At 62.0% G+C, this 53,693-nt stretch carries 64 protein-coding genes and 1 tRNA gene (1 of these 65 only partly in view); 25 read left to right on the plus strand and 40 right to left on the minus strand.

Translation table 11 applies throughout. From position 1 onward, the window contains the following. The 6 genes in view from USDA257_RS26610 to USDA257_RS26635 are tightly spaced (at most 35 nt apart) and all read left to right on the plus strand, a layout consistent with a single transcriptional unit that may run on beyond the window. On the plus strand, positions 1-191 hold the final stretch of the coding sequence (locus USDA257_RS26610) for an ABC transporter substrate-binding protein (protein WP_041414696.1). 1,015 nt of this gene lie to the left of the window's left edge; the window shows 191 of its 1,206 coding nt (coding positions 1,016-1,206); its start codon lies beyond the left edge, outside the window; it ends in the stop codon at positions 189-191. 13 nt (positions 192-204) lie between these two features. Beyond that, the gene (locus USDA257_RS26615; RefSeq protein WP_014766085.1) at positions 205-987 is read left to right on the plus strand and encodes an ABC transporter ATP-binding protein; all 783 of its coding nucleotides are present in this window, start codon (positions 205-207) and stop codon (positions 985-987) included. A gap of 1 nt (position 988) precedes the next feature. Further along, positions 989-1,690, plus strand: a complete 702-nt coding sequence (locus tag USDA257_RS26620) for an ABC transporter ATP-binding protein (RefSeq protein WP_014766086.1) — start codon at positions 989-991, stop codon at positions 1,688-1,690. Between the two features lie 3 nt (positions 1,691-1,693). Then, a complete protein-coding gene (locus USDA257_RS26625; protein ID WP_014766087.1) occupies positions 1,694-2,581 on the plus strand; it encodes a branched-chain amino acid ABC transporter permease in 888 nt (295 codons plus the stop codon). Next, positions 2,574-3,575: a branched-chain amino acid ABC transporter permease gene (locus USDA257_RS26630; RefSeq protein ID WP_041414698.1), complete on the plus strand. Its 1,002-nt coding sequence runs from the start codon at positions 2,574-2,576 to the stop codon at positions 3,573-3,575. The genes USDA257_RS26625 and USDA257_RS26630 overlap by 8 nt, the downstream gene beginning before the upstream one ends. A gap of 35 nt (positions 3,576-3,610) precedes the next feature. Continuing rightward, positions 3,611-5,209 (plus strand): GMC family oxidoreductase, encoded by a 1,599-nt coding sequence (locus USDA257_RS26635; protein ID WP_014766089.1) that lies wholly within the window; start codon positions 3,611-3,613, stop codon positions 5,207-5,209. Between the two features lies 1 nt (position 5,210). Here the strand turns inward: USDA257_RS26635 and metH are convergent, their stop codons facing one another. The 4 genes from metH to USDA257_RS26655 form a co-directional block, all read right to left on the minus strand. Continuing rightward, entirely contained in the window at positions 5,211-8,981 is a 3,771-nt protein-coding gene (gene metH, locus USDA257_RS26640; protein ID WP_014766090.1) for a methionine synthase, read from the minus strand. A 173-nt stretch (positions 8,982-9,154) separates the two neighbouring features. Then, positions 9,155-10,312: a mannose-6-phosphate isomerase Pmi gene (pmi, locus tag USDA257_RS26645; RefSeq protein ID WP_041415639.1), complete on the minus strand. Its 1,158-nt coding sequence runs from the start codon at positions 10,310-10,312 to the stop codon at positions 9,155-9,157. A gap of 11 nt (positions 10,313-10,323) precedes the next feature. After that, positions 10,324-10,818, minus strand: a complete 495-nt coding sequence (locus USDA257_RS26650; protein ID WP_014766092.1) for a heme-degrading domain-containing protein — start codon at positions 10,816-10,818, stop codon at positions 10,324-10,326. Between the two features lie 95 nt (positions 10,819-10,913). Beyond that, complete coding sequence (locus USDA257_RS26655) at positions 10,914-11,810, minus strand: ROK family protein (RefSeq protein WP_014766093.1); 897 nt, start codon at positions 11,808-11,810, stop codon at positions 10,914-10,916. 227 nt (positions 11,811-12,037) lie between these two features. Here USDA257_RS26655 and USDA257_RS26660 point away from each other — a divergent pair. Continuing rightward, a tRNA-Arg gene (locus USDA257_RS26660) sits at positions 12,038-12,114 on the plus strand. A 209-nt stretch (positions 12,115-12,323) separates the two neighbouring features. Here the strand turns inward: USDA257_RS26660 and USDA257_RS26665 are convergent. Genes USDA257_RS26665 through USDA257_RS26675 form a run of 3 tightly spaced genes read right to left on the minus strand, consistent with a single transcriptional unit; the run spans position 12,324 to position 13,211 of the window. Next, complete coding sequence (locus USDA257_RS26665) at positions 12,324-12,605, minus strand: hypothetical protein (protein ID WP_041414700.1); 282 nt, start codon at positions 12,603-12,605, stop codon at positions 12,324-12,326. Beyond that, positions 12,598-12,966, minus strand: a complete 369-nt coding sequence (locus USDA257_RS26670) for a hypothetical protein (protein ID WP_014766094.1) — start codon at positions 12,964-12,966, stop codon at positions 12,598-12,600. The genes USDA257_RS26665 and USDA257_RS26670 overlap by 8 nt, the downstream gene beginning before the upstream one ends. Beyond that, the gene (locus tag USDA257_RS26675) at positions 12,963-13,211 is read right to left on the minus strand and encodes a hypothetical protein (protein ID WP_014766095.1); all 249 of its coding nucleotides are present in this window, start codon (positions 13,209-13,211) and stop codon (positions 12,963-12,965) included. Before USDA257_RS26675 ends, USDA257_RS26670 begins: the two co-directional genes overlap by 4 nt. 181 nt (positions 13,212-13,392) lie before the next feature. On the opposite strand from USDA257_RS26675, the gene USDA257_RS26680 reads away from it, so the two are divergent. After that, on the plus strand, positions 13,393-13,698 hold the full coding sequence (locus USDA257_RS26680) for a helix-turn-helix domain-containing protein (RefSeq protein WP_048657436.1): 306 nt from the start codon (positions 13,393-13,395) through the stop codon (positions 13,696-13,698). A gap of 808 nt (positions 13,699-14,506) precedes the next feature. On the opposite strand, the gene USDA257_RS26685 is transcribed toward USDA257_RS26680, so the two are convergent. Next, a complete protein-coding gene (locus tag USDA257_RS26685; RefSeq protein WP_014766098.1) occupies positions 14,507-14,695 on the minus strand; it encodes a hypothetical protein in 189 nt (62 codons plus the stop codon). 492 nt (positions 14,696-15,187) lie between these two features. On the opposite strand from USDA257_RS26685, the gene USDA257_RS26690 reads away from it, so the two are divergent. Together USDA257_RS26690 and USDA257_RS26695 are read left to right on the plus strand one after the other, a co-directional pair. Next, the gene (locus USDA257_RS26690; RefSeq protein WP_014766099.1) at positions 15,188-15,415 is read left to right on the plus strand and encodes a hypothetical protein; all 228 of its coding nucleotides are present in this window, start codon (positions 15,188-15,190) and stop codon (positions 15,413-15,415) included. 61 nt (positions 15,416-15,476) lie between these two features. Beyond that, positions 15,477-15,941, plus strand: a complete 465-nt coding sequence (locus USDA257_RS26695; protein WP_041414701.1) for a hypothetical protein — start codon at positions 15,477-15,479, stop codon at positions 15,939-15,941. A 17-nt stretch (positions 15,942-15,958) separates the two neighbouring features. Here the strand turns inward: USDA257_RS26695 and USDA257_RS26700 are convergent, their stop codons facing one another. The 12 genes from USDA257_RS26700 to USDA257_RS26765 form a co-directional block, all read right to left on the minus strand. Next, positions 15,959-16,582, minus strand: a complete 624-nt coding sequence (locus tag USDA257_RS26700) for a hypothetical protein (protein ID WP_014766100.1) — start codon at positions 16,580-16,582, stop codon at positions 15,959-15,961. A 2-nt stretch (positions 16,583-16,584) separates the two neighbouring features. After that, complete coding sequence (locus USDA257_RS38100) at positions 16,585-19,461, minus strand: phage tail length tape measure family protein (protein WP_014766101.1); 2,877 nt, start codon at positions 19,459-19,461, stop codon at positions 16,585-16,587. A 15-nt stretch (positions 19,462-19,476) separates the two neighbouring features. After that, on the minus strand, positions 19,477-20,346 hold the full coding sequence (locus tag USDA257_RS26710) for a hypothetical protein (RefSeq protein WP_014766102.1): 870 nt from the start codon (positions 20,344-20,346) through the stop codon (positions 19,477-19,479). Between the two features lie 12 nt (positions 20,347-20,358). Continuing rightward, positions 20,359-20,655: a hypothetical protein gene (locus USDA257_RS26715; RefSeq protein WP_014766103.1), complete on the minus strand. Its 297-nt coding sequence runs from the start codon at positions 20,653-20,655 to the stop codon at positions 20,359-20,361. Positions 20,656-20,661: 6 nt separating this feature from the next. After that, positions 20,662-21,912, minus strand: a complete 1,251-nt coding sequence (locus tag USDA257_RS26720) for a hypothetical protein (RefSeq protein WP_223843379.1) — start codon at positions 21,910-21,912, stop codon at positions 20,662-20,664. Positions 21,913-22,106: 194 nt separating this feature from the next. Continuing rightward, positions 22,107-22,412 carry a hypothetical protein gene (locus USDA257_RS26725; protein ID WP_223843380.1) on the minus strand — a complete coding sequence of 102 codons (306 nt, stop codon included), beginning with the start codon at positions 22,410-22,412 and terminating at the stop codon, positions 22,107-22,109. A 188-nt stretch (positions 22,413-22,600) separates the two neighbouring features. Next, positions 22,601-23,251 (minus strand): recombinase family protein, encoded by a 651-nt coding sequence (locus tag USDA257_RS26730; RefSeq protein ID WP_014766106.1) that lies wholly within the window; start codon positions 23,249-23,251, stop codon positions 22,601-22,603. Between the two features lie 127 nt (positions 23,252-23,378). After that, complete coding sequence (locus USDA257_RS26735; protein WP_041414702.1) at positions 23,379-23,732, minus strand: hypothetical protein; 354 nt, start codon at positions 23,730-23,732, stop codon at positions 23,379-23,381. A gap of 441 nt (positions 23,733-24,173) precedes the next feature. Continuing rightward, the gene (locus USDA257_RS26745) at positions 24,174-24,488 is read right to left on the minus strand and encodes a DUF6074 family protein (protein WP_014766108.1); all 315 of its coding nucleotides are present in this window, start codon (positions 24,486-24,488) and stop codon (positions 24,174-24,176) included. Positions 24,489-24,580: 92 nt separating this feature from the next. Beyond that, complete coding sequence (locus USDA257_RS26750) at positions 24,581-25,102, minus strand: hypothetical protein (RefSeq protein ID WP_041414705.1); 522 nt, start codon at positions 25,100-25,102, stop codon at positions 24,581-24,583. A gap of 178 nt (positions 25,103-25,280) precedes the next feature. Continuing rightward, a complete protein-coding gene (locus USDA257_RS26760; protein ID WP_041414708.1) occupies positions 25,281-25,562 on the minus strand; it encodes a hypothetical protein in 282 nt (93 codons plus the stop codon). Further along, a complete protein-coding gene (locus USDA257_RS26765; RefSeq protein ID WP_014766111.1) occupies positions 25,559-25,786 on the minus strand; it encodes a hypothetical protein in 228 nt (75 codons plus the stop codon). Before USDA257_RS26765 ends, USDA257_RS26760 begins: the two co-directional genes overlap by 4 nt. Before the next feature lie 337 nt (positions 25,787-26,123). Here USDA257_RS26765 and USDA257_RS26770 point away from each other — a divergent pair, with 337 nt between their 5' ends. Beyond that, positions 26,124-27,359 carry a site-specific integrase gene (locus USDA257_RS26770; RefSeq protein WP_014766113.1) on the plus strand — a complete coding sequence of 412 codons (1,236 nt, stop codon included), beginning with the start codon at positions 26,124-26,126 and terminating at the stop codon, positions 27,357-27,359. A gap of 335 nt (positions 27,360-27,694) precedes the next feature. Here the strand turns inward: USDA257_RS26770 and USDA257_RS37260 are convergent, their stop codons facing one another. After that, complete coding sequence (locus tag USDA257_RS37260) at positions 27,695-27,856, minus strand: hypothetical protein (RefSeq protein ID WP_014766114.1); 162 nt, start codon at positions 27,854-27,856, stop codon at positions 27,695-27,697. Between the two features lie 174 nt (positions 27,857-28,030). Here USDA257_RS37260 and USDA257_RS26775 point away from each other — a divergent pair, with 174 nt between their 5' ends. From USDA257_RS26775 to USDA257_RS26790, 4 genes are all read left to right on the plus strand, one after another. After that, complete coding sequence (locus USDA257_RS26775; RefSeq protein WP_014766115.1) at positions 28,031-28,342, plus strand: PepSY domain-containing protein; 312 nt, start codon at positions 28,031-28,033, stop codon at positions 28,340-28,342. 76 nt (positions 28,343-28,418) lie between these two features. Beyond that, on the plus strand, positions 28,419-29,024 hold the full coding sequence (locus USDA257_RS26780) for a hypothetical protein (RefSeq protein WP_014766116.1): 606 nt from the start codon (positions 28,419-28,421) through the stop codon (positions 29,022-29,024). Positions 29,025-29,175: 151 nt separating this feature from the next. After that, the gene (locus USDA257_RS26785) at positions 29,176-29,985 is read left to right on the plus strand and encodes a hypothetical protein (protein WP_014766117.1); all 810 of its coding nucleotides are present in this window, start codon (positions 29,176-29,178) and stop codon (positions 29,983-29,985) included. Positions 29,986-29,997: 12 nt separating this feature from the next. After that, positions 29,998-30,711, plus strand: a complete 714-nt coding sequence (locus USDA257_RS26790; protein WP_014766118.1) for a metallophosphoesterase family protein — start codon at positions 29,998-30,000, stop codon at positions 30,709-30,711. Between the two features lie 32 nt (positions 30,712-30,743). On the opposite strand, the gene USDA257_RS26795 is transcribed toward USDA257_RS26790, so the two are convergent. Further along, positions 30,744-31,913, minus strand: a complete 1,170-nt coding sequence (locus USDA257_RS26795) for a zinc-dependent alcohol dehydrogenase (protein ID WP_014766119.1) — start codon at positions 31,911-31,913, stop codon at positions 30,744-30,746. Between the two features lie 53 nt (positions 31,914-31,966). Further along, on the minus strand, positions 31,967-32,950 hold the full coding sequence (locus USDA257_RS26800) for an SDR family oxidoreductase (RefSeq protein WP_014766120.1): 984 nt from the start codon (positions 32,948-32,950) through the stop codon (positions 31,967-31,969). A gap of 227 nt (positions 32,951-33,177) precedes the next feature. On the opposite strand from USDA257_RS26800, the gene USDA257_RS26805 reads away from it, so the two are divergent. Further along, on the plus strand, positions 33,178-34,353 hold the full coding sequence (locus tag USDA257_RS26805) for a DNA topoisomerase IB (protein ID WP_014766121.1): 1,176 nt from the start codon (positions 33,178-33,180) through the stop codon (positions 34,351-34,353). On the opposite strand, the gene USDA257_RS26810 is transcribed toward USDA257_RS26805, so the two are convergent. The 3 genes from USDA257_RS26810 to USDA257_RS26820 form a co-directional block, all read right to left on the minus strand. Continuing rightward, positions 34,354-35,043 carry a BON domain-containing protein gene (locus USDA257_RS26810; RefSeq protein WP_014766122.1) on the minus strand — a complete coding sequence of 230 codons (690 nt, stop codon included), beginning with the start codon at positions 35,041-35,043 and terminating at the stop codon, positions 34,354-34,356. A 117-nt stretch (positions 35,044-35,160) separates the two neighbouring features. Continuing rightward, on the minus strand, positions 35,161-35,355 hold the full coding sequence (locus USDA257_RS26815) for a hypothetical protein (protein ID WP_014766123.1): 195 nt from the start codon (positions 35,353-35,355) through the stop codon (positions 35,161-35,163). Positions 35,356-35,382: 27 nt separating this feature from the next. Next, positions 35,383-35,628 (minus strand): hypothetical protein, encoded by a 246-nt coding sequence (locus tag USDA257_RS26820; RefSeq protein ID WP_014766124.1) that lies wholly within the window; start codon positions 35,626-35,628, stop codon positions 35,383-35,385. Positions 35,629-35,813: 185 nt separating this feature from the next. Between USDA257_RS26820 and USDA257_RS26825 the strand changes: the two genes are divergently transcribed. Both USDA257_RS26825 and USDA257_RS26830 read left to right on the plus strand, forming a co-directional pair. Beyond that, complete coding sequence (locus USDA257_RS26825; protein ID WP_080605700.1) at positions 35,814-36,671, plus strand: SDR family oxidoreductase; 858 nt, start codon at positions 35,814-35,816, stop codon at positions 36,669-36,671. Positions 36,672-36,795: 124 nt separating this feature from the next. Beyond that, a complete protein-coding gene (locus USDA257_RS26830) occupies positions 36,796-38,772 on the plus strand; it encodes a protein-L-isoaspartate(D-aspartate) O-methyltransferase (RefSeq protein ID WP_014766126.1) in 1,977 nt (658 codons plus the stop codon). Between the two features lie 29 nt (positions 38,773-38,801). Here the strand turns inward: USDA257_RS26830 and USDA257_RS26835 are convergent, their stop codons facing one another. Continuing rightward, positions 38,802-39,125: a hypothetical protein gene (locus tag USDA257_RS26835; RefSeq protein ID WP_014766127.1), complete on the minus strand. Its 324-nt coding sequence runs from the start codon at positions 39,123-39,125 to the stop codon at positions 38,802-38,804. Between the two features lie 17 nt (positions 39,126-39,142). Then, positions 39,143-39,274 carry a hypothetical protein gene (locus USDA257_RS38450; RefSeq protein WP_080605701.1) on the minus strand — a complete coding sequence of 44 codons (132 nt, stop codon included), beginning with the start codon at positions 39,272-39,274 and terminating at the stop codon, positions 39,143-39,145. Between the two features lie 174 nt (positions 39,275-39,448). Between USDA257_RS38450 and USDA257_RS26840 the strand changes: the two genes are divergently transcribed. Then, positions 39,449-39,955, plus strand: coding sequence for a ferritin-like domain-containing protein (locus tag USDA257_RS26840; protein ID WP_014766129.1), 507 nt, complete (start codon positions 39,449-39,451; stop codon positions 39,953-39,955). A 173-nt stretch (positions 39,956-40,128) separates the two neighbouring features. On the opposite strand, the gene USDA257_RS33270 is transcribed toward USDA257_RS26840, so the two are convergent. Continuing rightward, positions 40,129-40,647 carry a DUF1236 domain-containing protein gene (locus USDA257_RS33270; RefSeq protein WP_014766130.1) on the minus strand — a complete coding sequence of 173 codons (519 nt, stop codon included), beginning with the start codon at positions 40,645-40,647 and terminating at the stop codon, positions 40,129-40,131. A 150-nt stretch (positions 40,648-40,797) separates the two neighbouring features. Between USDA257_RS33270 and USDA257_RS26850 the strand changes: the two genes are divergently transcribed. Then, positions 40,798-41,055, plus strand: a complete 258-nt coding sequence (locus USDA257_RS26850) for a hypothetical protein (protein WP_014766131.1) — start codon at positions 40,798-40,800, stop codon at positions 41,053-41,055. Positions 41,056-41,132: 77 nt separating this feature from the next. Continuing rightward, positions 41,133-41,306: a hypothetical protein gene (locus USDA257_RS37265; RefSeq protein ID WP_014766132.1), complete on the plus strand. Its 174-nt coding sequence runs from the start codon at positions 41,133-41,135 to the stop codon at positions 41,304-41,306. A gap of 26 nt (positions 41,307-41,332) precedes the next feature. On the opposite strand, the gene USDA257_RS26855 is transcribed toward USDA257_RS37265, so the two are convergent. Then, positions 41,333-41,614: a hypothetical protein gene (locus USDA257_RS26855; protein ID WP_014766133.1), complete on the minus strand. Its 282-nt coding sequence runs from the start codon at positions 41,612-41,614 to the stop codon at positions 41,333-41,335. 209 nt (positions 41,615-41,823) lie between these two features. Here USDA257_RS26855 and USDA257_RS26860 point away from each other — a divergent pair, with 209 nt between their 5' ends. Then, positions 41,824-42,168, plus strand: coding sequence for a hypothetical protein (locus USDA257_RS26860; protein WP_014766134.1), 345 nt, complete (start codon positions 41,824-41,826; stop codon positions 42,166-42,168). Between the two features lie 323 nt (positions 42,169-42,491). Here USDA257_RS26860 and USDA257_RS26865 read toward each other — a convergent pair whose 3' ends face one another. Both USDA257_RS26865 and USDA257_RS26870 read right to left on the minus strand, forming a co-directional pair. Beyond that, positions 42,492-42,767: a hypothetical protein gene (locus USDA257_RS26865; RefSeq protein ID WP_014766136.1), complete on the minus strand. Its 276-nt coding sequence runs from the start codon at positions 42,765-42,767 to the stop codon at positions 42,492-42,494. A gap of 313 nt (positions 42,768-43,080) precedes the next feature. Further along, positions 43,081-43,524, minus strand: coding sequence for an META domain-containing protein (locus tag USDA257_RS26870; RefSeq protein WP_014766137.1), 444 nt, complete (start codon positions 43,522-43,524; stop codon positions 43,081-43,083). 162 nt (positions 43,525-43,686) lie between these two features. Here USDA257_RS26870 and dxr point away from each other — a divergent pair, with 162 nt between their 5' ends. Further along, complete coding sequence (gene dxr / locus USDA257_RS26875) at positions 43,687-44,862, plus strand: 1-deoxy-D-xylulose-5-phosphate reductoisomerase (protein ID WP_014766138.1); 1,176 nt, start codon at positions 43,687-43,689, stop codon at positions 44,860-44,862. A gap of 21 nt (positions 44,863-44,883) precedes the next feature. Here dxr and hemA read toward each other — a convergent pair whose 3' ends face one another. The 4 genes from hemA to USDA257_RS26895 form a co-directional block, all read right to left on the minus strand. Continuing rightward, entirely contained in the window at positions 44,884-46,098 is a 1,215-nt protein-coding gene (gene hemA / locus USDA257_RS26880; RefSeq protein ID WP_014766139.1) for a 5-aminolevulinate synthase, read from the minus strand. A 209-nt stretch (positions 46,099-46,307) separates the two neighbouring features. Beyond that, complete coding sequence (locus tag USDA257_RS26885; RefSeq protein WP_014766140.1) at positions 46,308-47,105, minus strand: FAD binding domain-containing protein; 798 nt, start codon at positions 47,103-47,105, stop codon at positions 46,308-46,310. Between the two features lie 15 nt (positions 47,106-47,120). Further along, positions 47,121-49,466: a xanthine dehydrogenase family protein molybdopterin-binding subunit gene (locus tag USDA257_RS26890; RefSeq protein ID WP_014766141.1), complete on the minus strand. Its 2,346-nt coding sequence runs from the start codon at positions 49,464-49,466 to the stop codon at positions 47,121-47,123. A 52-nt stretch (positions 49,467-49,518) separates the two neighbouring features. After that, the gene (locus USDA257_RS26895; RefSeq protein ID WP_014766142.1) at positions 49,519-50,007 is read right to left on the minus strand and encodes a (2Fe-2S)-binding protein; all 489 of its coding nucleotides are present in this window, start codon (positions 50,005-50,007) and stop codon (positions 49,519-49,521) included. A 94-nt stretch (positions 50,008-50,101) separates the two neighbouring features. On the opposite strand from USDA257_RS26895, the gene USDA257_RS36295 reads away from it, so the two are divergent. Together USDA257_RS36295 and USDA257_RS26900 are read left to right on the plus strand one after the other, a co-directional pair. Next, positions 50,102-50,407 (plus strand): hypothetical protein, encoded by a 306-nt coding sequence (locus tag USDA257_RS36295; protein WP_144051962.1) that lies wholly within the window; start codon positions 50,102-50,104, stop codon positions 50,405-50,407. Between the two features lie 26 nt (positions 50,408-50,433). After that, entirely contained in the window at positions 50,434-50,685 is a 252-nt protein-coding gene (locus USDA257_RS26900; protein ID WP_014766143.1) for a YMGG-like glycine zipper-containing protein, read from the plus strand. Positions 50,686-50,980: 295 nt separating this feature from the next. Here the strand turns inward: USDA257_RS26900 and USDA257_RS38870 are convergent, their stop codons facing one another. The 4 genes from USDA257_RS38870 to USDA257_RS26920 form a co-directional block, all read right to left on the minus strand. Further along, positions 50,981-51,787 (minus strand): BA14K family protein, encoded by an 807-nt coding sequence (locus USDA257_RS38870; protein WP_041414710.1) that lies wholly within the window; start codon positions 51,785-51,787, stop codon positions 50,981-50,983. A 177-nt stretch (positions 51,788-51,964) separates the two neighbouring features. After that, positions 51,965-52,228: an adenylate/guanylate cyclase domain-containing protein gene (locus USDA257_RS26910; RefSeq protein ID WP_041414711.1), complete on the minus strand. Its 264-nt coding sequence runs from the start codon at positions 52,226-52,228 to the stop codon at positions 51,965-51,967. A 187-nt stretch (positions 52,229-52,415) separates the two neighbouring features. Further along, complete coding sequence (locus USDA257_RS26915) at positions 52,416-52,874, minus strand: DUF1801 domain-containing protein (protein WP_041414713.1); 459 nt, start codon at positions 52,872-52,874, stop codon at positions 52,416-52,418. Positions 52,875-52,919: 45 nt separating this feature from the next. Beyond that, positions 52,920-53,501 (minus strand): DUF1801 domain-containing protein, encoded by a 582-nt coding sequence (locus USDA257_RS26920; protein WP_014766146.1) that lies wholly within the window; start codon positions 53,499-53,501, stop codon positions 52,920-52,922. Positions 53,502-53,693 lie beyond the last annotated feature (192 nt).

The raw sequence follows: 53,693 nt of genomic DNA on the forward strand, positions 1-53,693 counted from the left end.
ACGACGTCTTCGCTGAAAACGGCACGGTGGCAGCGAATGGCCGCATGATCCATGACATGTATCTGCTCGAGGTGAAGAAGCCGGAAGAGAGCAAGGAGCCATGGGATTACTTCAAGGTTCTTGCGACCATTCCCCGCAAGGAGGCCTTCATCGATCCGGCCCAGAGCGGCTGCGACCTCGTGAAATCCTGACCGGCGACAAGCGATGAGCGTCGCCGCGCCTTTGGAGAATGGAGCGCCGCGGGTGGTTTTGTCCGCCCGCGGACTCCGCCGCGACTTCGGCGGCTTCACCGCCGTCAAGGACGTCGACCTCGATGTCCATCATGCCCGCGTGCATGCGCTGATCGGCCCGAACGGGGCCGGCAAGACCACTGTCTTCAACCTGTTGACCAAGTTCCTGCAGCCGACCCGCGGGACGATCACGCTGCTCGGCGAGGACATCACCAGCACTGCACCCGACAAGGTGGCCCGCATGGGCTTGGTGCGCTCTTTCCAGATCTCGGCGGTGTTCCCGCACCTTACCGTCATCGACAATGTCCGCGTCGCGCTGCAGCGGCCGAACGGCCTGGCGATCCAGTTCTGGAAACCGCTCTCGGCGCTGGATGCCCTGAACGGCAAGGCCGAACAACTGATCCGCTCCGTGGGCCTCGACAAGGAACGCAACGCCGTCGCTGCCGACCTCTCCTACGGCCGCAAGCGCGTCCTCGAGATCGCCACCACCCTGGCGCTCGACCCGAAGGTCCTGCTGCTCGACGAACCGATGGCCGGCATGGGCCACGAGGATGTCGGCATGGTGGCCGAGATCATCCGCGAGGTGGCGAGCGAGCGCGCCGTGCTGATGGTCGAGCACAATCTCTCCGTCGTCGCCACGCTCTGCCATCACGTCACCGTGCTTCAGCGCGGCGAGATCCTTGCAGAGGGCGACTACGCGACTGTCTCCGAGGATCCGCGGGTGCGCACCGCCTATATGGGCACGGAGGAAACCTGAGATGAAACCGTTGCTGAAAGTCTCCGGCCTCAACGCCTGGTACGGCGAGAGCCACATCCTGCACGGCGTCGACATGACTGTCGGCGAGGGCGAGATGGTGACGCTGCTCGGCCGCAACGGCGTCGGCAAGACGACGACGCTCAGGGCGATCATGGGCATCGTGCGCGAGCGCAAAGGCGAGATCACCTTCGCCGGCGAGGATTTGATCCGCGTGCCGCTCCATCGCGTCGCCCACCGCGGCCTCGGCTTCGTTCCCGAGGAGCGCGGCATCTTCTCGACGCTCTCCGTCTATGAGAACCTCTTACTGCCGCCGGCGGTCGCTCAGGGCGGCATGACGATCGACGAGATTTTCGAGCTCTTTCCCAATCTCCACGAACGTCGCAACAGCCAAGGCACCAAGCTCTCCGGCGGCGAGCAGCAGATGCTGGCGATCGCCCGGATCCTGCGCACCGGTGCCCGGATGATGCTGCTCGACGAGCCGACCGAAGGGCTCGCCCCGGTCATCGTCCAGCGCATTGGCGAGGTGCTGAAGAAACTGAAGGAGCGCGGCATGACCGTACTCCTGGTCGAGCAGAACTTCCGTTTCGCCAGCAAGGTCGCCGACCGCTTCTATCTCATGGACCATGGCCGGGTCGCAGGCGAGTTTCCGGTCTCGGAGCTTTCCGAGCGCATGGACATGCTGCATGACGTGCTCGGGGTGTAAGTCATGACGACGATCTTCGGAATTCCGCTCCAGGCCCTTCTCGGACAGCTCTTGATCGGCCTCATCAACGGCTCCTTCTATGCGCTCCTGAGCCTCGGACTTGCCATCATCTTCGGCCTGTTGCGCGTCATCAACTTCGCCCACGGCGCGCAATACATGCTCGGCGCCTTCATCGCCTGGTTGCTGCTCGCGCATCTCGGCATCGGCTACTGGCCGGCGCTGATCCTCGCACCGCTCCTCGTCGGCCTCATCGGCGCCATCATCGAGCGCACCATGCTGAAGCGCCTCTATTCGCTCGACCCGCTGTATGGTCTGCTCTTCACCTTCGGCCTGGCGCTGACGGTCGAGGGGACGTTCCGCTACCTCTACGGCGCTTCGGGACAGCCCTATGCGACGCCGGCTCTGCTGGCCGGCGGCGCTAATCTCGGCTTCATGTTCCTACCCATCTATCGCGGCTGGGCGATCGCCTTTTCGCTATTCGTCTGCATCGGGACCTGGCTCGTCATCGAGAAAACCAAGCTCGGCTCCTATCTGCGCGCCGCCACGGAAAACCCGGTACTCGTGCAATCCTTCGGCATCAACGTGCCGTTCCTGCTGACGTTGACCTATGGCCTCGGCGCGGCGCTCGCCGCACTCGCCGGCGTGCTCGCCGCTCCGATCTACCAGGTGTCGCCGCTGATGGGATCTAACATCATCATCGTCGTCTTCGCCGTGGTGGTGGTCGGCGGCATGGGCTCGATCATGGGGGCGATCGTCACCGGTTACCTGCTCGGCGTCGCCGAGGGCCTGACCAAGGTCTTCTATCCGGAGGCCTCCAACATCGTGATCTTCGTGATCATGGCCATCGTTCTCCTGCTGAGACCCGCGGGCCTCTTCGGCCGGGATGCTTGATATGACGCTGACACTCGAACTTGAAAAGCAGAAGGAACGCACACCGATCGTCGTCCAGACGGTGTTTCTCGGCGTGGGTCTCGCGCTTCTCCTGCTTGCCCCCCTGTTCTTCTACCCCGTCTTCCTGATGAAGATTCTGTGTTTTGCGCTCTTCGCCTGCGCCTTCAATCTGCTGCTCGGCTATACGGGGCTACTCTCCTTCGGCCATGCCGCCTTCTTCGGCGGGGCGGCCTATTTCACCGCCCATGCGGTCAAGGAATGGGGCTTCCCGCCCGAACTCGGCATCCTTGCCGGCGTTGTCGGCGCCGCCCTCCTCGGCGTGGTCATCGGCTTCTTCGCCATTCGCCGCCAGGGCATCTATTTTGCGATGATCACGCTGGCGCTGGCGCAGATGTTCTATTTCTTCTGCCTTCAGGCCGAGTTCACGCATGGCGAGGACGGCATCCAGTCGGTGCCACGCGGCCATCTGTTCGGCTTCATCGACCTCTCGCAGTCCTCGAACATGTATTACTTCGTGCTCGCCGTTTTTGTGATCGGCATTGCCATCATCTGGCGGATCATCAATTCGCCGTTCGGCATGATCCTGAAGTCGATCCGGGAAAACGAAACGCGGGCGATCTCGCTCGGCTATTCGGTCAGGAACTACAAGCTCGGCGCCTTCGTCATGTCGGCGGCATTGACCGGCCTTGCCGGAGGCTTGAAGGCGCTGGTCTTCCAGTTCGCGACGCTGACCGACGTCGGCTGGCAGATGTCCGGCGAGGTCATCCTGATGACGTTGCTCGGCGGCATCGGAACGCTGATCGGACCGCTCTTCGGCGCCGCACTCGTCGTGACGCTGCAGAATTATCTGGCGACCTCGGAATTTCCGGTGACGATCATTACCGGCGTCGTCTTCATGGTCTGCGTGCTTCTGTTCCGCCGCGGCATCGTCGGCGAGTTCTACAACTCGCGGCTCGGCCGCAGGCTCGGCTTCGAGCACCGGCACAAGCACTGACCCTGGGTCCATAGGATCCGAACAAGAGAAAGCTCATGGAAACGTTCGACTACATCGTCGTCGGAGCGGGGAGCGCCGGCTGCGTCCTCGCCAACCGTCTGTCGGAAAATCCGGCCCATCGCGTGCTGCTGCTCGAGGCCGGCGGCAGCGACAATTATCACTGGATCCACATTCCGGTCGGCTATCTCTATTGCATCAACAATCCGCGCACCGACTGGTGTTTCACCACAGCCGCTGAAGAGGGCCTCAACGGCCGGTCGCTTGGCTATCCGCGCGGCAAGGTGCTCGGCGGCTGCTCCTCGATCAACGGCATGATCTACATGCGCGGCCAGGCGCGCGACTACGACCTCTGGCGTCAGCTTGGCTGCACCGGCTGGAGCTGGAACGACGTGCTGCCCTTTTTCAAGAAATCCGAGGACCACTATCGCGGCGCGAACGATATGCACGGCGCGGGCGGCGAATGGCGGGTCGAGAAGGCGCGCGTCCGCTGGGCGGTGCTCGATGCCTTCCAGAAGGCAGCCGGCGAGGCGGGCATCCCCGAAACCGACGATTTCAACCGCGGCACCAACGAAGGCTCCGGCTATTTCGACGTCAATCAGCGCTCCGGCATCCGCTGGAACACCGCCAAGGCCTTCCTGAAGCCCGCAAGGCAGCGGCGCAACCTGACGATCTTGACCAAGGCGCATGTCCGCAAGCTGATCCTCGAAAAGGGACGCGTTGCCGGGGTCGAGTTCCAGCATGACGGCGTGACAAAAAGCGTACGCGCTCGGCGCGAGACGGTGCTTTCGGCCGGGGCGATCGGCTCGCCGCATATCCTGGAACTCTCCGGCATCGGCCGTCCGGAAATTCTGCAGGCCCACGGCATCGACGTCCGTCACGAACTGCCTGGCGTCGGCGAGAACCTGCAGGATCATCTGCAACTGCGCCTTGCCTACAAGGTCACGGGCGTTCCGACGCTGAACGAGAAGGCGAGCTCACTCATCGGCAAGGCGGCGATCGGCCTCGAATATCTCGTCCGCCGCTCCGGGCCGATGGCGATGGCGCCGAGCCAGCTCGGCATCTTCACCCGCTCGGGTCCCGAGAAGGACACGCCGGACCTGCAGTATCACGTCCAGCCGGTGACCCTCGAAAAATTCGGCGAACCGGTGCATTCCTTCCCGGCGATCACCGCCAGCGTCTGCAATCTGAGGCCGGAGAGCCGCGGCTCCGTACATCTGAAGGGCCCGGATTTCGCCGCCGCACCCGACATCCGCCCGCGCTATTTCACCGCCGAAGCCGACCGCGACGTGGCGGTGAAGGCGATCCGGCTTACCCGTCGCATCGTCTCGCAGCCCTCTTTCGCGCGCTACAAACCGGTCGAGTTCAAGCCAGGGCCGAGCTACGAGACGGACGAGGAGCTGAAGCGGGCCGCCGGCGACATCGGCACGACGATCTTCCATCCCGTCGGCACCTGCCGCATGGGTGCGGACCCGGAGAGCGTCGTCGACCCGGAACTTCGGCTACGCGGACTGGAGGGCCTGCGCATCGCAGACGCCTCGATCATGCCGACGATCACCTCCGGCAACACCAATTCGCCGACCATCATGATCGCCGAAAAGGCGGCCGCGATGATCCTCGCGGCAAACCGTCCCTAGACTATTCCGCTGCCTCCGTTTCTGGCATCGGCACATAGTTGAGGATCGGCGAGAGCCAGCGCTCGACCTCGCGAACGCTCTTGCGCTTGCGTGTCGCATAATCCTCGACCTGGTCGCGCTCGATCTTGGCAACGCCGAAATAGTAGGCGTCCGGATGGCCGACATAGAGGCCGGAGACGGAGGAACCCGGCCACATCGCGTAGTTCTCCGTCAGGCTGACACCGATCGCCGCCTCCGCGTCGAGCAGCCGGAAGAGCGTTTCCTTCTCGGTATGGTCCGGTTGTGCCGGATAGCCCGGCGCGGGACGAATGCCCGCGTAAGGCTCGGCGATCAGCTCCTGAGGCGTGAAGGATTCTTCCGATCCGTAGCCCCAGAGCTCCTTGCGGACATGTTCGTGCATGCGTTCGGCAAACGCCTCGGCGAAGCGGTCGGCAAGCGCCTTGACCATGATCGAGGAATAATCGTCATTGGCGCGCTCGAACCGCTCGGCGATCGCCACTTCCTCGATCCCGGCGGTCACCACGAAGCCGCCGAGATAGTCCGGCCTGCCGCTGTCGACGGGAGCGACGAAATCGGCCAGCGCGACGTTCGGACGCCCGTCGCGCTTCGTCAGTTGCTGTCGGAGGGTGAAGAAGGTCGCAAGCTCCCGCTGGCGTTGCTCGTCGGTGAAGAGGCGGATATCGTCGCCGGCCGCGCCTGCCGGCCAGAAGCCGACGACCGCCTTCGGCGCGAACCATTTCTCCGCAATGATCTTCTCGAGCATCACCTGCGCATCGGCAAAGAGCTGCCGTGCCGCCGACCCCTGATGCTCATCGTCGAGAATGCGCGGATAGACGCCCTTCAGCTCCCAGGTCTGGAAGAATGGCGTCCAGTCGATATAGCGGGCAAGCTCCGCCAGGTCCCAGCTTTCGAAGACACGGGTGCCGAGGAACGAGGGCGTCTTCGGCTGATAAGCTTCCCAGTCGAGTTTCTGTGCATTGGCGCGGGCCTGCGACAGCGGCAGGCGGCGCTTCTCGGCCTCGTTCCGCGCATGCGTATCGGCGACCTTCAGATATTCGGCGCGGACCATCGCCTTGTAGCCGTCCCTCGCCGCCGGTGAGAGCAGGCTCGACACGACGCCGACAGCACGGCTGGCATCGGTGACATAGACGGTCTGGCCGAGGCTGTAGCGCGGATTGATCTTGACCGCCGTATGCACGCGGCTGGTCGTCGCTCCACCGATCAGCAGCGGAATGTCAAAACCTTCCCGCTCCAGTTCGGAGGCGACATACACCATCTCGTCGAGCGAAGGGGTAATGAGCCCTGAAAGCCCGATGGCGTCAACCTTCTCTTGCTTCGCCACGTCGAGGATCTTCGCCGAAGGCACCATGACGCCGAGATCGATGATATCGTAATTGTTGCAGGCGAGGACGACGCCGACGATGTTCTTGCCGATATCGTGCACGTCGCCCTTCACGGTTGCCATCAGGATCTTGCCGGCACTCTCGCGGGTCCCCGCGCCGCCATTGGCAAGCTTTTCCGCCTCCATATGGGGCAGCAGCACAGCCACCGCCTGCTTCATCACGCGCGCCGACTTGACCACCTGCGGCAGGAACATCTTGCCAGCGCCGAAGAGGTCGCCGACCACGTTCATGCCGGCCATCAGCGGTCCTTCGATGACGTGCAGCGGGCGCTCGGCGGCAAGCCGCGCCTCTTCCGTATCCGCCGCGATGAACTCGGTGATGCCGTTGACGAGCGCGTGCTCGAGGCGCTTCGCGACCGGCCACTCGCGCCAGGTTAGGTCCTTCTCTTTGCCCTGCGAGCCGCCCTGGCCGCGGTAACGCTCGGCGATCTCCAGCAGGCGCTCGGTCCCATCCTCACGGCGGTTGAGTACCACATCCTCGCAGGCCTCGCGCAGCTCCGGATTGATCGCGTCGTAGACGGCCAACTGGCCGGCATTGACGATGCCCATGTCCATGCCCGCCTGGATGGCATGGTAGAGGAAAACGGCGTGCATCGCCTCGCGCACCGGCTCGTTGCCGCGGAAGGAGAAGGAAAGGTTCGACACGCCGCCGGAGATATGGACATGCGGCATCGTTGCGATGATTTCATGCGCCGCCTCGATAAAATCGACGCCGTAATTGTTGTGCTCTTCGATGCCGGTGGCGACCGCGAAGATATTGGGATCGAAGATGATGTCTTCCGGCGGGAAGCCGAGCTCTTCGGTCAGCAGCCGATAGGCGCGCCGGCAGATCGCGACCTTGCGCACCTTGCTGTCGGCCTGCCCCTTCTCGTCGAAGGCCATGACCACGACGGCCGCGCCGTAGGCGCGCACCAGCCGCGCGTGATGCAGAAACGCCTCCTCGCCTTCCTTCAGCGAAATCGAGTTCACCAGCGCCTTGCCCTGGACGCATTTTAGGCCGGCCTCGATCACGTCCCATTTGGAAGAATCGATCATCACCGGCACCCGGGCGATGTCCGGCTCGGACGCGACGAGGTTCAGGAACTCGACCATGGCGCGGGTCGAGTCGATCAGCCCCTCGTCCATGTTGATGTCGATGATCTGCGCACCGTTCGCCACCTGGTCGCGCGCCACGTCGAGGGCCGCGGCATAGTCGCCGGCGGTGATCAGCTTGCGGAACTTCGCCGAGCCGGTGACATTGGTGCGTTCGCCGATATTGACGAAGGGAATTTCGTCGGTGAGCGTGAAGGGTTCGAGGCCGGAGAGCCGCATGCGCCGTTCGATCTCCGGTATCTGGCGCGGCGGATATTTTTGGACGGCCTCGGCGAGGGCGCGGATATGGGCCGGCGTCGAGCCGCAGCAGCCGCCGACGATGTTGACGAGGCCATCGCGGGCAAATGCCTCGACCTGCGCCGCCATCGCCTCCGGGCTTTCATCGTAGCGACCGAACTCGTTCGGCAGGCCGGCATTCGGATAGGCGCAGACGAGGGTGTCGGCGACGCTCGAAAGCTCGTCGATATGGGCGCGCATCGCATTGGCGCCGAGCGCGCAGTTGAGTCCGATGGTGAAGGGCGCCGCATGGCGCACCGAATACCAGAAGGCGGTCGGCGTCTGGCCGGAGAGGGTCCGGCCGGAAAGGTCGGTGATCGTGCCGGAGATCATCACCGGCAGGCGGATGCCCTTTTCGGCGAAAACTTCCTGGGTCGCGAAGATCGCTGCCTTGGCGTTCAGCGTGTCGAAGATCGTCTCGATCAGGATGATGTCGGCGCCGCCGTCGATCAGGCCGCGGAGCTGCTCGGCATAGGCAATCCTGAGATCGTCGAAGCTGACGGCACGATAGCCGGGATTGTTGACGTCGGGCGAGATCGAGGCGGTGCGGTTGGTCGGCCCGAGCGCGCCGGCGACGAAACGCCGCCTGCCATCATCCGCTTCGGCGCGCTTCGTCGCACGCCGCGCCAGACGCGCGCCGTCGCGGTTGAGCTCGTAGACCGCGTCCTCCATGCCGTAATCGGCCTGGGCGATCCGCGTCGAGGAGAATGTGTTGGTTTCGAGAATATCGGCGCCGGCGATCGCGTAGCGGTAGTGGATCTCCTCGATCGCCTTCGGCTGCGTCAGGGTCAGGAGATCGTTGTTGCCCTGCTGATGGCAGGCGCAGCCACCGAAGCGCTCGCCGCGGAAATGGCCTTCAGCGAAACCGAGCTGCTGGATCTCGGTGCCCATCGCTCCGTCCATGATTAGGATGCGGTCGCTGGCCGCCTGCCGCAGGGCGCGGAAAATTTCCGAGCCATCGGGCCTGGGGGAGAGATCTCCAAAGAGGGACGCGGCGGACATGGGAAATCTCCCGTTCTGAAAACGACAATTATTTTCTCGATTAAGTCACATAAAGATATCTTTATGTCAACATACGATCCGATCACAATTTTGGCCAGAGACAATGAACAGCGGCAATAAAAAAGCCCGCCGCAAGCGCGACGGGCCATCATTGGCAGCGACGGAGCCCAAGCTCACATCCGCTTCAGGCAATCCGTGAGTTCGTAGATCGCGCAGAGAATGTGATAGAAGCTGCTGGCCGGCGCAGGCTCGTCGATGAAGCTTCCATCCGCCTTCTGCTTGTCACGCCACAGACCGCGGGTCGGCGTGTCGAGGAACCGCTGAAGCGCCGCCGCGGCGCGCGAAGCCGAAGCGAGATAGCGTTGCCGCTCGCTGCCCTCCGAAAGCGTGGCGAAGCGGATCGCCGCCTTCAGCCATTCGGTCTGTGGCCAGAGCCGGGCCACCGAGTCGGCGACCGACAGATCGTCGAAGAGCGTCATGACCGCGACATCGCGCTCCGGGCAGATGCCGTGCGCTTCGCCGATTTCGAAAAGCCGCCGCGCCTTGACGATGGCTTGCGCCTTGCCGCGCCGCTCGGCCCAGCGCAGGAGCAGCCATGCCCATTCGAACTGATGACCGGGCTCGACGATGCGGCCCTTTTCACCTGGAAATGGCCTCCAGTCGTGATCGAAGAATTCGCGCAGCACGCCCGTCTCGGCGTCGATGAAGCAATCCATCGCCAGATGGGCGATCTCGTCGGCGAGATTGGCCCAGGCGACCCGGTCGAATCCCTCGACTGTTTCGCTGGCGAGACAGGCCTCGAAAAGGTGCATGTGTGGGTTGGAGCCAAGCGGCAGGCGCGGCGGCTTGTCCTCCTCGAAGCCGGCGACCGGATGCTTGCAATGGGCTTCCAGCTTGTGCCGAAGCTCGTCGCTGCGCGCGATCATCTCGGCCTTCCGCTCCGGAAGGACCTCGGCCAGATAGGCGAAGGCAAGCAGCGCGAAGGCCTGGTTGTAAAGGTCGAAGGACGGATCGATGATTTCTCCGTCCGCATTGGCAAGCGCACCATAGAAGCCGCTCGGCTGCCGGTAGACGCGATCGAAATAGACAAGTCCGCCTTCGGCGACGGTGCGCCAGTCGCCGCGCCAGCCGCGCCGCCCCGCCTCGGCGAAGCAATAGACCTGCCGGGGCTGGACGCGCGAGCGGCGATTGGCTCGCGTCGGTTCGCCGGCCATGTCAATCGTCTCGACGAAACCGCCGCCGGCCGCATCAAATCCCTTGTCGCGCCAGAGCGGCAGGGCGGCTTCCCCGAGCCAACGATCGAGCTCCCTCGCCTGCAATGAAATCTCCATCGGCCCGCCCATCAATTCTCGAGACTCAGCGCGTCGTGATCCGCACCGAGAAGTTCGGACAGTGCTTCGACGACGAGAGTATGGTCGTCGCGCTGCGGCAGTCCGGATACGGTGACGGCACCGATGCAGCCGGTTCCCTTCACGACGATCGGGAAGCTGCCGCCATGCGCGGCGAACTCGGCATCTGGCAGCCCGAGCTTCGCCTGCAGGGTCGTCTGCTGCTTGAGAAGACTGAGACCGGTGGCGTAGCTGCTTCTGAACAGGCGGAAAACCGTGTTCCGCTTGCGCCGCACCCAGTTCGGATTGTCCGGCGTCGCGCCGTCGAGCGCCGCATAGAAGACCTGCATGGAAAACAGCGTGATGTCGATGACCACGGCTAGCTTGCGCTCTGCCGCCATGCGGCGGAGCGTCGAACCGAGCGTCCAGGCCGCGTCGAGATCAAAGCGGTCGAACTGCAACTCTTTTTCCTGTTGCGCGATCCGGCGCAGATCGTTGTCGATATTCATGATGCCTCCGCTGTCCTATTCGGTTCGGATGAGTGGGACGCGAGATACGGGTTGAAAATTCCCGTGTCTCTGTCGGCCGAAGCCTGGTGTGTACCCTAGTCCTTCCAGAGCCATGCGGCGCCGCGCACGCCGGAGCTGTCGCCGTGCACCGCCTTGCGTATCGGCGTCTCGAAACTATCGCCGAACAGATATCGGGTAATCAAATCGGGCAATTCGCCGTAAATCTCGTCGACATTGGACATGCCGCCGCCGAGCACGAAGACGTCCGGATCGACGATGTTGGTCAACAAGGCGAGGCTGCGGGCGAGCCGGTCGACGAAGCGGTTGTAGACGCCGGTGGCGGCCGCATCGCCCGCACGTTTAGCCTCGATGATGTCGCGGCCGCGGCGGTCGACGCCCGTCGTCAAACGATAGTCGAGCTCGAGCCCGGTGCCGCAGGCATACATGTCGAGGCAGCCGAGCTTGCCGCACCAGCATTTGTGGCCGGGATATTCGTCTTGCCGCATCCACGGCAGCGGATAGTGGCCAATCTCCGCGGCGACGCCCTGGTAGCCGGCATGCACCTTCTTGTCGATCGCCAGCCCGCCGCCATGGCCGGTGCCGACGATGATGCCGAAGACGACATGCGCATCCCTGCCGGCTCCGTCGACCGCTTCCGAGACCGCCAGGCAATTGGCGTCGTTGGCAAGGCGCACCTCTCGGCCGAGCGCCGCCTCGATGTCGCGTCCGAGCGGCTTGCCGTTGATGAGAACGGCGTTGGAGTTGCGGACGATGCCGCTGCGCGGATTGGGGCTGCCGGGAATGCCGATGCCGATCGACCCGCGCTGACCCGCCGTCTGTTCGGCGGCGGCGACGAGATCGACCACGGCGCGAATGCACGCGTCATAGCCGCTGGTCGGGGTTGCAACACGGTGCCGCGCACGCGTCTCGCCATCGCGGTCGAGCGCGATGACTTCCATTTTGGTGCCGCCCCAATCGATTCCGATAAACATGTGCGGATCAGGTCTCAGATGGATGTCGCTTCGGGAAGGGCGGCATCTCCTCCGATCGCCGCCGGCCCCTGCTTAGCATTCACCCCGTCGGTGACGCTAGCCCCATGATTTCGCATCGCCGATCGCCCCTCGCCACGCGCAACCCTGTCTCCGGCGGCAAATCGCCAGCCTCGAACGCAAAAACACTTGGCGAAAAGGCCTCGCTTTTGTATGGGTCTATACCGAGTGGTCCCGTAGCTCAGCAGGATAGAGCACCAGATTCCTAATCTGGGGGTCGCGCGTTCGAATCGCGCCGGGATCACCATAGATAATCCAGTATTTTCAATGGTTTAAGAAAGTCGCAAGCTCACATAGGGCGGCTTTTCATGTTGCATCGGGTTGCAACAATTTGCGTTGATTTCCAATGATTACCAACCTGTTGCGGCGACTCCATGCGACATGGAATGCAACATGAAGAGCCCGCCCAATCCATCGGACGGGCGGGAGAGCTAGGGTCGGCTGTTTTCTTTGGGTTCAGGCAGTCGGCGCCGGCAGGAAGCCGGATATCAGATCCGCTCGGGTAAACTCCGCGTCGCCACCTTCTCCGCCAACGAAGACGAAGCAGCTAATCATGTATCCGGCCTTGATGTGCACTCCCTCGAGCGTTGCTGGCCGGTAGGCGCACAAGGCCGCTGCGGTCGTGTCCATCTGGGTTACGACGTCGTCCGGTATGGTTCCGTCCGGACTGGCGTCGAAGCGCTCCATTGCGGCCTGGTGGGCATCTATCAGGGCTTGGACGGTCGAAAGGTCATGCATGGCTGGCCTCCCTGAGGAAGCGTTCATCCTTCACCTTGATCTCGGCGATCATGAAGGCGACGACAACCTCCTCGAATTTCTCGATGCTCAGCACGTAATCCTTGTCGTAGCGCTTGTTGTCTCTGAAGAGACGCAGGCCTTTGCCGAACTCGGGCTCGACGCGGAACAGCTCAGGCACCCCGAACCCGTCGAAGATCGCATAGACACCTTCACCGACGTAGCTCGAGACCGGCGCCAACAAGACATAGTCGCGGTTGCTTTTAAGCGTTGGCTCCATCGCGTCGGACAGGACCGGATGGACGCGAAACTTGCTGGAGAGGATGTTCTCGGCCGGAATAGGCGCGGATATCAGCTCGTTCATTTCAGCATCTCCAGCAGGTCTTCGACGCGGTCGCGCAGCGAAGCGATGTCCTTGTTGATCTGCATCGACAGAGCCTGCAGCGCGTCGCAGTGGCGGGGCTCGTCGATCGCAGCGGCGGCCAGGAACAGAGCATCGTTCAGGCAGGCGATGGCGCCGAGGCGGTCGTCGACCGTGCGCAGGTCGGTTGAGGAGATGCGGTTTATCGGCAAGCCTTCGGCGGCTGCCTGAATCGGTCGATCAAGCATTTCAGATACTCCGGATTGTCGGGTTGCGGACTAGTGGGCGGCCGGCTTAGGCCAGGTAGATGTCTTGCAGGAACCAAGCGACTGCGAAGGCCAAGACAGTGATGGCAAGCGCTTCCAACATAATGTCGCTCCTTCGAGTAACGTTTTTCGTTATGGATAACGTAATACGTTGCCACTGTTCATGTCAAACGATTTTCGTTATGGTGAGCGAAATTGGTTTTGGAGGGAACGCGTGATTACACCTGATCAGTGCCGGGCAGGACGCGCCCTAGTAAATCTCTCGCAGGAGGAATTGGCCAAACGCGCAAAAGTCGGGCTGTCGACTGTGCGAAACTTTGAGGCGGGCCGATCGACCCCTGTCACGAACAATCTGGAGGCAATAGGGGGCGTGCTCGAAGCTGCCGGCGTCATATTCCAGGCCGATGGCGAGACGACCAGCGGCGGCCCTGGGGTGAGGCTGGGTCTGAAAGGCAAAGGCGATCTGTGATGAGGCGCACGGTCGGAAAGATCATCCTCGATAAGTGGTTTCCCGCGCGAAATCCCCTTGCAGGAGGCCTATTTCCGCCGTCCCGCATCGCGCCGGCATAGAGACACCGGAACAGCCTTGCCAGAGAGTTTTTCCGCTGTAGGAGTGGCTGAAAAGTGTACGTAATTCCGTACACATTTCCGGGACATCTTCTCAACAAGCTCGGGGATGCCTTCGTCAACGACGGCCTTGGCTTGGCGGTAAGTTTCAGGGTTGCCAAAGCCCGCTTTGGAAGCAGCGACTTGGCGCGTCTCCGTGCCTTTCACTTCCGCAATATTTTGCGGATGTCCAATGTCCGTCCGCTGTCCTTGGCGCTTGCCAATCGCAGCCTCTACAGCGCGACCGATCGCCACCTTTTCGGAAGACTCTGTTTCCAAACAGAAAATGACTATGCCGTGGCAATGCCGGATCGATGCCGGAGACTATGCCGAGCGTCACGCCTTGATTTCCGATTTGATTAAAATTCGATCGGTGCTTACATTGGAGGCATTCATACGCCTCGCGTCGTTGACCACGGATGTACTGGCAGCGGCGTGAGGCGATGACGGAAGGTCGGGGCCAGCGTTCCCGGCCTTTTTTGTTTGTCTCTCCAAGCAAAGCGCCCGCTGATTAGACGGGCGCCGGAGTCGTCTCTTGGACTCTTCGCTCCTTTTTGGGGTCGCATAGGGCATGTATGCGTAGAGCGATCTGATATAACGACTCAGTGCTCAAAAGGTTCCCCGAAGCGAGCTCCGCAATCCTTGGTCACAAGTGCTCGGGTCAACCTGCGTCAATATTCGCCGATCATACCCATGATCTCGTCAGGCGACTCGTTAACCTGGAGCGTGACGCAGATCCCGCTTTTAGTCGCGCAGGTGACGAGAGTGGTGCGCCGCTGCCCCTCTATCCGCTGGAAGTGCGTAACGGTGTCCATGTTGACGAATATCGGTCCATTGCTGTCGTGCAATTCGAGCCACATGCATTGGTCCTCTCTGAGATAGCGTGTCTCAAGGATAGCACCAAAAGGGCCAGGGAAAGTCTCGTCTAGCGGCTCTGGAGGGCGGTTGGAGAAGGTTTCAGCGATTTACCGATGGATGATGAGGAACGGCGGGAAATCGCGTCTATCCCGTTGAATTGAGCGGCCGGCATCTGCTGCCCGGAACATTCACTCAGCTTGGATGTTTTGTCTCTTTGGACGGGCCACATGAAGAAGCCCCACACAAACTTGGCGAGGCGTATCCGGCGGACAATGGCCACCGCTCGCAACGTCGATTTCCTCCGATCTCTTCCCGTGTTCAAAGTCAAGCCACAACTGCCCGCGAAGATAAGAGATCTCCTGCAGCGGTTACATGATGTGGAGAACTCAAGGAATGACCGCTCCCCTAAGTAGGACGGGCGGGGGCCTTTTTTGTTGCCTGCTGCTCGCGAGGTGCCAATCTATGCAGTTGTCAGATGTGATGGGAGAGATGACGTGGCGAGAAGCAAGGAACACATCGATAACCTGCTGAGATTGCGTCAGGAATTGGTCGAGCGTCGACGCGATGTTGCCAGCAATAGGGAGCCAGGGGAGATCGTGGCAACTGCAAAGGGCGTGATTGAATTTCAGATGAGCATCGAGGCGATCGATCGAGCCATAGACGACGAAAAAAGGCTGCACGGGGCTTCAGTAGCCCGTTTAGGCGAATCCCCTAATTCTTGACTGCAACGTGCACTATGAGAACCTTACGACCTCTTGGTTGTAGTGCGTTTGGGGCAAATGAATGAATATTTCCACTGCTGCACTTCGCCTAATCGTTGCCTGTGTTGTCTGCCTTGTCGGCTTTGTCGGCTTTCTCGGCTTGGTCATGGTGATGATCGGCGAGTGCGATCGCCCCCTGCCTCCGCTACTGCTCAGTTTGACGGCCGACGACGAAGGCGACATGTGGACCCCCGGGTGTGGACTTCCCAAGGGGAAAAAACAGTCCTTCTCACCGGAGCTCACAAAACGCTTGCAGAGGCTGTTTCCCGCCGGCAGTGATGCGGCCGCTGTAGAACGTGACCTTCAAGCCTTGGGGTTCAAAGTCGTTTCACCCTGCCCGAACGTGCCAAGTGCCCGTCTTGCGCAGTTTCTCCAAAAGGGATGTGCGTGGCCGATGAACGCCACGCTAGTTTGGCACCGGACCGAAGACGGTAAAGTGGTTGACCTCAGCGGACACGTATTTTTTAAGCCTGGCGGCGAGTACTGACTCTCTCGCGCCGACAGTCACGCCGCCGACCGCTCCTGCTGGTCTGCCTCCCTGGCGAGGCGCATGGCATTGACCGCGCGGAAATACGAAAGTCCCGCCTCCTGAAGATATCCCTTCCACTGACTAGGCCGAGGACGGGCCCGGGTCTTGAGCAGTTGGCGGCCGAGCTCGAGGCGCCGGTTGCGACTGTTCGTGACGCCGGCTCGCTGCCGCAGGCCGTATCCGGAATCCTTGTTCGACAGGCCATAGCCGGCCAGCGAAGAGAGGCGGGAATAAATCAGGGCCGCCAGGGCATGCCTGACCGGAGTGGTGCCCCTCAAATGGTCCGCGGCGAGCATGATCGAACCGAGTTCAAGACGGTCCCATAGTTCAAGCCACGCCGAAGCGTTTTCATCGATCCACTCAGAACAGACCAGAATCAGGTCGGAAATCCAAAGGCTGCATTCCTCGATAAGCCATTGATTTCCCTCGGTCTCCGCCAGCGTGGAGACGACGAGCCTCAAATGGCCATCGCCATGCTTCTCGAGGATTCGGCGCATCGTCGCGACGGCTCGAGTCTGTCCCGGCTTCGGAAACTCGTTCGCCGGGATGATCTCGATTTCGAACTCGGCACAGATTGACCGGACCAAAGCTTCGGACATGCCTATCTCCTGACTGCCTGTTGAACCGCACGGCGGAATTCATCGGCCATGGCCTGGCGGGAACGCGCGTCTGCCATGTCGCCGCCATTGAAGTTAACGCTGAGGTTGATAGGCCGCTCGGACTCGGCCGGCCGCTGGTCACCCGATCGGTCGTCGGAAACCTTGCTGTCGTCGACAATGATCACCCGCTCGCCCCGCTTCTTGAACAGTTCGACCTTCATGTCTTCACCCGGCATGATCTGGCCGCCGGTGGCGAAGCCTACCTGACGCTTCATCCGATCGAGCAAGGTCGGGGCATAGCCCGCGCCGCCGATCTGAAGCCGCTGCAGATAGGTTCCGCCCATGTAGCCCGGACCCTGGCTGACACCATTCAAAGCGCTGGTATTGCCGTTCAGCATGGCGTCGGCGACCGGATCGTATCGTCCACCGCCCGTGCCGGCGAAGTTGCGCGCCGCGTTGAACGCGTTGAAATAGTAGGCCGCGTACGGGTCGAGATGGCTTTGGCCTCCCGAGCCGGAAGAACCACTGCTGTAGGAGCCGCGCGACGACGAATAGGCCGAGTCCGCACTGTAAGACGAAGATCCGCTCCCGATCGACTTCAAGGCCTTGAGACAAGCGATCATCTCGAGGCTATCGCTCTCGAAAGTCTCGAAATAATCGGAGTGGACCCTGAGCTCCTGCACGATGTCGAAGAGATGCCCCTCCATGAGAGACAACGAGTCGCGTCCACCGGCCAGGATTGACGCCGTCGCCCCTGCACTGGAGACGTGGCCGGAACCGCCCATCGCAAGCAGTTCCGGCCCTTCCTCCCCGACCAAGTAAGTCCCGCCGGCGGTTACAGGGCCGCCAGCCGCACGGGCACCGCTGATCTGGTAACCGAGGGTCTGGTACATCGTGTCCATGTCGGACTGATCGACCAGATAGCTCCGCGTCCGGTAGGCTGGGGCAATTGCCGCGGCGGGGACCGGCGTGCCGTCGCTGTAGAAAGCCCCGCCATCCGACCGGGAAGCCTGTTGAATGACACCAGCAAGCCGCAGTGCCTCCATCTGTCCGGCGACAAACTTGTCAATGAGAAGGTCAACCCAGGCAGCATCGCCGCCCATTGCCTTGAGGCTTTGGCGGATCATCTCGATTGCCTCATGCACGGTCTGCGCCGTAGCGCCGCCATCCTTCATCGCGGCGAAGAGCTTTTCGATATTGGTGGCGGCTTCCGCAATGGCTTCGGCCCCGGCCTTTCTGGTCACGCTGTCGCCGAAGATTTCAAACGGCGGGATATTCGCGGCTTCCTTCAGCGCCATGCTGATGTCTGCCAGATCCCTTTTTGCGGCGCGAAGCTTGGCACTCGACTGCTCCATGGCAGAGAGTTGCTTGAACTGGGCAATAGCGAGGCTCTGCGTCACGTCGATGGTGCCCGAGTAGGCCGCTTCCACGTTGGTGATCGCCGCGGAAAGGTCGTTGGCGCCTTTGGTGGCGGGTCCGAAAAGATCGGAGGAACCGGAAGAACCGCGATCGAGAAGGCGGTTCAGGTAATCCTGTCGCTCTCTTTTCTCGGCAATCCGTTTTTCGGCCTGCTTTTGGGATTCGTACAGAGCGAGATTGCCCATGTCGGCGCGGTTGGTCATGCCTTGCGACAAAAGCATGCCGTTGGGCCCGCGATCGTCGAACAGACGGCGGCGCTCGATCTCCGCTTCGCGGATGGCTTCGGCCAACTGCTTGAAGGGCTGCAAGGCTGCGACCGCTTCGGCCGCCATAGCCTTGAGCCCGCTGTTGTTCGTTGCTTGCCCGAATGCCTCCAGGTTCTGGATGAGCTCAAGCACAACGGGCGAGCCGCGAAGAGCTTCCTTGTGAAGATCCCCGAGATCGACCTGCAACTGTTTGAACAGCGTCGTGCCGCGGAACTGACGAGCCGTGAGCCCAGCAAGATCGCGGTTGCTGTTGATCGCGGCGGTAATGGCGGCGCCGATCGATCCGTCATCGATGCCCTCGCGCAGCCGCTTGGAGAGCGCCGTGATGTTGTTTTCCAGGTTGAACGATGCGCCAGCGGTGCTGTCGCGACCGTATCGGCTGCGCTGGTCTGCTGCCTCGCCCCAGAGGTCGCGGACACGCGCAATGGCGTCCACCTGTTGATCCAGCAGTTTTTCCATCGAGTCGGCGCCGCTTTCGGCCGTCGAGAAATACTGGAGCGCAGCCGCGCCAGCGCCGACAAAGGCCATCGTGGCTAGGGAGACCGGATTAATGAGCGATGCGAAAGCAGCCCCGAGCCCACTGACAACGCCTGTCGCTCCCATTGGGCCCAGGACAGCGGCCATCTGCGTGCCCTGCTGCAGAGCGATCTGGAGCGGCGACATGCCCATTGCCGACGTGATTGCGACGTCTTGAAGCTGTGCGGCTATGTTGGCGGAGTTGAAGTTCTGGCCGCCCATAGGAGCGGACGCATTCGCCGCCTTCACGGCAGCGCCGGCCGTCGTGGCCGACGTTTTCAGCCGCTCATACGTCATCCGTTCCCGATCGAGCGCGTTCGTCATCTGCTGCGCGCTGATGACACCCATCCGATGGGCACGCTGGATCTCGCTTACGGTTGCCTCGTATCGCTTACCGGCGGCGGCCAAGGGCTGATACTTCATCGTCAGCCGTTCGACTTCCTCGCGGAAGGCGCGGACGTGCTCATCCTGTTGCACGAAGGGCTTGGCGGCCGGCGGCACCTTCTTCGTCTCGTCGCCGACCTTTTTGAGAGCATTGGCAAGAGCCCCAGCCGACGACGTGAGGCTATCCGCGGCCGATTCCATCTTTTCGGCCGCAGCGTACAGCTTCGACAGATCGGCAGCGGCAGACGATGCCTGCGAGCTATCAATACGGAAACCCAGTGTCGCCTCGGTCATGCCCGATCCCCTCGCTTAGGCTGCGTTGAGCTCGGGGTCGTTGTAAACGAGCGCCCCGGTATCCGAATGGTATTCGTAAGCCCTGGTGTTGAGGGCCTCAATGCGCCGCTCGTTGAGTGCCGATCTGCGCTGTTCCTCATCCGAGGGCTTGAGCGCCGCGGATCGCGCGAATGATTCGCCCGTCTGCTGCTTCTGCAGTCGCTCGGCCTCAACCTGGCGATCCACTTCAACGGAGACGTGATCGAACCAGTCCCGGAAGGTTCTATCCCGCTGGTCGAACATCAGGCACTTAGCCATGTCCATCAGCGTGACCTGGACCACGTTGTTTGCGATCGTGACCGCCTCGCTGACGTCATCAATCTGCTTCAACACAGGCGCGTGATGGATCTCGATAAGCTTTTCCTGGACGTCATCCATGAACTTCTTGTCGGCGCCGATCATTGCCGGCGGCACTTCATAGGCGGCCAGAAGGACCTCTTCCGGAGCGTCTTTCGCCATAAGCACGGCTGCAAGCTCGCCACGATTGAGCGATTTCAACCAGTTACGGACATCCATCCGCAGGATTGCGCCGGCTACATCCGACTTGTCGGGTTTAGGTACCTTCAGATTGGCCTTGGACTGGTCAAAGCCTCGACGGAAATCGTCGACGACGTGACCGGCCTTGCGGATGACTGGTGCGGCATCTTTGCCGGCGAACGCCTTCATCTCTTCCATCAAACCGGCGGGAGAGAATCGGTTGGACTTCCGCAGATCGGCAAGCTTGGTCTCGAGCCGTTCGATGGCCATGATGGGCGCGTCGACCGAGGCGGTGATGCGGTTCATGCCGACATCCTTGCGCCATTCGTCGCGGTATCGGCTGGTGATCATATGGTAGCGGCTATTCATGGGCGTGCTCCTTTAGGCGGATACGTTGCTGATGACCTGATCGGCCAATGACTTCACCTGGCCACGCCAGTCCGGATAGTAGGTGCCGAACTGGGGATGACGGAGCGACAGAGGCACGTCGTCGGCGATGCCGTGAAACGTCTGATAAAGGCCGAGTTGTCTCCCTGAGACATTGCGATTCATAAGCGCCACGTCGTAAGCGGCGAGCTCGATCAGCGAATCCTGGAGTTCGGCGATTGCAGCCGAGTATCGGGCGCCGGCAGCGGTCCGAGCGGTCTGCAGTTCTTCCAAGTTGGTCGGTATTGCCATGTCGGTTTACCTCGCGGTTGAGTGGTAGAAGTTTCGTTGAGTGCCGGCGGAACCGTCATAGGTGCCGAACAAGGCAGTCGGAGCTTTATTCACTTCGGCGCAAAGCCAGACCGCGCCGGCCACGCTGTTGGCCAGGTCGTCATGCCCTCCCGGCGCGTGGTCGATTGACTCCTTGCCGCCACGGGAGACGCGGCGCTCGAGGCCGACGATCTGGTTTACGAGGGCCGGACTGTCGAGGAGATCGGCCTTGCCGCTATTCAGGTTCGGCAGGAGTTCGATGTACAGGTCGGTTCGGGGCTTATCGCTGAGGCGATAGCCGATCCCATGCTTGCGGAAATGCTCCCGCGGGAACTCCCCGCCGTAACGGTCGCCATGCACTTCCGTGATGCCGTAATCCTTCAGGGTCTTGCAGAACTCGGCGATCGTCGCCTCGGGAGAGAAAGGCGGTTTGCGTTCCCGGGTCAGGTCGTGAACGATCCGACCGTCCTCTCGGTGGGCAATGGCCATCGTAAAGCTGTCGTTTGAGCCGCCCGAGGGGTCGACAAAGGCCTTGTACTTCGTGCCGCGGACGAACGGACGCTCATGGACACCGGGCGACACACAAGCCTCGACGACTTCGCGGGTAACGAATGCCTCGATGTCCGACCGGAACTCGGCCATGTATTCGGCCATTGCCGATGCATGATCACGCTCGAGCGCACGATCTATGTGCGATTGAGGGATGCTGGGGTTCATTTCCCGCGTTGTCGCCTTCCAGACGAGCGGAGTACCGTCCTTGCCATAGAACCGACGAAAGGCATCCCAGAGAGCCCCTTTTCGAGCGTAGGGCGACGACATGCACAACAGCATCGCGTTCGGGATTGTCGCCATGCCAGGCCGGATAGCGTCCAAGATCGCGAAATCGGGCTCGGCCGCATCGTCGGTTCGCCAAAAGGCGATCTCATCGCACAGAACGGCGACATAGGTGTAGCCGCGGCTGGACCGGAATGAAGCTGTGCCGACTTCGATGCTGACCGCATTGTCGAGATCGAAGCCGTTGGCGGTCTCACGCGCCTTCATTTCCTTCAGCATTTCGATGCCATTCAGCATCGCGGCGATATAGCGAAGGATCACCCGGGCCTGTTTCTTGTCCGCAGCGATGACCATGATCGTGCCGCGCTCACCCGGTGCCAGATAAGGCCGGTAGTCGAAGAAACACGCCAGGAAGACGGCCACGAGAGCGGCTACGAACGACTTGCCGCCGCGACGACCAATCACCAGCCAAGCCTCGCTATTCGCTCCCGTGGGCCGCTCCTGCCGGCCTGTGTGATTCTTGTAAACGGCGAACTGCTCATCGGTCATCGCCAAACCAAAGAGCGCTGCCAAGAATGCGAACCACGCGCCGAAACTGTCCCGCTTACCGCGGAACCAAGGCTCGAATAGCTCTGGGTGATCAATCGCCTGGAGGATGTTCAAGCGGCAGCCCCCTGGCCGATGATGTCTGCAAGGCTGCGCTTCGGTTTCTGCCCACGGGGCTTGATGTCGAGTTGCTTCACCAGCCGTGCCTGCAGGTTGTTCAACCGCACAAGGTTCTCGGGATCGACGGACTCACCCCGCACGATGGCGGCCTGCAGTTTCTCGCTTTCGACCGTAACGGCGGCCACCTGTCGGATCAGTGCGCGCTGCGGTTCATTGAGGGAAGCAGCCCCGCCCAGGTCCTCGGCGAAGCTGATGCACAGGTCACGGAAGCGACGGCCAAGTGCGCTCCGGTTGTCCACGCCTTCTAGCAGCCACGATCCGTTTGAAATCGCAGAGCGATTGCGAGTGGAGTTGCTATCAATCTGGGTTCGATTTGTGCTCATAAACCCAGAAATGACTGGGTTTCGTCGGCACTTCAATGGCGGGAATAGGCCCTACGGATAGGCCCGTATCAACACGTAGAGATACGTTTCACGAGGCTCTGATTCTACTGCTGGTCAATGGTACGGTCAAGGATACGCTTCACCGTCATCGCCTGCAGCCCGTGGGTTTCGCCGATCTTCCGGAAGCTCTCACCCTTGGCCCTGGCGTCCCTCATTTCCTGAAGAGAGGCCTGCTGGAGGGGGTTTTTCACGAGCCTGCCATCTATGACGTCGTACCCATAGGGCGCCTTGCCACCGCCGTAAATTCCCTGTGCAGCAAGGTGCCTTTTCACTTCCCGGATACGCTCGCGGATGCGCTCCCGCTCGTTCTCGGCCACGGCAGAGAGGATGGTGAAGACGAGCTTGGAGATACCGTTGCCGGTGACGTCGCCGCCGAGGTCGATCATAACCAGTCCGACGCCCTGAGCCTTCAATTCCTCAAGCGTACCAAGGGCATCCGAGGCAGAACGGAACATGCGATCAAGCTTGGGAGTGATGACCATATCACCCTTCTCGACGACGCCCAGGAGACGCTTGCCCTGCGGCCGATCGGCAAGAGGAACCGAGCCTGAGACGCCGCCCTCGACGAAGATCTCCGAGACTTGCCAGCCCTGCATCATCGCGTAGCCGGTGATCTTGGCCTTCTGGGTTTCCAAGCTGTCGCCGTTCGCTGCCTGCTCGCTCGTCGACACTCTGACGTAGCCGAAAACCTTCATTGCTGTATCCCCTTGTGTAACGTCGCTTTAGCTATGTTACATTTTAGGCAATGTTACAGGCCTAAGCAATGGGAATTCGTCCGGAATTCTGGACGATCTCCGGGGAGAGGGCAGAAAATACAGGCGGTTAGGCCTTTTTGTCCTCATGGCATCCAAAGACATAAACCCGGATTAGCTTAGGGTCTGCCTGCAGCTTTCCAATGATGTCATCGACGAATTTCTGCACCCTTCCTTCAGCTTCCGAAGGGTCCTTACCCACTTCAATCAAGTCTCTCTTGCCTTCCTGGTAGTGACGGTCTGCCTTCACCCTCTGGGCTGCTTCTGAGACCTTGTTGCCTGCGTGCCTGTAGGCCTCCGCTAAAATCCGGTGCACGGCAGTGCAGTGGAAGTAATGGTACCTTGGGATGCGTCGCTTCTGTTCCTGTGCAGAAACAACGGTCGGAAGGGAAAGTATGAGAGCCGCAACAAGCTGAAGTTTCATATCGGATTAAGCCCCTTGCCCCGAAGACCCTAGTCAGCCCTTTTCTTCGCACCTCGTCTAGCCTGTTCTTTCTCCTGATCCTGTACCCACTGCAGGAGAGTGCTCTTACGGGCTGCCACTGTTCTGCCTATCCGGAAGGTCGGAAGGTTGCCTTGCTCGTCATGCCACGAGATCTGTCTGGGAGACATCCCGAGGAAGCGGGCAATAGCCTTGGTGCCGGTGAGGATATCGGAGTCGGCTGGCGCGTGAATGTTCATGCGGCCTCCGCTTCGTCTCGGGGTTGCGTTGCACAAGCGTTGCACGGACCGGTGATATTCTGCTCCAGCCATTGCCGATATCGATCGAGGGCGGGGGCGATGTCTTCCCCCGTCGACCGTCTAAAGGCTTCCCGGGTCGAATTATGGATGATTGCCCATCCGAGGGCGGCGAGGTGCTTGTCTGTCATGCGGCACCCCGCGGGTCATGGCTGCCGGCGCCGGAGCTCTGATAGGTCAGGCGAAGCACCTCCTGCTCGACCTTCGTCCAGAACGCATCGATCTGCTGATCTCGTTCATGCGGCGGAATCCCCAGCCGATCGAAATGGGCGGTCAGACCGTCGGTGACCTGCTTCGCGTAGTATCCGGCATGGCGCTCGGTGGTCTTCTCGGCGAGCTTTCTCGCAACATCCCGGATCTTGCCGACGCGATTGGCCATCGGGAAGGCGATCAGCTTGCAGGGAGGCTGCCAAGCGAAGAGCGGAAGATCGCGATCACGCATGCTGCACCTCCGGACCGCCTATGCCGGCGCATGATGTGGCTAGACTAGATACTGTGTGCTGTGGGCATACCATGATGGTCGAAAAACAGGGCTTATCGTGTGTCATGGGCATACACTCCAGCCTTTATGGTGTGCTCTCGGCATACCATTGCGTCGTCGATGGTGTGCTTAGGGCATACCAATGGTGTGCTCTCGGCATACCGTTGTTTTTCTTCCGGCTTCCACCGCATGAATTCCTTCGTCGCTACCAGCGAGCGCTCGGGAACGTCGACAGGGTATTCCGTCAAGATCCAGCGGGTGGATCGCCGCCCTGGCGCCCGGTTCTTCCATTGAAATGAACCGCGTGTCGCGACTTTGATGAAGCCTTTCTCGATCAATCCCTTGAAGGCCGCGGCGACAGGTTTGTTGCTGCAGTTTATGAGCACTGCCGCTTCACGATGCGAAAGAGCGATGTCACCGTTGTTCTGACCGTTATGGAGCTGCTTAAGCTCGAAATAGAGGGCCCTCTCAAACGGAGTGGTCGCTTTCCAGGCCGCGGAGTTCAGGAGCCAGACATGCATCTGGAAGAACCGATCTGACGGGGCAGTTCGCTTATGCCTCTTTCCCTTGCTCATCCGAACACTCTCCTAAGCATCCGGAACCGATCGGACATCGCGGCCGCCTCGGTTGCCTCGAGGGCGCTAAGATTGAACCGCTCCCGCAAGGCAGGGATGATTGGCCGCGGTGGCTGCGCTTGATCGGCGAGCCATTGAGCGGCCAGGGTGACGCTTTCGTTGTCGGGGTGGTAGCAGGTCATGCGGCCTCGCTTTCCTTGAAATCCTGCTCCACGGAGCCGTTTTTCATCTTCGCGGCGGTGTAGGGATGGATACCCGCTCGAAATGCCCACAGTGGGCAATTTACCGCCTCACACGCGCGGACTTCTGAGGGCTGGCCGCTGCTGCAGTCGAGGCACTTCAGCCTGATTGCCGCCATCGGAGACATCTGCTTATGCCCCGCAGACTTTGCGACGGCTGCGGTCGGCGGCCAGGTTGCGGCCAGGTCGGTTCGATTGATGGGTGTGGGATTCGTCTTCATGCCGCATCTCCATGCATTTCGCGACGGAAGACGCGGAGGCTCAGAGCCCAGCGGCGGCCGATCTTTCGGGCGCCAGGGATTTGGCCCTGTTGCAGCATGTAGAAGACGCGGCGAAGGTCCGGTTCATCCACAGCCTCGGCAATCGCATGGACGCCATAGACGATCTCGGGATTGGGTTTTGTCTTGCTCGCGGAGGCGGACTCGTGAATAACAGATGTCGGCACGACGGTGGATCTCCCATCGTTGGTGTTGGAAACGGTGGCGGGGCTGTTCGAAGTCGCCAAACCAGAGGCAGCCCTGCCGCTTTCTTCGGTACAGAATCTCAGTGATTTGTACGTGGATGTAATTAGCCGCAAAAATAGACGCTAAAGAAAGGGGTTTCGCAGGCTTTTCCCAAATGCAGGCGCCTCATTTTACTTAATGCATTGATTTTTTTGCATATTCTTTCATGACGGCCTGTGCGTAACGGGCGCGACTTTGCGCGACTTTGCCGTTGATCTGTCCCCGTTCTGCTTGCAGTATTTTTTCCATAAGTCGAAAACTCAACGTTGGACCCTGATCATGTCCGTCCGTAAGCGCACCTGGACCACCCCGAAGGGCGAGGAGAAATCCGCCTGGGTCGTCGACTACCTCGATGCAGCGGGCAAGCGCCGGCTGAAGACCTTCACGAAGAAGAAGGATGCCGATGCATTCGCCGCTACGGCAAAGGTAGAGATCCGGGAAGGCGTTCACGTTGCCGACAGTGCCAGCGCCACAGTAGAGGAAGCCGGTAAGCTGTGGCTCGCTAGCGCCCGCGCCTCCGGTCTCGAGCGCGCGACGATCGATGACTATGAGCGCCACCTTCGAATGCACATCGTTCCCTTCCTCGGCGCATCGAAGCTGCCGGCCCTGTCGATTGCGAAGGTGAGGGCTTTTGAAGACCAGTTGCGCGAAGCTGACCGATCACCGGCCATGGTCAAAAAGATCTTGGTGAGCCTCGGCTCACTGATTGCTGACGCCCAGGAGCGCGGACTCGTCGCCCGGAGCGTCGTAAGGGACATGAAAGGACAGCGCGGCTCTGGTGAGAAACGGCAGGAGAAGCGCCAGAGAGGGCGATTAAAGATCGGCGTCGACATCCCGGCCCGTGATGAGGTCAAGGCGCTGATCGGCGTGATTTCGGGCCGCTGGAGGCCTCTTTTCCTGACGGCGGCCTTCTGTGGCTTCAGAGCTTCCGAGCTCCGCGGCCTCCGATGGCAGGATATCGATTTCGACAAGGGACAAATTCGCGTTCACCAACGGGCGGATCGGTTCAACGATATCGGCCGGCCCAAGTCTCACTCAAGCGAGCGGACGGTCCCGGCGCCGCCAATGGTGATCAACGCCTTGCGTGAGTGGAGACTGTCATGCCCGAAACGCGAAACCGGCAAGGTCGATGACGCGGGCCAGAAGGTTAAGGCTCTTGAACTCGTATTCCCGAACGGTCAGGGCAAGGTTGAGCAGTTGAACAACATTCTTCGGCGCGGGCTTCATCCGGCCTGGATCACTGCCGGCGTCGCTATTGACACTGGAGAGGTTGACGAGAAGGGAAAGCCCGTGCTTGCGCCGAAATATACCGGGATGCACTGCCTTCGCCATTTCTTCGCCAGTTGGTGCATCAACCGCAAGGAAGACGGCGGACTCGGCCTGACACCGAAAATCGTTCAAGAGCGCATGGGACACTCGACGATCGCGCTCACCATGGACCGCTATTCGCACTTATTTCCGAAGGACGATGACGCCGACGAAATGGCAGCAGCTGAGCGCGCCTTTCTCGCGTGACTGCAACATGGATGCGACATGGAAGGCTCTACGCCTGGCAGCACAAGGCTTTAAAGCGGTTTCCTAATCTGGGGGTCGCGCGTTCGAATCGCGCCGGGATCACCATTTGTTACGTCTCTTCCTCGGGCGATCAGCCGTGAGGCGCCCGGTGGAAGCTCTCTGGCTGAAGCTGTACTCACCAAACACCCTCACCCTTTTGATCGTCTTGCCACTGTAACAATCGCCGCCTACACTGCCCTTACTGTCCCTCTCGCCGCTGACCACGGATGTACTGGCAGCGGCGGGAGGTGGCGATGAAAGGTCGGGCTGAGCCCGGCCTTTTTGTTTGGTGCTCCTCAGCGCTTGCCCCGCTGCGGGTCCTTGCCGGCCGCCTGGCTGCTCTTCTTGACCTCGTCTTTCTTGACCGCGTCTCTCTTGGCCTGGTCGCCGGCGCGGTTTCCGCCGTGCTTTCCACTGGAACTCTTGGGCGCCTTGCCGTCCTTCATGTTGGTAGCCATTGCGCTCTCCTCGAAGATCTCGGTTCACGGGAGCGTGCAACCGGAAAATCGCAAGAAAGTTCCGCAATTCTACTCCTCTTGCCGCGCTCGATCGTCGCTCGAGTACACCGCGGAACCAAACCATGCCCGGCCGGTTTGGTTGGTCGGGAAACGATCCCCGAGAGAGGAAAGGCTATGAAAATCACGATCTTTGGCGTTGCAGTGCTTTTAAGCGCTGCCGCAATGCCGGCCTTTGGGCAGTCGGCAACCTCGGGCGGAAGCACACCGGCGATCGCCACGCCCGGCACTCAAAACCCCGAAGCTCCCGTCGCAGGCAAGAACAGCTTTACGGAAGACCAGGCGCGCGAGCGGATCGAGGGAGCCGGTTACGCCGACGTCACGGGGCTGAAGCTCGACGACCAGGGAATCTGGCGTGCAACCGCGATGAAGGACGGCAAGTCCGTTGCCGTTTCTCTCGATTACCAGGGCAACGTCACCGCGCTCTAGGTCACGATGATTTCGGTCGGAAACGGGCGGAAATCTGCTCGCTTCCGTTTCCAGCGCTACAGAAAGGGAGAAGAAGATGAGAACTGTGGCAGGGCTTTTCGACGACTACCATGACGCTCGACAGGCGGTGAACGACCTGGAGGCAGCCGGCATTCCGTCGGAGGATATCAGCTTGGTCGCCAATAATGTCGGCGATCGCTATTCGGGCGAGAGTTCCGGGGCTGCAGAAGGCGCCGGCGTCGGTGCAGGGCTGGGTGCGACCGGCGGCGGCGCGGTCGGCCTCCTGACCGGGCTGGGGCTGATGGCCATACCGGGCGTCGGGCCTGTCGTCGCTGCCGGTTGGCTCGCATCGACAGCCGCGGGTGCCATCGCCGGAGCGGTGGCGGGTGCCGCCACCGGTGGCATCATCGGTTCGCTGACGGATTCGGGCATACCGGAGGAGGACGCGCATCTTTACGCAGAGGGCGTGCGCCGGGGCGGCACGCTGGTGGTGGCCAAGGTCGACGAGGCGCTGGTCCCGCAAGCCGATGCCATCCTCAGGAACCGTCATGCCGTCGACACCTCGGTTCGCAGGCGCGCCTACACCGAAGAAGGCTGGAGCACTTTCGACGCGGCCTCCGCGCCCTTGAGCCTCGATGAGGTTCAGCGCGAGCGTGAACGCTATCGCCCCCCGGCACTTTAACGCTCGACATTGACTGCGGGCGCGGCCGGTTGCGGCTGCGCCCGTGAATTCATCTCTCCCACAGCACTTCCGGCAGCGTTCGCCTCGATGCTGCGGAACCTAGCCGAGTTCTCGGGTGTTGTCGTAGGTGTTCCTTCGCAGGAGAGAAAGCATGCCATCGGCAATGCCACCGAAGTCGAAGTCGCCGCGAACGACCCGCGCTCCCCTTGCCCTGCCGCAACTCGTCGACGAGAAGGCCGAGGCCTTCGTCGCCACGTCCATAGCCGAGCTCGTCAAATGCAAGATCCCCTTCCTGATCGCCGGCACCTTCGCCGTCAGCGCCTATACCGGCATTTCAAGGCCGACGAAGGATCTCGACGTGTTCTGCAAGGCCGGCGACTACACCCGCATCCTCAAGCATTTCAAGTCGCGCGGTTACTCGGTCGAAATCGAGGACGACCGGTGGCTCGGAAAGGTCTACAAGGGCAAGTTCTTCTTCGACGTCATCTTCGCCTCGCCGAACGGCACCATGCTCGTCAACGATGCATGGTTCGAACATGCCTTGCCGGTGGAGATCAGCGCGTCCCCGGTGTCGATCGTCGCTCCGACCGAATTGGTCTGGTCGAAATCCTTCATCCAGCTTCGCGAGCGCTACGACGGTGCCGACGTCGCCCACACGATTTTAAAGACCCACGACCGGATCGATTGGCGCCGGCTGCTCGAATATATGGAAGCGCACTGGGAGGTGCTGCTGATCCATCTCCTCAATTTCCGGTGGATCTACCCCTCTGAGCGCGACAGGGTTCCCCTGTGGCTGATGGACGAGCTGCTGAGCCGGCTGGCGGCCCAGCGGGACTTGCCGCTGCCCCAGACGAAGATTTGCCGCGGCAGGATGTACTCGCGGCGCGATTACGAGATCGACGTGACCGAATGGGGATTTGCCGACGTCGGCGGCGACCTCGAGATGCGGACAGGAAAATAGGGAGTTGTTACCATGGGCAACAAGCTGAAGGTGGCCGCGGTTGCCGACCTCCACATGAAAGAGGATGGTTCGGTCTCCTATGCGGAACTGTTTTCGGAAGTGTCGAAAGTCGCCGATGTGCTGGTGATCGCCGGCGACCTGACCGATCTCGGCAAGCCCGCCGAGGCGGAGCTTCTCGCCTCCGACCTGAAATACTGCACCGTCCCTGTGGTGGCGGTTCTCGGAAACCACGACCACCAATGCAATGCCGTCGAGGAGATCTCGTCGATCCTCATGAAGGCAGGTGTCCACCTCCTTGATGGGCAGGCGGTCGAGATCGCCGGCATCGGCTTTGCCGGCACGAAAGGATTTGTCGGCGGCTTCGGGCGTCACATGCTCGGTTCTTTCGGCGAAACAGCCCTGAAGACGATGGTTTCCGCCACCGTCGACGAAGCGATGCGCCTCGAAAACGCCCTGCGAAAAACCAGTGCCCAGCACTCCGTGGTCGTGCTCCACTACGCGCCGATCGCCGAGACCGTTGCGGGAGAGCCGGAAGAGATCTATCCCTTCCTCGGCTCCTCTCGTTTCGCCGAAACAATCGACCGGTTCCACGTCAGCGCCGTCGTCCACGGCCACGCTCACAAGGGCACTTACAAGGGCACGACGCCAGGCGGCGCGCCCGTCTTCAATGTCGCCGCCCATGTGGAGAAGCCGACTGGCCGGCCCTATGCGATCCTGGAATTCTGATCACGCCGAGGCGGGATAGCGACATCTTCCGTTCAAGGTTTCAGGACAACCTTCACGCAGCCGTCCGCCCTCTTGTTGAATGTCTGATAAAGGTTTGGCCCGTCGTCCAGGGAGCCCCGGTGGGTGATGACGAAGGAGGGATCGATCTCGCCCTTGCGGATGCGATCGAGCAGCAAGGGCAGGTAGCGCTGAACGGGTGTTTGCGCCATGCGGAAGGTCAGCCCCCGATTGATCGCCGAGCCGAAGGGTATCTTGTCGAGATAGCCGCCATAGACTCCGACGATGGAGACCGTACCGAAATTCCGGCAGCAGTGGATCGCCTGGCGCAGCACATGCGGACGATCGGTGCCGAGGTAGGTGGCGACCTTGACGCGGTCGACGAGGGAATCGAGGCTTGCCCGGCTGTCGGCCTCCGTCCCCACCGCATCGATGCAGGCATCCGCGCCGCGCCCATGGGTCATCTCCATGATGCGGTCGTAGATATCCTCCTGCATGTAGTCGAGCGTGACCGCGCCTGCCGTTTCCGCAAGCCGCAGCCGCTCGGGAACCGTATCGACGGCGATCACCCGTTCCGCCCCGAGCAGGAAGGCCGAACGGATCGCCATCTGGCCGACAGGCCCGCAGCCCCAGATGGCGATCGTGTCGCCCGGCTCGATGCCGCAGAATTCGGCAGCCATGTATCCGGTCGGAAAGATATCCGAGAGGAACAGGACCTGCTCGTCGGTGAGTTCCTCCGGTACCTTGATCGGCCCTACATCGGCGTGCGGCACACGCAGATACTCGGCCTGGCCGCCGCGGTAGCCGCCGAGAAGATGTGAATAGCCGAACAGGCCCGAGGGCGAATTGCCCCACATCTTCATCGCTTTCTCCCGGTCGGGATTGGTTCGCTCGCAGGCGGAGTAGAAGCCCCGCTGGCAGAAGAAGCACGCGCCGCAGGCGATGGTGAAGGGCACCACGACGCGCTCTCCGACCTTTAGCTTCGTCGCAGCCCTGCCGACCTCGACGACCTCGCCCATGGCCTCGTGACCAACGACGTCGCCATGCTCCATCGCCGGTATCAGCCCGTTGAAGATGTGCAGATCGGAGCCGCAGATCGCGCAGGCAGTAACCTTGATGATGGCGTCGTGCTGGTCCTCGATTATCGGATCGGGAACACTCTCGCACCGAATGTCGCCCTTGCCGTGCCAAGTCAGAGCCTTCATTGCGAGATCCCTCCACTGTTGTCGAACGCGCTCTGTGCCCGGCAAGCGAGCCTTCAGTGCCGTCGATACGAGGTGCGGGGTACGCCGCCGATCACCGCCGCGAGCGCAAGGCCAACGACGGCCGCGGCCGCAACGGCGGCGATTGGAACTCTGCGCTCCGAACGCCACCCGCCTTCGATGCCGCCGGGATTTGCAGGGGCCCTGAACAGGTTGCCGTTGCTCCTTTCGGCGCGCGGCGCTCGCCTGAGATAGGACGAGGTCAGGCGGGCCAGCAGGCGGGAGGTCGTATTGGGGGCGAGAAAATGCGCGAGCCGCGCCAGGTCGGCGACGACGCCGACGGTGACGGCGCTGCGTGGATATTGCGCCAGGCGGACGACGGCGCGGGCGGCCCGGCGCGCATCATAGACTGGAGGCGGAACGCTGAGCCTGCGGCCGGTGTAGTTCGCGCCATGCGCGACGCCGGGCGTATCCATGAAGGTTGGATAGACATCGCAGATGTGAATGTCGGGTTCATCGGCGAGTTCGGCACGCAGCGCTTCGGAAAAGCCTCGGAGGCCGAACTTGCTGGCACTGTATGCCGCCGCAAAAGGTGTCGAGGCAAAGCCGCCGAGCGAGATCATGTTGATGAAAGTGCCGTGGCCCTGCTTCAGGAAGACGGGAATGGCGGCATGCGCATCGTTGACGTGCCCGATCAGGTTCGTGCGAATGACCTGCTCGTGAGCCTCGATCGGCGTTTCCTGGAAGCGGCCGACCGCGCCGACGCCGACATTGCTGAACCAGACGTCGATTTTGCCGAAGCTCAAGGCCTTTCTTGCCAGGTCCCTGACCGCATCCGCATCGGTGACATCGGTCGGCACGACCAGCACAGCCGCCCCGAGATCACGGCAGGTGCGCGCCACCTTTTGCAGCGCCACCGCGTCGCGCGCGGCCAGCACGAGTCTCGAACCTTGCCGGGCAAATTCCTCCGCCGTCGCCTGTCCGACTCCGGACGAGGCTCCGGTAATCACCACCACCGCATCTTTCAACGCTTTCCGCATCGCGCGTCTTCCTCTGGAACGACATCGCCGTGCGTCTTTGAAAACACAAAGGCCGCTTCAGCACATTGATGCGCCGATGGAACCACCTGCGGCCGATAATGTTCCGCTGCCAATGCGGGCTTCGCCGAGGAAATCGATCCGGCGGCGCATCCGGCATGGAACCCGACCCGCATGGCAGGGCGTTAGTCTGCGATCGAAATTTCACCGCCTGAAGGAAGACCCCGTCCATGCCGCTGCAAGTCAGTTCCAATTCGGCCCGCCATGCGGCGGCGATGCGTGATCGATCCGGCGCCGGGCGCAGCCGCAATGGGCGCGATGTAGCGGCAGGCGAAGGTCCCGCGAAGGAAAGCGGGCTCGTCTATGTCAGCGATTCGGTGCCGGGCATCAGGCGGCAACGCTCCGGCAAGGGGTTCGTCTACCGGCTGCCGGACGGCTCGATCCTGACCGACCCCGTCGTGAAGGCCCGTATCGCATCGCTGGGCCTGCCGCCGGCCTACGAGAACGTGTGGATTTGCCTGGACGAGAACGGGCACCTGCAGGCGACCGGCTATGACGCGCGCGGTCGAAAGCAATACCGCTATCACACGGAATGGCAGGTGCAGCGGAGCGGCGACAAGTTCGCTCAGCTCCTTCTCTTCGGCAAGGCGCTGCCGAGGATCCGGCGCACGACCCGCCGCCACATGGAAGGAGGAGCCGGCGACGCACGGACGGTGCTCGCCGCTCTGGTCGCCTTGCTCGACGAAGCGCATCTGCGAACCGGAAGTCCCGCCTATGTCGAGGCGAATTCGACCTATGGCGCGACGACGCTGTTGAAACGCCATTTGCGGCTCCTCGACGGTTACATAGAGCTGCGGTTTATCGCCAAGGGAGGCAAACGCGTGCAGCGGCGGCTGCGGCGCCCGAAACTGCAGCGCCTGCTCGAGAACATCGCCGACCTGCCGGGACGGCAGCTCTTCGTGTGGAGGGACGACAACGATGTCCTGCGCCCGGTCGACTCGGGGCGTCTCAACCGCTATCTGGCGGAGATTGCCGGCTTCTCGGTTTCGGCCAAGACGTTCCGGACTTGGGCGGGCAGCGTTGCCGCCTTCACGGCAGCACGCGAAGCACTGGAGAGAGGCGAGCGCCCGACCGTCAAAACGATGTGCGAGGCGGCTGCCGCGGCTCTCTGCAACACGCCGGCTATCTGCCGCAAAAGCTACATCCATCCGTATGTCATCGCTCTCGCGGATACCGGCTCTGCTGTCTCCGCCAAACAGCTGCGCCGCCGCGGACGCGCAAACCCTGAGCTACGGGTGGAGGAAGCGCGCATGCTCAATTTTCTTGTGCGCGCCGCACGTTCGGAGACCAAGGCAGCGGCCACGATGAACGGAATAACGGCGGGACCGAGCCCCGCCGTTATCTGATCAGAGATTTTGATTGCTTCCGCCCGGGTTCCAGCCGGACGTTCCCCCGGACGAACCGGCGCCTCGAAGGCGAATATTGTTCTGGACGTGGCTAACGCCGGAGACGTTTTCCGCCAGGTCCTCGGCGCGGCGTTTCGCCCATTTGGTCTCGACGAAACCGCTGAGCTGAACCTCGCCACTTGTGACCGAGACCTCGATGTCGGAAGCGTCGAGTGCCCCGTCATCGCTCAGACGGTCGCTGACATCTTCCTGGATGCGGCTGTCGGAGCGGGTATAGCCCTTCGGCCCTTTGCCACGATGCTGATCCATTTGGCGCCGGCGCTCGGCATCTTCGTCACCGAACCATGAGGCTACCTCGTCGCCGGCCCGTTCGAAGAAGCCTCGCTCCTCGTCCCAGTCCCGGCTGGACCGCGGAGAGGACGGCCGCCCCCGATAGCCGTAGTCGGAACCATAACCGCCATAACCACGCTCCCAGCTCGAACGCCCGTAGTCCTCACCCATCCTGCCATAGGGACCGGCACTGGATTCCGCATCCGGGAAATACTCGGAATTCTCGTAATCGGCGCCGCGCGGTTCGACCGTCTCCGCAAAGCGCCGCCGGGCGCCTCTCTCATCGCCGTACCAATCCCTGCCGGATTCGCGCGAGCGCCAATAGGGATCGTCTCGCCTCCAATCTTTTCTCCTGGGCATCTGTTGCTCCTTTCCTTTCGATTCCTTGACGACTTCGACGATTCAAACCACCGAACAGCGTCTCGGTTCCGGTGCGCGGCACGCATCGGCCAAGCGCCCCAGCCGAGCGGCGCGGGCTCAGTCGTCCTTTGTCTTGAGGGCGTCCGAGGGTTTGCCTCGGTGCGGGTCCTTCAGGTTTTCGCCGGCCGCATCCCGGTCATGCTCCGGGTCATCCTTCGCCGGCAAATAGCCTCTTGGCCGCGTCTCCTTCGGCCCTTCCCACCGCGGCGATTGCTCCGTGGTGCCGGGCGCTCCATTTTTTGGGGTCTTCATGATCTTTCTCCTGTGCAGCCCGCTGTGTCACTCCTGGTCTTTCATTGTCGGAAGCGGGAAGCGCTGGTCTTCGTCCTCGAGGTCGGACTCGACGACATAATCGTCCCTTTTCCTGCGCATTGCCTCGCGCGCGGCCCGCTTTTGGATGAGTTCGTCCGGCTCCAGCGGCTGCGTGCCGGCTTCCGGATGCAGGTCGCTGTCGGTCTTGACGGGCTCACTGGAACCGGTCCTGACGTCCGGGACGCGCTTGGATTTGTTTTCGACTTTTCCCATTTCGCCCTCCTCGGGGTTGCCGCTTGGTCAACGCCAGCCCGGAGGCGAAGTTCCATCGTGGGCCGCGCCAACGAGGCTCTCGGCCTCGGAACAAAGCCCGGCGAGCCCGAGTTAGGAATCGCGCCCGTTATCGACGACTGGCCGAACAATCATTCGCGCCGAAATCCAAGAAGGAGGCCTGGACCATGGAGAGTTACCCGCGCCCGCCGTTCAAGCGTCAGAGCCAGCCGATGCCTGGAACCACGGACCGTATGGACCCCCTGCCGGACCACGGGGAGAAAACCTACCAGGGGTCGGGCCGGTTGCAGGGTAAGAAAGCCATCATCACCGGCGGAGACAGCGGCATTGGCCGAGCTGTGGCAATCGCCTACGCACGAGAGGGCGCCGATGTCCTTATCTCTTACCTGAACGAGCACGAGGACGCGAAATCGACCAAGACGCTTGTCGAAGAGGCGGGACGCAAGGGCGTCCTCGTCGCCGGCGATATCCAGACATCGGACCATTGCAAGCGAATTGTCGAGACGGCGCTCAACGAACTCGGCGGTATCGACATCCTTGTCAACAACGCCGCGCACCAGGCCTCCTTTCCGGATATCGCAGACATCTCCGACGAGGAATGGGAACTGACCTTCCGCGTGAACATTCATGCGATGTTCTATCTCACCCGCGCAGCGGTCCCGCATATGAAACCGGGCAGTTCGATCATCAACACCGCCTCGATCAATGCGGATGTCCCGAACCCGATCCTGCTGGCCTATGCGACCACCAAGGGTGCGATCCAGAATTTCACCGCCGGCCTGGCGCAAATGCTTGCCGACAAGGGCATACGCGCCAATGCGGTGGCGCCGGGCCCGATCTGGACACCGCTGATCCCCTCCACCCTTCCCGAGGATTCGGTCATGAATTTCGGCAAGCAGGTGCCGATGAAGCGGCCCGGGCAACCGGTGGAACTCGCCTCGGCCTATGTCATGCTGGCGGATCCGCTGTCGAGCTACGTCTCGGGCGCGACAATCGCCGTCACCGGCGGCAAGCCGATACTGTAGCCGCACCCGTTGCCGTCAGCGGCAATGCCATGTCTCGCGGGCATGGGAACATTGGCAGCGTTTCGTGGTTGTCGGCCCGAGCGACGCCCGTGCTGGCGGTTGCGGCGTTTCAGGAGGGTCCGTGATGATCGATTTTTCCCATGCCCGCGAAAGAATGATCCTATCCCACCTCTCCCGCCGCGGCATCCGGGACCCCGATGTTCTCGAAGCGATGCGCATCGTTCCGCGCGAGGCCTTTGTCGACCCCGGCTTCGAAGAGTTTGCCTATGAGGATTCGGCACTGGCGATCGGCCACGGCCAGACCATTTCGCAGCCGTTCATCGTCGCGCTGATGACCGAGCAGGCCGAGGTCCAGCCGGGCGATACGGTCCTCGAGATCGGAACGGGATCCGGCTATGCGGCGGCTGTGTTGAGCCGCATCGCCGCTCACGTCTACACCATAGAGCGCCACGCCGGCTTGGCCGAGGCGGCCCAAGGGCGCTTCGCCAAGCTCGGCTACGACAATATTTCCGTACGCGTCGGGGACGGCACGACGGGTTGGCCGGACGCCGGGCCGTTCGACGCCGTCCTCGTGGCAGCGGGCGGTCCGGACGTACCGCAGGCTCTCAAGGAGCAGTTGGATCTCGGCGGCCATGTGGTCATTCCGGTCGGCCCACGCGACGAGCAGCGCCTGATGAAGATCACCCGCGTCAACGCCACCACATTCGAGCAACAGGACCTCGGCGGCGTCAGGTTCGTGCCGCTCATCGGCGAGCAGGGCTGGAAGGAAGCGGGGACAGAACTGCGCGCCAAACCCAGCCGCACGCCCACGCTGCCCGTATTGATCGCCGACGCGGCCGAGCCGCTGCCGGATCTCGACGACCCCGCCTTCGGCCGTCTTTTCGACCGCTTCGCCGAGCGACGGCTGGTGCTGCTCGGCGAGGCAAGCCACGGCACGTCGGAATTCTATCGGGCCCGCGCGGCCATTACCCGCCGGCTGATCGAGGCGCATGGCTTTACCATCGTCGCCGTCGAGGCGGATTGGCCGGACGCGGCGGCGGTCGATCGCTACGTCCGTCACCGGCCGCCCAGTGCCCGGCTGCAGGTTCCTTTCCAGCGCTTCCCCGCCTGGATGTGGCGAAACCGCGAGGTGATGGACTTCGTCGAATGGCTGCGCCGGCACAATGAAGACAAGGCCGAAGCGCAGAGAGCGGGATTCTACGGCCTCGACATCTACAACATGAGCGGCTCGATCGCCGCCGTCCTCGAATATCTCGACAAGGTCGATCCGCAGGCGGCAGCGATTGCGCGCCAACGCTATGGATGTCTGACGCCCTGGCAAAACGAGCCGTCCACCTATGGCCGGGCGGCGCTGAGCAGGAGTTTCCACAAATGCGAGGAGGCGGTCGTCCGCCAATGCCGCGACTTGCTGGAGAAACAGCTCCAGGCGGGGCAGGAAAACGGCGACGATCTTCTGGACGCGGCACAGAATGCGCGGCTCGTCGCCTCAGCGGAAAAATACTACCGCATCATGTACTACGCCGGTGCCGAGTCCTGGAATATGCGCGACTCCCATATGTTCGAGACGCTGCAGCACGTTGTCGACGCGCGCGGATCCGGCGCAAAAGCCGTCGTCTGGGCCCACAACTCGCATATCGGCGACGCCCGCCACACCGACATGGGAATGGCCCGCGACGAGCTCAATATCGGTCAGCTTTGCCGCGAGCATTTCCCGCATGAGACGGCGCTCATCGGTTTCGGCACCCATGACGGACATGTCGCCGCGGCAAGTGACTGGGGAAGCGAAATGGAGGTGAAGGCGATACGGCCGTCGCTCGACGACAGCTACGAGCGCCACTTCCATGATTCCAAGGTCCGACGCTTTCTCCTGGATTTCTCTCGAGACCGAGTGCTCCGCGACCGCCTGCTGGAGCCGAAGCTCGAGCGGTTCATCGGCGTGATCTACAGGCCGGACACCGAACGGCTGAGCCACTATTCCTATGCCTCGCTGCCGCGACAGTTCGACGCCTTCGTTTGGTTCGACAGCACGTCGCCTATCACGCCGCTCGGGCCCGAACATATAGGATCGGGCGTGCCCGAGACCTTCCCGTTCGGTCTATAGGAGTGCGCGTCGGCTTAGCGCGGCGATACTCAAAGCTCGGTGGAAATAATGTTGTCGACGGTGACTTGGCCGGCGATCACGCCGCGGTTCGAACCCGGCGGTGCCGGTCCCTCTTCGATCACGGTGTAGAGCTTTTCGCTGCGAAAGGCGCTCGCCATGTCGGTGGTCACACCCTCTGCCGGTTTCGCATCGATCTCGCGGAAATCGAGCTCTGCCTCCGAGGCAACAATCCTGGCATCTCCGCTGGAGCGCGCAACGACCACCACTTCCCCTTGGTACTTGGCGTTCTGCCAGTTGGGATCAGAGGGCCCGGCCAGCGGCGACAACCGGTAAATCTTCAGTTCTTCCTGCATGAGCATCCTCGATGTGGTCATTCGGACTGATCGATCGCATGCGGCGCCGGCTGTCCCTCTTCCGACGGACCATCGAACGGAAAAATCGTCCAGAGCACCGCGACCAGTATCAGAACGACGATCCCTGCTGCGGCTACGCTTTTCGACATCATACTTCCGGCATTTGCTGTGATTGGATCAGAAAAATCTGCGGTTTTACCGCCTCTCCTATCAATCGCCAGGCATTGGAATTGTTCCCCCGCCGAGGCGTCGCTTCGCACCCTCCCGTTCGGAACCATTCGCCATACGGCCGGTTGGATCACCTTTTAGAGGAGGAAAGCGCGATGCATAAGGCGAGCGACCATTTGCAGGCCTGGCTGAGGGATGCGCATGCGATGGAAGAACAGGCGATCACGATGCTCACCAGTCAATCCCGGCGGCTGGAAAACTACCCTGAGCTCAAGGCGCGGATCGATCGGCACCTACAGGAAACCCGCGATCAGGCCGCAATGCTCGAGCGTTGCCTTGAACGATTGCACGGCGGGAGCTCGGCCATCAAAGATATCAGCGGCAAGATCGTAGCCATCGGACAGGGTCTGAGTGGGCTCTTCGTCAGCGACGAAGTCGTCAAGGGCTCGCTTGCCAGCTATACGTTCGAGCATATGGAAATCGCCAGCTACAAGATCCTAATCGCTGCCGCCGACTACGCGGGCGATCAGGAAACGAAGCGGATCTGCGAGACCATTCTGCAGCAGGAAGTCGAGATGGCCGAGTGGCTCGACCAGCATGCCGCGGAAATCACCCGCACGTTCCTGGAACGGGATCAGCGCGGCGTGACGGCCAAGCACTGACAGGTGAGCGGCGCGACGAGCCTCCTCCTGGGGCGGCGCAGGATAGATCGCCGGTGAAGCTTGAGCTGCACCCGAAGTCGAAACGTCATCACGCCAGACTGGCGACGAGACGGTGATGCAAATGAGGCCCGCCTTAGCCAAGGCGGGCCTCATCGCTGACGGCGTTTCGCCGGTCAGGCGATGACCGCGACAATGTGCATGTTGTTCGGATCGACAATGACGATCCGGCCATCTGCGAGCATGAAGTATTTGTAGCTCTTGTAAGCGGGAACGATCTCGACAATCCGCGGCGGCAAGGCGTGGAGAGTCACGCTCTGCGGCACGGCAACGCCGACGGACACGTCAAAGTCCACCTTGTCAACCGGTTGAACGCTGCTTTCCTTTATGACGCTGCGCAGCTGGGTTTGCTGCTCGGCCGTCACTTCTACTCCAGCCGAAGAGCTGATGGCGCCGGTCGTACCGGTGTCAGGGGTTTTTGGGCAGTCGGCCGGCGCATTGGGTTTCGAGCAACGATCGTCCTTCTGGCCGGTTACGGCCTGACTGTCGCTACCCGGCATTTGCTGGGTCTCGGTCCCCTGCGACTCCGGGGCTTGCTGCTGCGGTTGTTGGGTGTCCTGTGCCACGGCAACTCCACCAAGAGCGAGGGGCGATACGGCGAGTGCGAATGCGAGTACTGAGTGCCTGAATTTCATTGTTTCCTCCTTCCCGGATTTCGGCGCTCCAACCGCGTCGCCGAAGATTTGTTCCTGCTAATATAAGTGATCCCACAACAGCCACTCGTTGACACAGCGGAACAAAGTGCTGGTCTTTGCTTTCCCCTCTCAGGAAGAAGGAGGGATATGATGGCACGCAACAGCACCAAGAAACCCACCCGCGAGAAACCCATGCTGCCGACCGATGAAGAGCCGGCTGGCACGCCGAAAAGCATGAAAGTGCAGACGGTCGTTCAAGGCCGGGTCCGCCCGGTGCGCAGCAGAGACGAGCAGAATGTAGATCCGGACGAAACGCTTCCCAACGACGAGGAAGAGCAGTCGATTGCCGACAATCCCTCGCGCGAAGAAGTGCGCTTTGGCGAGGTGAAAACGCCAAAGCCCGACTGACTTGCGAGCAAACGCGTTACGACCAGGAACCTTCGCCGGCAACGCCGGTTGGCTTCACTGCAAGGAGGCACCGAAACATGTTGATGGACTATTTCTGGCTACTGGTGACCGGCGGCGGTGCCTTCATCCTGGGCGCTGTGATTGCCTATGCGGTCATGCGGCAGAAGCCGCTCCCGCCCGTGACCAAGGAAGCGCAGAAGCGGGAAATCGACAGGCTGTACGAGCGCCCGCCGGAAAACAAGGCCCGCTGATTCAGCCCATTGACGTCGCACTGGCCTCAGGGCTCACTCGGCCGAGCTTGGAGGACGAGTGCCTTTGCGCGTTTCAGCGCCGCGAAGGCCGCCTCCTCGGAGCGACACAACAGCTTGAGCTCGGGACGCCGGAGGGCAATTCGGATATGATGCGGTCCGAGCACGCGGATCAGCCCGTAGCCGGGAAAGTGTCCATTGCCCGGGCCGCGATTGTTCCAGCGATTGATCTTGAGGGAGCGTGGCGCCTCATATGCGTGCGAGGCTCCAAGGATGCGCGAACACTCCTCGTAGAAGGCACTTCTGTTCATAGCTGCAGGCTCGATCAATAGAGAACATCATCGGCTTTCCGCACGGTGAAACCAGTCGGCGGGATCGCCATCTCCCTCCGCCGTGCCCACCGTCTCGACACTCCAGAGGTTCAGACGTGGGCGTCACCGCAAAGCCGCTTTTGCACCAGAACCAGATCGGGAACAAACGCCCCGCGAGTCGGTTGTTCTGACGGCAGAAAGGAACAAGCATGTCCAAGTTGCACAAGAGCAACCCTGCACAGGTGCGGGGGGACATCCAGCACGGAAGGACCGGCGACAAGAAGCCGGGCTTCGATCCGGCCGCAGCGCCGCTTGAAACCGACGGCGAGGCGGCGGGCACTCCGCTCAGCGCGGAGGCAACGCAAAAAGCCCGGGCAGCGCAGCTTCATGGCGCACCAACTTTGTCGACCGAATTCGGCGATGCGATGCGCCCCTTCGCCACGGCCGAACCCGGTCAGTCCTCCAGGCCGCAGTTGGGACTGTCGCTGCTGATCTCAGGCGTCGTGCTCGCGGCAACCGTTCTGGTCTACGCTATCGCCGCCGATTGGGTGTGACGCCGGTTGGAGACGCCCCTCCTGCCGCAACGGAGACAACGAGGCGAACCGAAGGAGTTTCGAATGCCTGATCCTCGCCCCGATAGAAGAAACCCGCTCCCGGAACTGTCCGCCCGGGAAGAGGCGCTTTACCTGCGCCGGTCTTCGACACGCTTTCTCGAATGTGCCATTCACCTCTGTGTGCCACGCACATGACGCTTGAAGAGGTGGCCGAGCTGCTCGAGAAGGAAGCGGAGCAGCTGAGGCGGTTTGGCTGATCGCATCGCGTGGTCGTCAACGATCCACAGCGCAAGGAAAAGCGCCGGTGACGTTGACTGCATGCTTCAGTCGAAGATGGCCCCTTTTGCGCCCTCGTATTCCCGCGCGAGGGTTTCAATGGCGGCAGACGCCTCTTTGAAACTCCATCCGGCCTCTTCGGCCCTGTGCGCCAGAGCGACCAGATCGCCAGTCATTTCTCCGCCGATGGCCGCAACAATGCTGTCCTGGGACGCTGCAGCAAGGTCCGCCACGGCCGGCCTCAGAGCGGCAATACAGTCTGCCTGCCGGCCCGGATAGTCGGCGTCTCGCTGCGGACGGGAAATCGCCTGTGAGTCCTCCATGTCTCTCTCCTTCGCGTTTGGATCCCTCTTGCACGGAGGGAGTAATGATCGGATTCCGCGAATTGTTCCTGCGGCGGTGGTCCACCGCTGTTATTCGGCGATGATCCGGAACACTCGAGCACGCAGAAAGGCTGCCGAACTATGAGGTGGAGTGCTGGGCGAGCACGCCGGCTTCGCTTTCCCAGGTTCCGGAACAATTTTCTGCGTGGCGAATTATCTAGGCATCGCCCCACAGATGGGAGCGACAATCAAGTCCCCCACCTTCGCTGTAGGCAGTGTCCGCATCTGCGGGCACTGCTGGGATGTTTGCCGGCTAACCGGTAATGCCCGACGAGGTTGGCTGTGCCGAGGTAAGGCGCATGACAGACGCGCCGTCCGGTCCCGTCAGAGTAAGCGTCGCGCCATCCACTTTCCAGGTGAGCTCTTTTTTCAGCGTGCCGAGGAATCTCTGCTCCTGCTCCATTATGGCGGGGGCGCAGATGGTGCGCCCTGCTTCGACCGAGCCGAAGGCGATGGTTCGTTCCGATAGGCTGAGCACGCCGGTGAACATGTTGCAGCCACCGATGCCGCCATAAGTACCGTCCTCGCGGATATCGAGAACCGCCTCCGGGTCGCCGATAGCTCCGCCATCGCCGACGTCCTCGGCGCGCCAGGAGCCGATCAGTTCCCCCGGCACGTTCACCGCAGCGACGGGGCGCACGGAGGCAAGTTCGATCAGGACGCAGGCACAGGATGCGACCGACAGGGCGTTCAGCATCGAAACTCCTGATGCGAATCGGCACGGCATTGTCGCCGCGCCGATCGTTACTCCAGCGGTGCTGCATGGAGAAGAGCGGCCGCATCTACCCTTGTTGCCGGCCGCTTTCGGCTGTAGAGCCTATCTAAATCGTTCAAACAAGAAGAATACGGGATTTTGGCAATGGCATCCGGCGACGAAGGCAAGCGCCGTCTGACGATCCTGGGCTCCACCGGGTCGATCGGAACCAACACGCTCGACGTCGTCGCCCGGGTCGGCGGGCGCGACCGCTTCGAAATCGCCGCTTTGACCGGAAACGGCAACATACCGCTTCTCGCCGACCAGGCGCGACGGATGGGTGCGGAACTGGCGGTCACCGCCGACGAACACCGCTATGGCGAACTCAAGGATGCACTTTCCGGCAGCGGTATCGAAGTCGCCGCCGGGCGGAGCGGCCTGATCGAGGCGGCCGAACGCGATGCCGGTTGGGTGATGGCGGCAATCGTCGGCAATGCCGGGCTCGGCCCCACCCTTGCAGCCGCCCGCCGTGGTGCTGACATCGCGCTTGCCAACAAGGAATGTCTTGTCTCCGCCGGCAGTCTGTTCATTGAGGCCGTCGCCAGGGGTGGCGGCCGGCTGCTGCCCGTCGACAGCGAGCACAACGCGATCTTCCAGGTGCTGGAGAACGATCAGCGCCATGCCGTCGAGCGCGTCGTCCTGACGGCCTCCGGCGGCCCGTTCCGCACCAAGTCCCTTGAGGAGATGCGGCATGTGACGGCCGACATCGCCCGCGCCCATCCGAACTGGTCGATGGGGCTGAAGATCTCGATCGACAGCGCCTCGATGTTCAACAAGGCGCTGGAAATGATCGAAGCCCGCCATCTCTTCCGGCTGCGCCCCGACCAGATCGAGGTGATCGTCCATCCGCAGTCGGTCATCCACTCGATGGTCGGCTACAGCGACGGATCGGTGCTGGCGCAGCTCGGCTGCCCCGACATGCGCACGGCGATCGGCTATGCCCTATCCTATCCGAAGCGCTGCGACCTGCCGATCGAGCGGCTCGACTTCGCCAAGCTTGCCCGGCTTGATTTCGAGGCACCGGACGAGGTCCGCTTCCCGGCTTTGCGCCTGGCGCGGCGCGCCATGGAGACGGGCGGCAGCCAGGGTGCGGTGTTGAACGGCGCCAAGGAAACCGCCCTCGAGGCCTTCATCAAGGGCCGCATCGGCTTTCTTGCCATGGCGGAGATCGTCGAAGAGGTGATGGACAGCCTCTCCGACTTGCCGGCTGCTGTGACCATGGACGATGTCTTCGCAGCGGATGAAAAAGCCCGGCAGACGGCTGCCGGGCTGATCAGTTAACAGAATTCGGTTCGCCGCACCTTACGCGACAGCCCTCGCCAGCGCACAGCGCGACCACAGGGAATGCAGGGCGCTGACCAGATGGTCGATATCGGCATCCGAATGCAGCGGCGTCGGCGTGATGCGCAGCCGTTCGGTCTTCTTTGCCACCGTCGGATAGTTGATCGGCTGGACATAGACGCCGAAATTGTCGAGCAGCAGGTCGGAGATCCACTTGCACTTGGCCGCATCGCCAACGATCACCGGGACGATATGGCTCGGATTGACCATGTGCGGGATGCCGCGCTGGTCGAGCAGCGAGCGCAGCCGACGCACGCGCTCCTGATGGGCGAAGCGCTCGAGCTGACTTTCCTTGAGATGCCGGATCGAGGCGAGCGCGCCGGCGGCCAGTGCCGGCGGCAAGGCGGTCGTGAAGATGAAGCCGGAGGCGAAGGAGCGGATGAAGTCGCAGAGCGCGGCCGAACCGGTGATGTAACCGCCCATGACGCCGAAGGCCTTGCCGAGCGTACCCTCGATCACCGTCAGCCGGTGCATCAGACCCTCGCGCTCGGCGATGCCGCCGCCGCGCGGACCGTACATGCCGACCGCATGGACCTCGTCGAGATAGGTCATCGCCCCGTATTTGTCGGCGAGATCGCAGAACTCCTTGATCGGCGCGATGTCGCCATCCATCGAATAGACCGACTCAAAGGCGATGATTTTTGGCGCACGCGGATCAGCGGCGGCGAGCTTGGCTTCAAGATCGGCCACCGAATTGTGCTTGAAAATGACCCGCTCGCATTTCGAATGACGAATCCCCTCGATCATCGAAGCGTGATTCCCGGCGTCCGAGAAGACGATGACGCCAGGAATCTTCGAACAGAGCGTGCCGAGCGCCGCCCAGTTGGAGACATAGCCGGAGGTGAAAAGCAGCGCCGATTCCTTGCCGTGCAGATCGGCAAGCTCGCGCTCGAGCAGGACGTGGTAGTGATTTGTGCCGGAGATGTTGCGGGTTCCGCCGGCGCCGGCGCCGCATTCGTCGATCGCCTGCTTCATCGCTTCGGTGACGATCGGCGACTGGCCCATGCCGAGATAATCATTCGAGCACCAGACCGTGACCTCCTGGGAGCCGTCGGCCGTATAGCGCGTCGCCTTGGGGAATTCACCGCGGTGGCGGGCGAGATCGGCAAAAACCCGATAGCGGCCTTCCTGGTGCAGCCCGTCCAGCTCGATCTTGAAGAAACTCTCGAAATCCATCATCAACTCCAGTGCCTTGCCGTCTTTTTTCCTTCAAAGCGACCAGGGGTCAACCCCGGAACGGCCCCCACGCCTGCGGCAAAAGGCCCTTAGTTTTGAACTATTCCAAAACAGCTAACGCAACTCAATCCCTTCAACTTTGATCGAAGTCAAGCAATTGTGACAAAGGACGGCCGCAGCCGCCCTTTTTCACGACTTAAGTAGGCCCCTCAGGCCGCAGCCACCGCGCGCTTCGTCATAACCTTGACGAGGTTGGCGCGGTACGCCGCGCTGGCGTGAAGGTCTGTCAGCAAATCCGAGGCATCGACCGTCACATTCACCACCGCATCCGGCGACCAATTGGCGGAAAGCGCCGCCTCGAGGCCCGGATGGCGGAAGACGCCGCTCGAGCCCGCCCCGGTCACCGCGACACGGACACCGCCATTGTCGCGCCTGGCCACAAAGACGCCGGCCATGGCATAGCGCGAGGCCGGATTGGCAAACTTCTGGTAGGCCGCCTTCGCCGGCGCGTCGAAGCGGACCGCGGTGATGATTTCGCCCTCCTCCAGCGCAGTTTCGAAGAGACCCGTGAAGAAGTCGCCCGCCTTGATCTCGCGCCGGTCGGTGACGATCATCGCGTCGAGCCCGAGCATCGCGGCCGGGTAGTCGGCCGCCGGGTCATTGTTGGCGATGGAGCCGCCGATCGTGCCCATATGGCGCACCGCGGGATCGCCGATGTGACTGGCGAGGCCGCAGAGCGCGGGACAGAGGGCCCGCAATTCGACCGAGGTGGCGACCTCCTCATGCGTGGTCGCAGCGCCGATCCGGACCGACCGGCCATCGACCGTGATCCCCTTCATCTCCGCAATGTGGCGGAGATCGACAAGGTCGCTCGGCGCGGCGAGCCGCAGCCGCATCGTCGCGATGAGCGTCATACCGCCGGAGAGATATTTACCCTCGGTCGCGGCCGCCATCGTTTGCACTGCCTCCTGGACCGAGGAGGCTCTGTGATAGTTCGTCTGGTACATCTCGGTTCCTCCCGGTCAGTTGGCGGCGTGAGCGGCTGCCCAGACTTTTTCCGCCGTCGCCGGCATGGTCAGTTGATTGTTGCCGATCGCGTCGGTGATCGCGTTGATCAAGGCCGGCGGCGAGCCGATCGCGCCTGCCTCGCCGCAACCCTTGATGCCGAGCGGATTGTTCGGACAGGGCGTGTTCGAGGTCGACACCTTGAAGGACGGCACGTCGTCGGCGCGCGGCATGGCGTAGTCCAGGTAGCTCGCCGTCAGCAGTTGACCGCTGTCGTCATAAGTGACCCCCTCGAGCAGCGCCTGGCCGATGCCCTGCGCCAGGCCGCCATGCACCTGGCCCTCGACGATCATCGGATTGATGATGTTGCCGAAATCGTCGGCTGCGACGAACTGGACGACCTTCGTCCGGCCCGTCTCCGGATCGACCTCGACCTCGCAGATGTAGCAGCCGGCGGGGAAGGTGAAGTTGGCCGGATCGTAGAAGGCGCTCTCCTTCAGCCCGGGCTCGAGGCCGGGTGGCAGATTGTGGGCGGTATAGGCCGCAAGCGCCATCTGGAACCAGGGGACCGACTTGTCGGTGCCGGCGACCTTCAGCGCGCCGTCTTCGATGACGATATCGCTCTCGTCCGCCTCCATCAGATGCGCGGCGATCTTCTTCGCCTTGGCCTCGACCTTGTCCAGCGCCTTGGCGAGAGCCGACATGCCGACCGCACCGGATCGCGAACCGTAGGTGCCCATGCCCATCTGCACCTTGTCGGTGTCGCCATGCACGATGTTGATGCTGTCGATCGGCAGGCCGAGTCGGTCGGCAACGAGCTGGGCGAAGGTCGTCTCGTGACCTTGGCCGTGGCTATGCGAGCCGGTCATCACCTCGATGGTGCCGACCATGTTGACCTTGACCTCGGCCGACTCCCACAAGCCGACCCCGGCACCGAGCGATCCGACGGCCGCCGAGGGCGCAAGTCCGCAGGCCTCGATGTAACAGCTCATGCCGATGCCGCGTTTCATTCCGCGCTGTTCGGCCTCGGCCTTGCGTGCCGCGAAACCGTTCCAGTCGGAGGCCGCCATCGCCGCGTCGAGCGAGGCTTCATAATCGCCGGCATCGTAATTCATGATGACCGGCGTCTGGTGCGGGAAGGAGCGGATAAAATTGGTGCGACGGAGCTCGGCCGGCGAGATGCCGAGCTCGCGCGCCGCCGTCTCCATTGTCCGCTCGAGAAGATAGGTCGCCTCCGGACGGCCGGCGCCGCGATAGGCATCGACCGGAACGGTATTGGTATAGACGGTGCGGACGTTGGCGTGGATCGCCGGGATATCGTATTGCCCGGAAAGCAGCGTCGCATAGAGATAAGTCGGCACACAGGAAGAGAAGAGCGACATGTAGGCGCCGAGATTGGCGATGGTGTCGACCTTCAGCGCGGTGATCCGGTTGCCGGCGTCAAAGGCCATCTTCACGGTCGAGACGTGATCGCGGCCGTGGGCGTCGGTGAGGAAGGCTTCGGTGCGGTCGCACGTCCACTTCACCGGCACGCCGGTCCGTTTCGAAGCCCAGAGACAGACGATCTCCTCCGGATAGATGTAGATCTTCGAGCCGAAGCCGCCGCCGACGTCGGGCGCGATCACTCTCAACTTGTTTTCCGGCGCGACATTGTAGAAGGCGCTCATCACCAGCCGCGCCAGATGCGGATTCTGGCTGGTCGTGTAGCAGGTGTAATGTTCGTCGCCGGCATCGTATATCCCGAGCGTCGCGCGCGGTTCCATCGGATTGGGCGCCAGACGGTTGTTGAAGATTTTCAGCTCCGTCACATGCGCCGCGGCCGCAAGCGCCCGATCGACCACGCCGGCATCACCGAGCTCCCAATCGAAGATCAGGTTGTTCGGCGCTTCGGGATGAAGCTGCGGCTGGCCGTCGGCGAGCGCCTGGACCGGATCGGTGACGACCGGCAGGAAGTCGTAATCGACGACGACCGCTTCCGCCGCATCGCGCGCCTCGGCGACACTGTCGGCGACGACGATCGCGACGGCGTCGCCGACGTAGCGCACCGTCTTGTCGGCAAGCGGCCGCCAGGCGCCCATCTTCATCGCCGAGCCGTCCTTGGAGTGGATCATCCAGCCGCAGATCAGGTTGCCGATCCCGTCGGCGAGCAATTGCTTGCCATCGAGCACGTCGATGACGCCGGGCATCGCCTTGGCTTCCGTCGCATCGATCCCGACGATGGTCGCGTGCGCATGCGGACTGCGCACGAAAACCGCATGCTTCATGCCGGGCACCGACATGTCGTCCGTGTAGCGTCCCTTGCCGGTCAGGAACCGCCTGTCTTCTTTGCGCGCCACACGCGCGCCGATGCCATCAACTCCCATTGCCTATCTCCTCCCGAGACATTCAGCTGGATTGGTTCGAGCAGTCTGCCACTCATTCCGCGGCCTGGCGCACGCCGCCCATTTCATGGGCTGCGGCGAGGATCGCCTTGACGATGTTGTGGTAGCCGGTGCAGCGACAGATATTGCCCTCGAGTTCGGAACGCACCGTCGCCTCGTCGAGATCGCTGCCGTGACGTCGGATCATGTCGACCGCCGTCATTACCATCCCGGGCGTGCAGAACCCGCATTGCAGGCCGTGATGCGCCTTGAAGGCCGCCTGCACCGGATGGAGCTCGCCGTTTTGCGCCAGCCCCTCGATGGTCGTGATCGACGACCCCGCTGCCTGTGCGGCAAGGATCGAACAGCTCTTCACCGACTGGCCATCCATATGGACGACGCAAGCGCCGCACTGCGACGTGTCACAGCCGACATGCGTACCGGTCAGTCCGAGATTTTCGCGGATAAAGTGCACCAGCAGCGTCCGGTCCTCACAGACACCGCTCACCTGGCGGCCGTTAACCGTCATTGTTATTTTCGCCATTTCGCTCCTCCGGGGTCGGTCCGTACCAAGGCGAGCGCGGCTTCAAATCGGGTGAGATACGTTCACGCGACTGAAAGTACGCGCCAGGATATCAATGCCCTTTGCCAGCGGCCCGCTCCTCCCGGACCGATGGCGACGTTGTATCATTTGTTTTTTTCCGAATGTCGCAACCGTCTCGGCCGCAGAAGGGCAAAAAAATGCGATCTGGCATGTAACGCCGGAAACAGCGCCTTCATCTTCTGTTCAGGAAGGATCGCATTATCTTGCAGCCGGACGATCTCGCCGCCTCCAGTGGACTTTCCTGGGCGGCGGGGTATTTTCCGCATTGCAAGTTCAAGTGGAGGGACGCGGGCTGCGTCTCGCCACCATTATTGAAGAGACGGACGAAGCGGTAGGCTGACATCCGTAGAGATCGGAGAGGACAATATGAAGAAAGCCATCGCACTTGTTCTGGTCGCCCTGTCGGTCGCAAGCTGCACGCAGACGGAAAAGGGTGCCGGCATCGGCGCCGCGTCGGGCGCGATCATCGGCGGCGCCATCACCAACGACGTGCGCGGCGCGGCCGTCGGCGCCGCCATCGGCGGTGTTTCCGGCGCCGTGATCGGCAATGTCACCGAACAGCCGGGCCAGTGCTATTATCGCGACCGCTACGGCCGCCGCTACATCGACCGTTGCTGATTGCCGCGGCAATCATCGGACAGACGGCCCCGGAGCGATCCGGGGCTTTTTTGTGTGGAACGGGGAGCGGCCGAGGGATGCGAACCATAGCGGACCTGATTTCATCCATCTAAGATCTCGAGACAACCTGAACAGCCGGAGCGACCCGCGAGGGAGTCATCGAGTCTCTCGGGGAAAAATGGCCGACGAAGCAAGTCCATCAGCTCGGTACGATCGACCTAAATCGCGAGAGGGAAGATAGCTCTCCGTGTCCCACCAGAAATTGACGACCTAAAACCTGATATAAATCTCAACCTCACCGGCACTGTTTGCGCGGCCCGCCATCATAAGGCTGGTAACTGTTGTCTTCCGGGCGGTATGACCGATAGCGGCTGAAGCAATAGCTGACGTGTTCCTGCGTCAGGACTGTACCTTCATTGGCATCGGCCGATAGGTAATCCATCTGGACTGATGGGTCGTCTACGTCTTCCGCATAGCTGTCGGGCGGTGGCGGCGAAACGTCTTCCGACGACTCCCCGGCCGCATCCATATGGGGCGAGATGCAGGTCCGCCGGCCACCACTGAAGGAAGTGTAGCTGTTATCGTGTGGACGGTAAGACCGGTAGCGGTTCGCGCACCATTCGACGTGAGCAGCCGGCCAATTCGATGACATCGCTTCCTCCTCGCTGGACATCGATTGAATCGAGGCGGTGACTGTCCTGTCCAAAGGCTCCGAAGGGAGCTCCTTCTCTGCGTCATTGCCGATTGTGGTCACGCTAGGCTCCGAAGGAGGCACCTGCTCAGCCTCGTTGCCAATTCTGGTCACGCTAGGCCCCGACGGGAGGATCTTCTCGACCCCATTTCCCCTTGCGGTAACTCCAGGGTCTCTGGAAGAGAGATCCGTTACGGCCGAGCGGGCCGCGGGCGCAGGGAGTCGCTCGAATTGCTGGGCCGCGGTCTCCACTGCCCGCGGGTGCTCGGTCCATATTTCCGACTGATTCATGTCCAGCCGTGGCTCGCGCACTGGATTCCCGGTGAGTATGAAAGTGGCCACAGCCGCCCCGCTTAGGAATAACGCGAGAGACAGTGCGAATCCGCAAAGTCCCGCCAACAACCCTTTCACTTAAATCCTCCTTCGTGGTTCATACCAAGAACGCCACGGCTCCATCTCAAGTTCCAGCAAGGCATGAGAATGCTTGAGCCACGGGCGGCTGTCGCCCGGCCCCGGACTCCGATATTTTCGACTCACTGAGAGGGGAGAGTGCCCTTTGTCCTCTTTCAGGATGAAGGTAGGACGGCGTCAACGCGAAGTACCGACCTCGATCGGGGAGGCTTCCCCCTTGAGCTCCAGCATACGGTCGCTGCTCGGCAAGTCACGGGGCCTGCCTCTGCTCCACGCTGCCTCTATGACCGGAAGCTCGCCGGGGCCCGCCCGAGATGCCAGGCGTGCCGCTACATTCACCACATCTCCCACTGCGGTGAAATCGCCGGCCAATCCCTCCCCGATGGAACCGACATAAGCCGTGCCGGAGTGGACGCCGATGCCGATGCCGATGGCAGCCAAGGTCCACAGGGCTCGCCATGCGCGTTAGCCGAAAGCAGGCGGTGGCGGAATGGTCGGCGACGAGGGCGGGAAGGAACAGGCCAACAACCTCGTCACCGGCAAACTTGTCCACCAGCGCATCGCCGCCGGTCAAAAGATCGAGCTGCCACTCGGCGGTAGCGTGAAGCATGTCTGTGGCTGGCCCGGCTCATGCGCTCCTTGGTTTCTTCTGGGAGCGGCCGGCGGCTCGCACCGACATATTCAGCGCCACGGCGGCGCGAATGAGCGCCTTCAGCGCCTCTTCATCGATCTCGTCGTTCTGATGGATATCGATGGCACGCCTGGTATTGCCTTCGAGGCTGGAGTTGAACAGCCGTGAAGGGTCCTCCAACGAGGCGCCCTTGGCGAAGGTCAGCTTCACGACATTCTTGTAGGTCTCGCCGGTACAGATGATGCCGGCGTGCGACCACACCGGAACCCCCCGCCACTTCCACTCCTCGATCACCTCGGGATCGGCCTCTTTGATAAGCGTCCGGACCCGAGCGAGCGTCTCGCCCCGCCAATCGCTCAGTTCGTCAATTCTCGCATCTATCAGCTGAGAGGGAGAGATTTCTCCTTCCTTCGAGCCGCTCATGCTCTTCTCCATGGCTGTTGTCGCTTTCTTCATGATTGTTGTCGCTCGGCCGTCACGCACGCACGTCGTTCTGGCCGCTCACATTCGTTCGCCCGGCAATTGGCTGGCTTGCTTCACCCAATCGGCGAACTGGGCCTCGTCGAGCGCGTCGTCCTCGTGAAGGTGAAGATAGCGCACCTCCTTCTGCTTCGACTCGCCGGGAGGGACAGGATGCAGCGATGCGCCGCGAAAGAAAGCCACTTTGATGTATTTCGTGAAGCAATGGATGCCGAGGAACCAGCATTGGTCCTCCATGCCGTATAGCGGCGAGTTCCATTTGACCGCCTTGCGCACATCGGGGACGGTGCGCTCGATGAGCGCGTCGAGGCGCCGCCCGACGTCGCTTTTCCAGCCCGGCATGGCCGCGATGTACGCCTGCACGGGTGCGTCGCCGTAGCCTTTGGCGATCTGCGGGTTTCCGCCTGAAAGGAGGGTCGGCTTCGTCGCCGCTGCGGAACCCTCGCTGTTTGTTTCCGTGGTTTCGGGCACTGCATGGTGCGCCGGCAGTCCGTTCGCAGCGGCGTTCCTCGGCTTGCGGGCCGCCGATTCGGTGACCGACTTACGCGGCTCGGCCACCTTTTTTACCACCTTTGTCGACTTGATGGGCGTCTTCTCGGCCATTGAGCTCACTCCACTGATAGTGTGCCGCACAGGATATGCTGCGCCGAGTGGCAGATGTTGCCATCTATACCAGCGCGTGTGCCCGAAATGATAGCGTCTCACTGTGGCTGTAACCAGCCTCCCGGTCAGGTCGGCAGTGCTTTGGGCGAGTCAGCATGTAGGCGTTCAGACGCGGCCGGCAGCGATCGAGGG

It is taken from the genome of Sinorhizobium fredii USDA 257 (genome assembly GCF_000265205.3).
In the GTDB taxonomy this organism is placed as follows: Bacteria; Pseudomonadota; Alphaproteobacteria; order Rhizobiales; family Rhizobiaceae; genus Sinorhizobium; species Sinorhizobium fredii_B.

Bases quoted from the DNA above. Each gene is read 5' to 3' on its own strand.
- USDA257_RS26745 (WP_014766108.1), bottom strand. From the start codon at position 24,488: ATGCGTGATCGCGATCTTCCGCTCTTCGCTTGGCAGCCTCCCTGCAAG.
- USDA257_RS26890 (WP_014766141.1), bottom strand. From the start codon at position 49,466: ATGGGAGTTGATGGCATCGGCGCGCGTGTGGCGCGCAAAGAAGACAGG.
- USDA257_RS26860 (WP_014766134.1), top strand. From the start codon at position 41,824: ATGTCCAAGTTGCACAAGAGCAACCCTGCACAGGTGCGGGGGGACATC.
- USDA257_RS26900 (WP_014766143.1), top strand. From the start codon at position 50,434: ATGAAGAAAGCCATCGCACTTGTTCTGGTCGCCCTGTCGGTCGCAAGC.
- USDA257_RS26810 (WP_014766122.1), bottom strand. From the start codon at position 35,043: ATGCCCAGGAGAAAAGATTGGAGGCGAGACGATCCCTATTGGCGCTCG.
- USDA257_RS26915 (WP_041414713.1), bottom strand. From the start codon at position 52,874: ATGAAGAAAGCGACAACAGCCATGGAGAAGAGCATGAGCGGCTCGAAG.
- USDA257_RS26770 (WP_014766113.1), top strand. From the start codon at position 26,124: ATGTCCGTCCGTAAGCGCACCTGGACCACCCCGAAGGGCGAGGAGAAA.
- USDA257_RS26800 (WP_014766120.1), bottom strand. From the start codon at position 32,950: ATGCGGAAAGCGTTGAAAGATGCGGTGGTGGTGATTACCGGAGCCTCG.
- USDA257_RS26785 (WP_014766117.1), top strand. From the start codon at position 29,176: ATGCCATCGGCAATGCCACCGAAGTCGAAGTCGCCGCGAACGACCCGC.
- USDA257_RS26815 (WP_014766123.1), bottom strand. From the start codon at position 35,355: ATGAAGACCCCAAAAAATGGAGCGCCCGGCACCACGGAGCAATCGCCG.
- USDA257_RS26920 (WP_014766146.1), bottom strand. From the start codon at position 53,501: ATGGCCGAGAAGACGCCCATCAAGTCGACAAAGGTGGTAAAAAAGGTG.
- USDA257_RS26870 (WP_014766137.1), bottom strand. From the start codon at position 43,524: ATGCTGAACGCCCTGTCGGTCGCATCCTGTGCCTGCGTCCTGATCGAA.
- USDA257_RS26735 (WP_041414702.1), bottom strand. From the start codon at position 23,732: ATGAAACTTCAGCTTGTTGCGGCTCTCATACTTTCCCTTCCGACCGTT.
- USDA257_RS26825 (WP_080605700.1), top strand. From the start codon at position 35,814: ATGGAGAGTTACCCGCGCCCGCCGTTCAAGCGTCAGAGCCAGCCGATG.
- USDA257_RS26830 (WP_014766126.1), top strand. From the start codon at position 36,796: ATGATCGATTTTTCCCATGCCCGCGAAAGAATGATCCTATCCCACCTC.
- USDA257_RS33270 (WP_014766130.1), bottom strand. From the start codon at position 40,647: ATGAAATTCAGGCACTCAGTACTCGCATTCGCACTCGCCGTATCGCCC.
- USDA257_RS26855 (WP_014766133.1), bottom strand. From the start codon at position 41,614: ATGAACAGAAGTGCCTTCTACGAGGAGTGTTCGCGCATCCTTGGAGCC.
- USDA257_RS36295 (WP_144051962.1), top strand. From the start codon at position 50,102: ATGCCCTTTGCCAGCGGCCCGCTCCTCCCGGACCGATGGCGACGTTGT.
- USDA257_RS26820 (WP_014766124.1), bottom strand. From the start codon at position 35,628: ATGGGAAAAGTCGAAAACAAATCCAAGCGCGTCCCGGACGTCAGGACC.
- USDA257_RS26795 (WP_014766119.1), bottom strand. From the start codon at position 31,913: ATGAAGGCTCTGACTTGGCACGGCAAGGGCGACATTCGGTGCGAGAGT.
- pmi (WP_041415639.1), bottom strand. From the start codon at position 10,312: ATGGAGATTTCATTGCAGGCGAGGGAGCTCGATCGTTGGCTCGGGGAA.
- USDA257_RS26665 (WP_041414700.1), bottom strand. From the start codon at position 12,605: ATGCATGACCTTTCGACCGTCCAAGCCCTGATAGATGCCCACCAGGCC.
- USDA257_RS26695 (WP_041414701.1), top strand. From the start codon at position 15,477: ATGAATATTTCCACTGCTGCACTTCGCCTAATCGTTGCCTGTGTTGTC.
- USDA257_RS37265 (WP_014766132.1), top strand. From the start codon at position 41,133: ATGTTGATGGACTATTTCTGGCTACTGGTGACCGGCGGCGGTGCCTTC.
- USDA257_RS38450 (WP_080605701.1), bottom strand. From the start codon at position 39,274: ATGTCGAAAAGCGTAGCCGCAGCAGGGATCGTCGTTCTGATACTGGTC.
- USDA257_RS26650 (WP_014766092.1), bottom strand. From the start codon at position 10,818: ATGAATATCGACAACGATCTGCGCCGGATCGCGCAACAGGAAAAAGAG.
- USDA257_RS26835 (WP_014766127.1), bottom strand. From the start codon at position 39,125: ATGCAGGAAGAACTGAAGATTTACCGGTTGTCGCCGCTGGCCGGGCCC.
- USDA257_RS26865 (WP_014766136.1), bottom strand. From the start codon at position 42,767: ATGGAGGACTCACAGGCGATTTCCCGTCCGCAGCGAGACGCCGACTAT.
- USDA257_RS26675 (WP_014766095.1), bottom strand. From the start codon at position 13,211: ATGCTTGATCGACCGATTCAGGCAGCCGCCGAAGGCTTGCCGATAAAC.
- USDA257_RS26630 (WP_041414698.1), top strand. From the start codon at position 2,574: ATGCTTGATATGACGCTGACACTCGAACTTGAAAAGCAGAAGGAACGC.
- USDA257_RS26715 (WP_014766103.1), bottom strand. From the start codon at position 20,655: ATGGCAATACCGACCAACTTGGAAGAACTGCAGACCGCTCGGACCGCT.
- USDA257_RS26730 (WP_014766106.1), bottom strand. From the start codon at position 23,251: ATGAAGGTTTTCGGCTACGTCAGAGTGTCGACGAGCGAGCAGGCAGCG.
- USDA257_RS38100 (WP_014766101.1), bottom strand. From the start codon at position 19,461: ATGACCGAGGCGACACTGGGTTTCCGTATTGATAGCTCGCAGGCATCG.
- hemA (WP_014766139.1), bottom strand. From the start codon at position 46,098: ATGGATTTCGAGAGTTTCTTCAAGATCGAGCTGGACGGGCTGCACCAG.
- USDA257_RS26700 (WP_014766100.1), bottom strand. From the start codon at position 16,582: ATGTCCGAAGCTTTGGTCCGGTCAATCTGTGCCGAGTTCGAAATCGAG.
- USDA257_RS26615 (WP_014766085.1), top strand. From the start codon at position 205: ATGAGCGTCGCCGCGCCTTTGGAGAATGGAGCGCCGCGGGTGGTTTTG.
- USDA257_RS26680 (WP_048657436.1), top strand. From the start codon at position 13,393: ATGTCAAACGATTTTCGTTATGGTGAGCGAAATTGGTTTTGGAGGGAA.
- USDA257_RS26895 (WP_014766142.1), bottom strand. From the start codon at position 50,007: ATGGCGAAAATAACAATGACGGTTAACGGCCGCCAGGTGAGCGGTGTC.
- USDA257_RS26750 (WP_041414705.1), bottom strand. From the start codon at position 25,102: ATGAGCAAGGGAAAGAGGCATAAGCGAACTGCCCCGTCAGATCGGTTC.
- USDA257_RS26710 (WP_014766102.1), bottom strand. From the start codon at position 20,346: ATGAATAGCCGCTACCATATGATCACCAGCCGATACCGCGACGAATGG.
- USDA257_RS26655 (WP_014766093.1), bottom strand. From the start codon at position 11,810: ATGTTTATCGGAATCGATTGGGGCGGCACCAAAATGGAAGTCATCGCG.
- metH (WP_014766090.1), bottom strand. From the start codon at position 8,981: ATGTCCGCCGCGTCCCTCTTTGGAGATCTCTCCCCCAGGCCCGATGGC.
- USDA257_RS26805 (WP_014766121.1), top strand. From the start codon at position 33,178: ATGCCGCTGCAAGTCAGTTCCAATTCGGCCCGCCATGCGGCGGCGATG.
- USDA257_RS26840 (WP_014766129.1), top strand. From the start codon at position 39,449: ATGCATAAGGCGAGCGACCATTTGCAGGCCTGGCTGAGGGATGCGCAT.
- USDA257_RS37260 (WP_014766114.1), bottom strand. From the start codon at position 27,856: ATGGCTACCAACATGAAGGACGGCAAGGCGCCCAAGAGTTCCAGTGGA.
- USDA257_RS26620 (WP_014766086.1), top strand. From the start codon at position 989: ATGAAACCGTTGCTGAAAGTCTCCGGCCTCAACGCCTGGTACGGCGAG.
- USDA257_RS26790 (WP_014766118.1), top strand. From the start codon at position 29,998: ATGGGCAACAAGCTGAAGGTGGCCGCGGTTGCCGACCTCCACATGAAA.
- USDA257_RS26685 (WP_014766098.1), bottom strand. From the start codon at position 14,695: ATGTGGCTCGAATTGCACGACAGCAATGGACCGATATTCGTCAACATG.
- USDA257_RS26775 (WP_014766115.1), top strand. From the start codon at position 28,031: ATGAAAATCACGATCTTTGGCGTTGCAGTGCTTTTAAGCGCTGCCGCA.
- USDA257_RS26885 (WP_014766140.1), bottom strand. From the start codon at position 47,105: ATGTACCAGACGAACTATCACAGAGCCTCCTCGGTCCAGGAGGCAGTG.
- dxr (WP_014766138.1), top strand. From the start codon at position 43,687: ATGGCATCCGGCGACGAAGGCAAGCGCCGTCTGACGATCCTGGGCTCC.
- USDA257_RS26670 (WP_014766094.1), bottom strand. From the start codon at position 12,966: ATGAACGAGCTGATATCCGCGCCTATTCCGGCCGAGAACATCCTCTCC.
- USDA257_RS26635 (WP_014766089.1), top strand. From the start codon at position 3,611: ATGGAAACGTTCGACTACATCGTCGTCGGAGCGGGGAGCGCCGGCTGC.
- USDA257_RS26625 (WP_014766087.1), top strand. From the start codon at position 1,694: ATGACGACGATCTTCGGAATTCCGCTCCAGGCCCTTCTCGGACAGCTC.
- USDA257_RS26760 (WP_041414708.1), bottom strand. From the start codon at position 25,562: ATGAAGACGAATCCCACACCCATCAATCGAACCGACCTGGCCGCAACC.
- USDA257_RS26780 (WP_014766116.1), top strand. From the start codon at position 28,419: ATGAGAACTGTGGCAGGGCTTTTCGACGACTACCATGACGCTCGACAG.
- USDA257_RS26850 (WP_014766131.1), top strand. From the start codon at position 40,798: ATGGCACGCAACAGCACCAAGAAACCCACCCGCGAGAAACCCATGCTG.